This window comes from Actinoplanes sp. NPDC051470, from assembly GCF_040682035.1.
GTDB lineage: Bacteria > Actinomycetota > Actinomycetes > Mycobacteriales > Micromonosporaceae > Actinoplanes.
Genome location: NZ_JBFBAA010000032.1, coordinates 57,672 through 111,338, shown reverse-complemented (window position 1 = coordinate 111,338; position 53,667 = coordinate 57,672). Strand labels below are relative to the sequence as shown.

Here is a 53,667-nt window from a genome sequence, read left to right as displayed (position 1 = left end):
GCACGGTGCCGATCGGCTCGGTGAACAGCCGGACCAGCATCCAGGCCTGGAGCACCCGGCGGCCGTCGGCGGCCACCGGCGCCTGCTCGCTGGTGAACGGCCCGATCGAGGCGCCGCCCGCAGCTCGACGACGATGAAGCCTGAAAGCTCTGACCTGGGCGCGGATCGCGGCACGAGATTGCCCGCTCGGGGGCCAGGACGGCCGTTACCGCCGCAGGTCGGCTCGGCATTCGGTCGCATCTGTGCCCACCGATAATGATCCACACAGCCCACCCGTCTTTATCGGCCGCTATGCCGGGCGTCGCTTCATCGACGCTCCTATGAGTCGTTGAGGGCCCATACTTTGTCGGTGGGCGGACTCGGAGGGCAGTGTGGACGACTCGAAACTACTGCAACTGGGATTGCGGGCGGCACGCTCGATCGTGGACGAGAAGCCGTTCGTTACCGACTTGGCTGAAGGCCTGCGCGGCGTTGTGGGCGCCGACTGTGTTTGTATAGACGTTTGTCGCGGCTGGCCGGAGCAGACTCCGGTGGTAACTCTGGCGGGGGAGCCTGGTGATCTGACTGCGTCTGAGACCGATGATTGGATGCAGCTGTCGGCTGTCGATGATCCATACATAATGAACCTGGTGGCGACTCGTGATCCTCTTCCCTATCGCGTCAGCGACCTGACGACGCTCAGTCGCTTCCGCCGGACGTCGGTCTACCGTGAGATCTACGCCGGATTTGAGATGCGTTACTTGGTGGCGATGGCCCCGCGCATCACCGACCACGACATGGTGATTGTCGGTCTGACCCGCAGGCTGCACGACTTCTCGGATGTGGAAGCCCGGGCTTTGCACCCGCTACGTCACCTACTTTCCGCGGCGTTTGATTATCAGCAGTTGGTCAGCAAGATTCGGGCTGAACTCCGCACCGTACCGGTCGACGTTGATCCACGTCGGCTGACCCTGACCCAGCGGGAAGATCAAGTGCTCGCATTGGTGGCCGCCGGGCACACCAATGACCAGGTTGCCCGCCGGCTCGGCGTCAGTCCTCGGACCGTCCGTAAGCACCTGGAAGCGGTTTTCCCCAAGGTTGGCGTCTCCAACCGCGTCGCTGCGGTCGCGTGGTGGCTCCGTCAGAACTGACTCTGACGTCCCGCCAGCGGTTTGCACCTCTTCCGTGTGGATGGAAGCAGGCGACTTGTCAAGGTGGCTCTTCGGCCACCTGCCGGAATCGCCCTTGTCCGGCGATCCTGGGTCGGCAATGACGAATCGGTCCACACCTGGAACGCCAGGAGTCTCGCCATGACCACAGCGCTCGACAACTGACCAAGGGATCGTGTTGACCGTGCCCGAGTCATTGGCCCAGCCCGAGCCCACATTCCGCCGTTCAGCCGAAACGCGCCACGAGGCCGTCTCGTCTGCTGATCATCATTGCTCTTCCGCAGAACTCAGTGGCGGTCGCCGACTGGCCCCGACACGCGGCGTGGGTTCCGCGCGTCAGATGCTCGCGCTGCAAGCCGCCGCGGGAAACCGGGCGGTCGTATCCGCGCTTCTGGCCCCGGTTCAGCGTCAAAGACCGACGTCGTCAGCTCCTGCGGCGAGCCCTGCGGGCACAGCCGCACCCGGACCGGAGTCAGCCCCGCGCGAGGGACAGGCCCCGCTGCCGGTGCAGCGTTGCGGCGCCGAGCAGAACGCCGGCTGCCCATGCGCGGACGTTGTGCCTGAGGAGGACGTGCAGCGCACCTTGTCCGTTGCACGAGCCGACGGGTCACCGGGTCCGGGCCCGATCGGCGCAGGACCTGAGACCCATTTGTCCTCGCCGCGGTTCGCCGCCGACGATCTTCTCGAAGCCTGCTACCAGGACCGCGGACGGCTGGCGATCGGTATGACCAACGAGTCGGTCCGGAAAGTTCAGCAAGCACTGCTCGATCTGGCCTACGACCTTGGGCCGGCGGGCGCGGACGGCGTTCACGGTCCGATGACCGTCACCGCCGTGAAGAACTTCAAAAAGGATGAAAGCCTCGGCTTCGCCGAATACGGTGACGTCGGTCCCGGTACTATGCGCCGGCTCGATCAGCTGTTCTCGGGGCGACGGCAAAATCCGCCCGACCGGCGCAAGCGCGGCGGTGAGTTCCCGCGCAGCACCGCCAAGGTTGAGGTATTGGCCACGCACATCGGCGGCATTCCCGGCGGGGTCAAGCACCTCTTCATCGTCCACACCAGCGACGCAGACAACAAAACGGCCTACCGCGCTGGCCCAGGTGTCTGTCCCGACGGGCCCCGTCCCGACGGGGCGCCGTCGATCATGGAGGATCACGGCCCCTACAACGACCGCTTCATCGACTGGGACCCGAACGCTCCCTCCGTCACCGCGGTTCGAGGCCAAGCCGCGAATGACAAGGATGCCTGCCTGCTGGGTCATCTCCGTGACATCGACGCCGCGTGCATCGCCTACTCCCCGTTGGGGCCGAACAGCAACACGGTCGCCCGCACTCTTCTTGAACGTTGCGGCATTCCGCAAGCCAAACCGGATGTAGTCGCGCCGGGATGGGACGCGACGTTGCCGACGAAGAAATGACTACGACCAACGCTGCGAAGAGAGCAGCACCTCACTGTCATCGGCACGAGTCGTGCGTCGGGCCGGCTCCCGGCGTGCGTCACCCCGCGTGACGGCTCACCACCGACCGACGCGCGGTCCGCGGCAGAAGAGGATGCACTTCGACGGTGCGCCTGCCTGCGGAGCCAAAGCGGCGCCAGTAGGCTCGGCGTCATGCCGGACATCAAGGACCTCGAGCCGCTGATCGGTCGCTGGAGCCAGCTCGTCGATGCGCCGCGGCACGTCGAGGAAAAGGTTGCGGGCGAGATGACGCTGGAGTGGCTCCGGGACGAGAAGGTGATTCTCCAGCGCTCGATCGCCGAGAACCCGATGTTTCCCGAGGGCGTGGTTCTGATCATGTCCGCCGATGACGACGCCGAGGGCGACTTCACCGCGCACTACTTCGACTCCCGTGCGGTCTCGCGCGTACTCCACATGAGCTTCCAGGCCGGTGTCTGGAAGTGGTGGCGCCACGCGAGCGGCCCTGACGATTTCGATCAGCGCTTCGAAGGCACGCTCTCGGCAGACGGCAAGACGATCGACAGCTCCTGTTACCTCGTCGAGGACGGCGAGTGGATCCACGACTTCGACGTCACCTACACGCGGGCCTAAGCCCCTGGCAGGAACTGTTTCCCGTAACTCTGGGGTAGCCAGGGTGAGGTCCAGGGTGCGGCGGTGGTGAGGTTCTGGGCGTCGGTGCGGTGTTGGAAGAAGACGTGGGCTTAGTCCCAAGGCGGTAAACGCGGCGTGAGTTGGCCAAGGGGACATGCGGTGGGTCGAATGGTGGCACGGTTATGGAGCCGCGATGCGGTCGCCCGCCTCGAGTACCCGCGAAATGGTGCTGAGCAACTGATAGGAGCTGACAGGTTTGTTCAGCAGCACCGCCCCGGGGGGAAGGGCGCTTCGCGCGGCGAGGACGGACTCGGCATAGCCGGACATGAAGACCACCGGTAGGGACGGCCGGTCGAGGCGCAGGTCCCGAGCAAGGTCCGGCCCGTGGGTGCCAGGCATCACCACGTCGCTCAGGAGCAGGTTGATACCGTCCCCCGCGTCGGCCAGTTCGCGGGCTTCAGCGGCTGTGGCCGCCGATCGGACGGTGTATCCATTGCGGTGCAGGATTCGTTCGGTGAGTGCGCGCAGGCCCTCGTCGTCCTCGACGAGCAGGATCGTCTGCCCGGTGCCGGACACCGGTACGGGTTCCGTCTTCTCGGCTGTCTCGGCGTGGTCGGTGGTGATCGGCAGGAGGGTAGCGACGGTCGTGCCGTGGCCCAGCTCGGAGTAGATCTGGGCGTGGCCACCGGCCTGGGTGATGATGCCGTAGATGGTGGCCAAGCCGAGTCCGGTGCCCTGGCCGGTCGGCTTGGTGGTGAAGAACGGTTCGAAGGCGCGTTCCAGCGTGGCTTTGCTCATTCCGGTGCCCGTGTCGCTCACCTGCAGCCGCATGTAGCGGCCGGGACGCAGGCCGGGGTGCTGAGCCGTGTAGTGCTCATCCACCGTCACCGCGTCGGTGTCGATGGTCAGCGTGCCGCCGTCGGGCATGGCGTCGCGGGCGTTGACGGCCAGGTTTATCAGCACCTGCTCCAGCCGGCCGACGTCGGCTTTGACGGGGCGCGACTCGGGGGTCAGACGGGTGACCAGGATGATGTCCGCGCCGAGGGTTCGGCGCAGCAGTTTCTCCACGTCCACGACAACGCTGTTGAGGTCCAGCACCCGCATCTCGGTGACGGCGTCGGCGCGGGCGAATGCCAGCAGCTGCCGGGTCAGGCCGGCGGCCCGATCCCCGGCTGCGACGATCTCCAGAAGGTCCGCGTGCAGACGGCTCCAGGCTGGGTCACCGGCGGTCATCACCTCCACATCCGCGGCGGACATGCTGGCGTACCCGTTGATGATGCCGAGGAGGTTGTTGAAGTCATGAGCGATGCCGCCGGCGAGCTGGCCGAGGCTCTCCAGCCGCTCGGACTGCCGCAGGCGTCGTTGCAGCTGCTCCCGCTCGGTGATGTCGTCGAGAATCGCGCAGCGCACCGTGCGCCCGGCGAAGACGGTGAGGTGTGAGGTCACATCGACGTCGGTAACCGTGCCGTCATGCTTGACGTGACGCAGCCGGCGGCCGCGTTCCACCGGTGCTGCCGTGGATACTGCCTGCGCCACAAGCGCGGCGTCGTCGACTGGGCACAGGTCGGTGACCGCCATGCTGAGTAGTTCGTCCCGAGTGTGCCCGAAATAGCGGACGGCGGCATCATTCACCGCCACGATGTGCAGTGTCTCGACGTCGAACAGATAGACCGGGTACGGACTGGCGTCGAACATCTGCCGGTAGTTGCGCTCGTGCTCCCGCGCGACTTCCTCGGCCTTGCGACGCTCTCCCAGCTCGCTGTCGACCGTGGCGAGCAGGGCGGCGAACTCCGCTCCGAGGCCGCTGACCTCTTGCGGCCCGGAAACGGTGACGGCCCTGTCCAGGTCACCGGTCCTGGCCGCGACGTGTACCGCCGCGCGCAACCGCCCGATGGGCCGGGTAATACGCCGATACACCAGCAGCGTCGCCAGTAGTCCGGCGAGGAGACCGACCGCTGCGATCACCGCCTGCCGTTGCGCCAGCCGGTGCCCCGCGGTCAGTGCCGCCGACCGCTCCGCGCCGGCGAACACATGCCAGCCGGCCCCGGCGACGTCGGCCTGCTCATATACCCGGCGCAAGCCCGAAACATCCACCCCTTCACCGGCAGCGCCCGGCGCACCGAAGCGGCTGGCACGCACCGCTGTGCCGGCCCACCGCGGGCCATCGGGCCATCGAGTCAGAACGGTCCCGCCGTCGCCGGTCGTGACCAGGAACTCGAGCCCACGCGTACCGCCGAACAGGTCTGCGACCGTCGCACCGAGCCCGACCAGGTCCACGAACGCCACCACCACCCCCAGACCAGGTATCGGGGCGCTGACCAGCACAGCCGGGCGACCGGTACGGCCATCCGCCACCGGGCCCAGCACCTGTTGCGCCCGGGTCGCGGCCGGCAGCCATGGCGCCCTCCGGTACGCGGCGGCGTCGTCACCCGTCAGTTGATGCGACGAGCATGCGACCGTGCCGTCCGGGCGCAACAGATCCAGATGGCCGTCGTCGGGGCCGCCCAGGGAGAACGACAGCCGGCAGGAGGCCGGATCCGCGAACACCTGCCCGGCGCCCGGGCTCGACGCCACCGCATCGACACTCGACCGGACGACCGTGAGATTTTCCCCGATCTTTTCGGCCGCCTGTCGGGCGCCGTACCTCGCGTCCCCGCGGGCGGCCGACATCCCGTCTCGCTCGGCAAGGGCCCAACCGGAGCCAAGCGAGATCACGCCCGCCAACACGAACAGCCCCATCAAACCGGCCAGGTACGTTCGCAGCGGCCACTGCCCACGATGTGCGAGCATGCCGCCCAACATGTTTCCCCGCTGCATCGATGCCTCGATTCGGTGACCGCGACAGCGTGCCGCCACCGACCAGTACAGCATCAACCCGCGCGCAGCCAGCCGCAGATGAGCAGACCCGCCGCATGCGCCCGCGCGGCAACCGCTCACGCTCAGCCGAGCGGGGCTCCTCGAAGACCGTCACCTCCAGCCGCGGGAAACGACGGCGAAGCTCAATCAGCGCACCGGAAGCTGGCGTGTAACGAACCCCATCTGCACCGCTTCCACCAGCTGACTCACCAATGCATCGCAGCCCGACCGTCTCTCAGAAACGCACGGACGACGGTGGGCACCCGCCCGGACGAGTACGGGTGAACAAGCTGCACGCCGAGCTCCCGCTCCAAGGAGCGGATCTGCTGGGACACCGACGGCTGCGCAACTCGCAAGAGGCACGCCGCCGAGGTCGCCGAACCCCGCTCAGCGACGGCCAGACGGCTTAATTGGAGAGACGTTGCCGATCGCCGGGCCGGCGGAAGGCGCTCGCGCTGTAGTAGCGGGTGACGTTGCCGTTGGTGTCGGTCTCGCGGCTGTAGTGCTTGAGGAAGTCCCACAGCATCGGGGACTCCTCGGCCATCGTGTTGTGCGATCGATAGAGGTTCTTGGTCAGCTTCAGGATGGGACGGCCGGTGCGGGTGTCGTTCCAGGTCCACGTCTGGAAGCGGTTCCGGTGGCCGCTGCGCCGCCCGGCGACGGTGTCCACGTCGTTCAGGGTGATCCCGTCGACCCGCAGGTGGTACCGCGCCCAGCTGTCGAGCAGGTGGGCAGGACCGTCTCGTCGTACCGGATCAGGTCGAAGCCGGGCGGGAAGTCGACCGGTGTGTAGCCGTCGGTCTCGCCACCGAACTCCCGCGCGGCGTAGGAGGCGAGATAGCCGGCGTTCAGGCCGGCGGAGTCAACGTACACCTGGCCGATGACGCGGAGCGGATGCGCGACGGCCCACGCCTCCAGGGCGGGGGCGCCCCGGCCGTACCCGACGAGGTAGTGCAGCCCGAAGATCGAGAAGTAGCGGTTGTTCTGGTGGAAGGCCATCGCCGCTTCGACGTAGGCGGCCTCGTCGCCGGGGCTGCCCCACCCGTCCGGTCCGGGCTCCAGGAGGAAAAGCCCCTCCTCCCGGCGGTCGGCGACCTCCCGCCAGGACGAGGACCGCAGGAACTCGGCGGTGCCGGTGTGGTCGGGCACCGCGATCACGGTGAAGTACGAGCGGATGGGAGTCCGCGGCGAGATGTACACCTTGGCCGTCCGGGTCGTGCCGCCGATGTCGAACGTCCTGGTCCAGTACCCGGTCATCTCGCGGGGCAGCTTGTTGGCGCGGGCGTAGTCGTAGGCGGGGAACGGGCGGTCGTCCAGGGATCGAGGCGGCGATGCCGACGCGGCGGTCTGCGGCAGGAGGGCGGCGGTCGTCGCGAGCGCGGCGGTGCCTTGCAGCAGACTGCGGCGGTCGATGGCGGTCATGAGATGGCCTTTCGGTTCGCGAGGTGGGCGCGCGAAGCGGCGATGGCGAGACGTGCGTGTTCCTTGCCGCCGACCTGGGCGACCAGGCGCGCCTTCGGGATTTCCAGCGCGTACGGCAGGCCGGGCGGCAGCGCGCCGAGGATGCCGTGGATGTCGATGCCGCCCTCGCCGGGAAAGAGCCGTTCGAACCGGGCGGTGTGGATGAGACCCTCGTTGGTGTCCGGCACGGCGGGCGGGGCGTCGCAGAGGTGTACGAAGTGGAACCACTCCGCCGGCAGCTCGCGAAGGTCGGCGACGCTCGACCCGGAGCGGGCGAAGTGCAACAGGTCGACCAGGATGCCCGCGTTGGACGCGCCGGCGCCGCGGAGCACCCGGACGGCCGAGTTCAGGTCGGGGGTCTCGGTCCAGGACGGGAATTCGAGGTCGACCGTGAGCCCGAGCGGCCGGGCCATCTCGCACAGCAGCGCGAACCGATCGGTCTTGCGGGCGCGATCGGGATCGGGCAGCTGCGCGATGACGTGGCGTGCCCCCAGCTCGGCCCCCGCCTCGAGGAACCGCTGGAAGTCACGTGGGTCCTCGTCGGGGCTGATCCGGGCCAGTTCGATGTCGAGGACCTCGACGCCGGTCGCGGCGAGCCGGACCTTGGTCGTACGCATCAGGGCGGGGTCGGTCGCGAGGGGGTAGTGCGGTTCCTGCGGGGTGACTCGGGTCAGCCGCAGGCCGACGTATCGGTATCCGGCCTCGGCGGCGGCGTCGACGAGCTCGGGTGGGGAGAGGCTGAGCGCGGTCAGATGGGCGAGCGAGAAGTCGGGTTGCTGGTCCGGGGCGGTGGGTGAGGGGTGCCGGAGGCTGAGCAGGCGGCGTTCGCGGTGGGCGGCCATCCGGACCGGGGCGCTGGCCGGCCCGCCGTACCCGTCGTACCGATCGACGCGCTGCACCACCGCGAAGAAGACGCGGTGACCGAGCATCTCGGTGTAGAAGTGCAGGTAGGCGCCGGTGTCGTCACAGTCGTACAGGATCGAGTTGGCGCGCAGCTCGGCCAGCAGCTCGGGCGGCAGGGCGAGACGGGCGTCGAGGTCGCTGTAGTAGTTGTCCGGGATCTTGAGCAAGGGCGCGCCGCGCGCACGCATCGAGCGAGCGCTGGCTATGGCGTCCATGGTGCGGAAGGCGACGTGCTGGGGGTTCGGGATCACCGGCGCCCAGTCGCCTCGGCGGAGCGGCGCGGTGTTGAGCGAGATCCGCACGTGGCGGCCCGCATCGCCGACCGCCCGGGAGCGGATCATCCCGAACGGTGCTGCCACCTCGGAGCTCACACCCGCCTGCAGGCCCAGCACCGCTTCGTAGAAGAGGGCGGCCTCGTCGAAATCGTCGACCGAGCCGGTGAGGGAGATGTGGTCCGTACCCGTGATGTGGCCGGCGTCGGAAACAGGCTCGTCGCGGGGTTCGAAGTCCTGCAACCAGTTGCCGGCATCGGCGCCGGTGCGTACCAGAAAGACCGAGGTGCCGTCGGGTGCCGCGATCGAGGCCAGATCCGCCTCGGCCGGCTCGCGCAGGCGGGGGAGTACGGGCGAGAGCAGTCGTTCGGCCCGTTGGGTGGACCGCAGCGGATCCGTGCTCTCGACGGCCAGCGCGCAGACCGTGGCCGTGCCGGGGGTGACCGTACGTTCGGCGGCGAAGTTCAGCAGTACGCGGGCCTTGTCCTGTTGCCACAGTTGCACCGGCTTGGAGCGGTGCTGGCCGGCGTGCCGGAAGCCGAGTGCCGTCAGAGCGCGTTCCAGCACCGGGCCTGAGACGGTGTCGACCGCGAGTTCGGTGAAGACGATGCCGCTGACGCCGGGCGCGGGTGGCAGACCGTGCACCCGGAGCTTGTCCCGGACCGGGGGAGCGGCCGCCACGGCGACCGCCTCCCGCAGGCTGAGCAGCGACCGCATGCCGTTGATGGCGGCGTGACGTGGATCGGCCTGCCGATAGACGTCGTCCGAGACCTCGAGCACCAGGGGGCCGGCGTATCCGGTACTGAGAACATGCCCGACGAAGGCGGTCAGATCGAACGACCCCAGTCCGGGGAAGAGGCGCTGATGCCGGCTCCGTTCGGCCACGTCCATGGTGGAGGTGGCCGCGTCGGCGAGCTCGAGCTGGAAGATCTTGTCGCCGGGGATCACCCGGATGCCGGCCGGCGCCTCGCCGCGCGACAGGACGTGGAAGCTGTCCAGGCACAGGCCGAGTGCGGCGTGGCCGGCCCGGCGGACGATCCGCCAGGCGTGCGGGACGGTGTTGACGAAGCGGCCCCAGGCGAGAGCCTCGTAGGCGAGGCGCAGCCCGCAGGTCTCGGCGCGGGTGGCCAGCACGCTCAGCTGTTCGGCGGCGAGATCGTCGTCGTCCACGGCCTCGGCCGACATCGAGGAGCAGACGACGACCGTCCGCACGCCGATCTGCTCGAGGACGTCGAAGGTACGTTCGGCCCGCCGCAGGTTGGCGGCGAAGGTGTCCGGCGGCACCGCCTCGACGTCGGGCAGGGCCTGGTAGGCGTCGACGGTGAGTCCACGCCGGGCGCATTCGCCGCGGATGCGGTGCGGCGACCAGGATGTGGTGGCGAGATCGCTGCCGGCGAGGGTGATGCCGTGGAACCGTGCGGCCGCCGCGGCGGCGAGTTTGTCCTCGAGGGTGCCGGAGAGACATGTCGTGCCGACGGAGAGCTGGAATCCGGTCATGGATGTCCTCCTCGACCTAAGGACGTACTAGATAGTTCATTACCGGCCCAGCATTGAACCCTCAGCCCAGGTAGGTCGGGCGGATGGACGGCGGGATCGGTCCCTTGTTGCGGCGGCCCTGGCCAGTCTCCTCCCAGGCGTGAGCGAGGATGCCGACGCTGCGGCTGAGGACGAACAACCCGCGGGCCAGCGGTGCCGGGAATCCCAGTTCGGCATAGACGACGGCGGTGGCGCCGTCGATGTTCATCGGTACGGGCTTGCTGCGACCGCGATTCAGCACGGCCTCGACCGCCAGGGCGGCTTGCCGGTGAGCGCCGCCCACCACCCCCGCCGCGGCCGCCTTCTCGACCAGGTCCAGTAATGGATCGCGACGAGGGTCGTGGGTGTGGAAACGATGCCCGAAGCCGGGAAGGTACTTGATGCCCCGGGTCCGCCACGCGCCGATGACGTCCTCGGCTGCCTGTGGCAACGCCGTTCCGGCCGTCACACGCTCGCAGATCTCGTCGAGCAGCGTCACGCACTCCTGCCCGGCGCCGCCGTGTGAGTCGCCGAGCGTGTTGATCGCGCTGGCCATCGCGTTGTTCAGGCCGACGCCGCAGGTGGCGGCCATCCTCGCGACCGCGATGGAAGGGGCGTGCGGGCCGTGGTCCACGCCGGCGACCAGGGCCGCCTCGAGCAGGCTCGCCTGCGCGTCGCTGGGTCGTTCGCCACGCAGCATCAACCAGATCATCGAACCGAACCCGATGGTGCCGATCAGCTCCTGAACCGGGATCCCGCGCAGTTCGACATGATCGGGCTCGATGCGGGACACCGCGGTGCCCCACCAGTCGGCCGCCGCCGCATCGCTCATGGCGTGACATTAGCCGCCGGTCCGAGCTGTGGTCCATAGGGACCGCAGGGTGGATCAGAATTTCGGGAAACCTCTGGTTGTGCGGCACGAAACATCGTCTTTATATTGAGCCGGACCTTACAGCGGACCGTGTGGTCCGTCCAGTGGACCTCAAGAGGTGAAAGATGACCGAATTTCCACGGCGGGCGGTCCTGCGAGGGGCAGCGGTCACGGCAGCGGCGACCGCGGCAGCGGCGACGGCCGGGGGCCAACCGGCGGCGGCCGGCCCCGGGCACGGCGGCGGCACCGAACCGAGGACCAAACAACCGATCACCAGCCGAGTCCCGCGCGGTCTGGACGAGTACTTCGACCCCTACTACAACGTCGTGCGGGGCCAGGTTCCGGCGTCGTACCACCCGTGGGTGGCCGACCGGCAGGACCGCATCCTGCTCTACACGCGGACCGCGGGTCCGCGCCACGCCCACCTCGGCCCGGCGCTGCCGGCCGGTCTGAACCCGGCGCTGACCGCCGCCCATGTCCTGCAGAACGCCGTCATCACCTGGATGGGCGAGGTCGGTGTCCAGGTGGACTGGACCGAGGACGTCACCCAGATGCCGGGGATCGGCAGCACCTACAAGGCGGTCGTCTTCGGCAGCACCAGCCGCGACACGTTGTGGAAGCACGGCACCGCGGTGCTGCCGGCCGCCGCGGTGAACACGACGACCGGCGCCCACCTCGACGCCGCCAAAACCGCTCTGCGGCAGTACATGCGGGCCGGCGGTGGCTTTGTCGGCATTCACAACGCCATCGGTGGCACCGAGTACAACTGGCCGTACTACGAGGGCCTGTGCGGCGGAACCCAGTACTACGACCACGGCGCCAATCAGGAGGGCACCGTGGTCACCTACGCCAAGGACTCGTCCACCGAGGGACTGCCGCAGCGGTGGCAGTTCAAGGACGAGTGGTACAACTGGATGCCCTTCCCCGAGCGGGTCAAGTTCCTGCTCGGCGTCGACGAGTCGACCCTCGCCACCAGGTCGAGCACCCATCCCGGCCATGGGCGATTCCATCCCATCTCGTGGTGCCAGTACTACGACGGCGGCCGTTCCTGGGTGACCGCCCTCGGCCACGACTCCGCCGCCTGGACCGACGGCTCCGGCTTCGTCGGACAGGCCTTCTTCAAGAAGCACATCGTCAACGGGATCCTGTCCGCCATGGGCAAGCTCCCGTTCTGCGTCTGAGCCGCCGTGAGCGTTATACGTCTGAGCCGCCGTGAGCGTTCTGCGTCTGAGCCGCCGAGAGAATGAGAGACCGCAGTGGAGAGACGTAAATTCCTGGCGGGCGCGGCCGGTGCGGTCGGGGCGACAGCTCTGACGGGTACGCCCGCCGAGGCGACCCCGGCCATGCCCGCACAGCCGCAAGCCTTCGGGCGGCCGGGCCGGAACTTCCCCAAGGTCGGTGGCGACCTGGGTAACACCAACCACTCGAACCTGGGCCGGATCACCAGGCGAACCGTCCATCGCCTCGGCGGAGCGTGGCACACCAACCTCGAGGGCGGGAGCACCAGCAGCGCGCAGCAGAGCACCGCGGTGGTCCAGGACGGCATCCTCTACGTGCAGACGACCCAGCAGAACGTGTTCGCCGTCGACGGCCGCACCGGGGCCGTCAAATGGCGGACCAACCTCGGCGACAAGAGCACCAACATGCGCGGCGTGGCGTTGGGCGAGGGCAAGGTCTTCTCCAGTTCCGGTTCCAACGTCGTGTACGCCCTGGACCAGCGCACCGGCGCCGTGGTCTGGCAGAAAGCCCTGATCACCGCGGACGAGGGCGGCTCCGACAGCGGCTGCGATCCGGCCGACGGGCAGTGCGGAGGACTGGCCGGCACGCTCGCCGGCGCCGTCGTCTACTTCGACGGGCTCCTCTACGTCGGCATGCAGGGCAGCACCGGCGGCGCCCGTGGCCGGGCGTACGCGCTGAGAGCCGCGACCGGCGAGATCGCCTGGACCTTCTGGTCGGCGCCCGGCCCGGGCGAGTTCGGGCACGACACCTGGGAGGGTGAATCGTGGAGGACCGGCGGTGCGGTGCCATGGATCCATCCCGCCATCGACCCCGAGCTCGGCCTGGTCTACTGGACGTTCAGCGGTCCCTACCCGCGCACCGACGGCTCGTCGCGCGGCGGAGACAACCTGTTCGCCAACTCGATCGTCGCCCTGGACGCGAAGACCGGCCGGCGGCGCTGGCACTTCCAGTCCGTGCACCACGACATCTGGGACATGGACAACGTCATGGCCCCGGTACTGGTCGATCTGCGGATCGGCGGCAAGCCGCGCAAGGTCGTCGTCTACGGCAGCAAGGTCGGCATGTACTACATCCTCGACCGCCGCACCGGTGAGGCGGTGCACGGCATGACGGAGCGGCCGGTGCCGCAGGAGGTACGCCAGAAGACCGCGGCCACGCAGCCGTTCCCCGGCGGGGAACCGTTCGTGCCGCAGGAGCCGCGCATCGACAAGGCGACCCGGCCGGTGCCGTTCTACGAGACCGGCGGGCTCTACACACCGCACTGGGACCGGCCGGTGATCATCTTCCCCGGGGCGGGTGGCGGCGCCGACTGGTCACATCTGTCGTTCAACCCGCACACCGGCTGGATCTACGTGGGGTACGGCCTGATCAACTCCGGGTTCTCCAACGCCCGCGACGGCCGGGTCAACACGTCCCGGCCGCTGGGGGAGTACTTCGCCGGCGGCATCGCCGCGGTCGACCCGGTCACGAACACCCCGGTCTGGACCAAGGATGGCGAGTGGTCGCTCGCCCACGGCAACGGCATCCTCACCACCGCGGGCCGCGTGATGTTCCAGGGCGGCCCCGACGGAGTCCTGCACGCCATGGACGACACGAACGGCGAGGTCCTCTGGAGCTTCCAGACCGGCGCCGGCGTGCACACCAGCCCGATCTCGTACGAGATCGGAGGTGAGCAGTACATCGCCGTGTTCGCCGGAGGCAACGGCCTGCCGTACCCGGACATCCCCAAGGGCGACCACCTGTGGGCGTTCAAGCTGGGCGGCACGGTGGCGCCGGCCCCCGCGCCGGTCCCGCCCTCGAAACGCAACGACGTACGCAGCGCGCCGGTCACCGGTACGGCGGCGAACAACACCGTGACGATCGGCCGGGTCTGGGACGCGGCCAAGGGCGCTCCCGGCGCGACCGAGAACACGGTCGCCCAGAACGCGATGTCGCCACAACACCTGACGATCCCGGCCGGGACGACGGTCACGTTCGTCAACCCGGCCGGCAACGCCTCCGCGCACGCGGCGGTGTCGTTCTTCGACGACGAGTTCGACACCGGCGTGCTGATGCCGGGCCGGAGCTGGTCGCACACCTTCGGCAAGCCCGGAACCTACTTCTACAACGACGCCATCCACCCGCAGAACACCGGCAAGATCGTCGTCACCTGACCGGGATCAGTAAACCTCGACCTTCCCGGTCGGACGGGGGCTGTAGCAGTCGTTGTAGAAGTACTCACCGCGCCGGTGGAAGGTGTAGGAGAAGGACTCGCCCGGCTGCAGTCGTACGTCGAAGAGCCCTTCGAAGAACTGTGTGGCGCCATGCTCGTGCACGTTGTCCGGCGGATTGACGAACGTGACGGTGGTGCCGGCCGGGATCCGCAGCCAGGTCGGCGCCATCGCGTTGACGGCGGTCGACTCGGTGCCGCCGACGGTGCCGGTGGCCCGGTCGTAGGTGCGCGCGAGCACCACGGTGTTGTTGACGGCGCTGCCCTCGACGGCGGTGCCGGACACCGGCCGGCGCACGGTGGGCGGCGTCGGGGCGGGCGCCGGGGCGACCGTGCCGCCGAGTTTGAACGCCCAGAGGAAGTCGCCCCGGGGCGCGGAGTCGCCGTAGGGGATGCCGGTGCCACCGGCGTAGACGGCCAGATACTGCTCGCCGTCGACCTCGTACATGATGGGGCTGCTGCTGATCGCGGCGCCGCACTGCCAGCGCCAGAGCTCACGTCCGCTGGCGGCGTCGAGGGCGAGCAGGTTCCCGTCCGGCTGCCCGATGTAGATGACGTTCCCGGCGGTGCTCAGGACACCGTTGCCGTGCGCCATCGAGTACGGCAGCCGGCGCTTCCAGCGGACCAGGTTCGTGCTGGGGTCGACCGCCACGACGCCGCCGGTCTGGTACTCGCCCGGCGGCCGGAGCCCGTTGCTGGACTCGGTGAGCGAGTGCGCGGCGGCCACGTACCCGAAGCCGGTGTAGACCAGCCCGGTGCGGTGGCTGAACGAGTGCGCGTTCCAGCATGCCCCTCCGCCATGGCCCGGGATCGACAGCACCGGCACATCCCAGTGCGGGGTGTAGATGCCCGCCTGGACATAGTTGGGTACGGCCCGGTTGGGGTCGCCCGGTACGGAGGTGCCGAGCGGCTGGTCCACCACCCGGTTCTCGGTCCAGCCACCTTGACGGGGGAACGGCTGCGTGGGCCAGGTCTTCTGGCGAGGGTCCTGGGGCACCGGCACCTCGTCGATGCCCAGCGGCGCCGAGCCGTCGACGCGGTCGAGGATGAAGTACATGCCGGACTTGCTGCCGTACACGACGACCTTGCGCAGCCGGCCGCGGATGCGGACGTCGGCCAGGACCGGCGCCATGACGTTGTCCATGTCCCAGATGCCGTGGTGGATCGACTGGAAGTGCCAGCGATACCTCCCCGTCCTGATCTCCATGGCCACGATGGAGCTGGAGAACAGGTTCTGCCCGCCGCGTCCGGAGCCGTCCTGCGACGAGTTGCTGCCGCGGGCGTTGCCGAAGGTCCAGTAGACGAGTCCGAGCTCCGGGTCCAGGGCCGGGTGCATCCACGGCGTCGCCCCGCCGGTCTGCCACGAGTCGCCTTCCCAGGTGTCGTGTCCGAGTTCGCCCGGGCCGGGGGCGCCCCAGAAGTGCCACACGACCGAGCCGTCGGCCGCGCTCAGCGCCAGTGCGGCGGCGCGGTCGCCGTCGTGCGTGCCGACGTGCAGCAGGTTGTCGTGATACGTGACGGCGACCTTCTCCATGTTGCCGTAGCCGTTGATCTGCCGTTCCCACAGCACAGCACCGGTGCCCTGGTCCAGGGCGATGATCCAGTTCCCTTTGCCGTGGGTGAAGACCTTGCCGGCGCCGACCGCGACCCCGCGGCGGGTGAGCGGGCCGCGCGTCTGGGTGTAGGTCCATGTGGTGACGCCGGTGCGGCCGTCGACCGCGTGGACGTTGCCCAGCGCCGACTCGACGAAGAGCACCCCGTCGACGGCGACCGCGGTGCTCTGATTCGTGCCGGTGGTGAGGCCGCCCTCGATCCGGTTGACCCACGCGCCGCCCAGCCGTCGGACGTTCGCCTGGTCGATCCGGGAGAGCGCCGAGTAGTTCTGATTGCCGTAGTTGCCGCCAACCTGGGGAAAGTCGCGACCACCGGGCGTGGCGCAGGACGCCGGCGCGAGCTTCGGGGGCGCGGGAATCCGGCTGAGCGGGGCCGCGGCGGTCGCCGCGAGCGCGCCCTTCAGAACGTTCCGGCGGGGAACCTCCATGGAAGACCTCCTCGATACGGCGGCCCCTTGCGCCACCCGAAATCCGGTCTTTATATTGGGCCGGACCTCACAGTGGTGCAAGTGGTCCGCCTGGCGGACCGTGATCGGAGGGTTGATGAAGAAGAAGACCTGGACCAAGCCGCAGATCGAGTGCCTCGAGTCGCGCGCCGAGATCTCCGCCTACGCCGGGGTCGGCGAGCCGTGGCGCAAGCGGCGCTGACCCGCGACGAGTTCGCCGCGGCCCTGCGCGGGCTGTCGGTCCGCTACTGGGACCGGCACCCGTTCCACCTGCGGCTGCACGCCGGACGGTGTACGCCGGCCGAGGTGCGGTCGTGGGTGGCCAACCGCTGGTACTACCAGAAGATCCTGGCGCGGAAGAACGCCGCGGTGATCGCCGGCTGCCCGTTGCCCGAAGTGCGCCGGCGGTGGTTGCGGCGGATCGTCTTCCACGACGGCCTCGTCGATGGCGATGGCGGTCTGACCGACTGGCTGGTGCTGGCCGACGCTGTCGGGCTCGACCGCGGCGAGCTGACCGGCGAGCGGCACGTCGCCCGGGGAACCCGGTTCGCGGTCGACGGCTATCTGCACTTCTGCCAGACCCGGCCCTGGACCGAAGCGGCGGCCGCCGCCCTGACCGAGTTGTTCTCGCCCGACCTCATGACCGAGCGGGTGCTCGCTTGGCGCACCCACTACGACTGGATCAAACCCGACGGCTACGCCTACTTCGAGAAGCGGATCCCGGTCGTACGCGACGACGCGAGCTACACCCTCGACCTGGTGCTGACCCACTGTGCGACCGCCGACCAGCAGGAAGCCGCCGTTCGCGCGCTCGCCTTCAAGTGCGATGTGCTCGGCGCGATGCTCGATGCCATCGACTATCAGGGCGGGGTGGCGTGAGACCGGGCCTCGTGAACGGTGTCCGGCTGGTCCACGATCCCGTCCGCGACGCCGACGCGCTGCTCTACCCGGAGGGCAGCCTGGTGCTGGACGGACCGGCGGCCGACGTGGTGCGCGCCTGCGACGGCGACCGCGATCTGCCGGCGGTGGCCGAGATGCTGGCCCGTGACTACGACGACGTGGTCCTGTCGGACGTGGCGGAGCTGGTCGGCGACCTGGTCGGACGCCGGTTGCTGACCGACGGAGGAACGCCGGCCCGATGCTCCGACGCGGCTGGGCGTCCCGATCCGGACGGCGGTCTCGCCGACGGCATGGTCGCCGAGCTGACCTACCGCTGCCCCCTGCGCTGCACCTACTGCTCGAACCCGGTGCAGATCGCACCGCACGACCAGGAGCTGACCAACACCGAGTGGTGCGACGCGCTGGAGCAGGCCCGCGATCTGGGCGTCCTGCAGGTGCACTTCTCCGGGGGCGAGCCGCTGCTGCGCCGCGACCTGAGCGAGCTGGCCGTGCAGGCGCAGCGGCTGGGCATGTACACCAATCTGATCACCAGCGGCTCGGGGCTGACCACGGCGCGCCTGACCGGCGTCGACCACGTCCAGCTCTCCATCCAGGACTCGGTCGCGGCCCAGGCGGACGCGGTCGCCGGAGTCCGCGCACATGAGAGGAAGATCCGCGCCGCCGCCGTCGTCCGTGGCGCGGGCCTGCCGCTGACGGTGAACGTCGTGCTGCACGCTGGGAACGTCGACCGTCTCGGCCCGATCGCCGACTTCGCGGTCGGCCTGGGAGCGGACCGGCTCGAACTGGCGCACACCCAGTTCTACGGCTGGGGTCTGGTCAACCGGGCCGCGTTGATGCCGACATCCGAGCAGATCGAGCGGGCCGGCGAGGCCGCCGCGGAGGTGCACGCCCGCTACGGCGAACAGACCGAGATCGTGTACGTGGAGCCGGACTACCACACCGGCCGGGCGAAACCGTGCATGAACGGGTGGGGCGCCCGGCAGTTCTCCATCACGCCGACCGGCGCGATGCTGCCGTGCCTGGCCGCCCAGCAACTGCCCGGTCCGGCGGCGCCGCAGCTGCGCGAGCAGCCGATGGCCGACATCTGGCGACGGTCGGAGCTGTTCAACCGGTTCCGCGGCACCCACTGGATGGCCGCGCCCTGCCGCGACTGCGCGCTGCGTGAACTCGACCACGGCGGATGCCGCTGCCAGGCATTCGCCCTGACCGGCGATCCGGCCGCCACCGACCCGGCGTGCTCGCTGTCCCCACGGCACCGCGACCTCGCCGCGGTGATCCGGACCGCCGGCTCCGACCCGCGGCCACCGGCCGTACCGCGGTGGTATCGGTGAAGGTACGGATTCTCGGCAGCGCGGCCGGTGGCGGCTGCCCGCAGTGGAACTGCGCCTGCCCGGTCTGCACGACCGCGCGCCGATCCGGCCGGCCGCGGAGCCAGGACTCGGTGGCGGTCAGCGGCGACGGAGCAGCCTGGTACCTGCTGAACGCGTCGCCGGACATCCGTACCCAGATCCTCGCCGCACCCGAGCTGACCCCCGGACCCGGCCCGCGCCAGACCCCGCTGCGCGGTGTGCTGCTGACCACGGCCGAGCTGGACCACACCCTCGGCCTGATGAGCCTGCGGGAGACGGCCGAGCTCACCGTGTACGCGACCGAGCCGGTACGCGCCGCGCTGGAACCGATGCGGTGCATGCTGGCCGCCTACACCAGGACCGATTTTCGGCCGATCGAGCCGACCCTGGACGGCGGATTGACCGTGCGGCGTCTCACGGTCGGTTCCAAACGCCCGCGCTACGCCGACGGCCGGCCCGGGGTGGACTGGATGTCGGCTCTCCGCCTGACCGACACGCGGACCGGCTCGTCGTTCGTCTACGCCACGTGCCTGCCGGCCTGGACCGGGGAGTTCGACGAGTTCCTGGCCGGCGCCGACGAGGCGCTCCTGGACGGCACCTTCGGTCATGACGACGAACTGACCCGCACGACCGGTCGGCTCGGCAGCGCGGCCTCGATGGGTCACCTGCCCATCGAGGTGACGCGGAAGCACCATGCCCGGCACCCGGGCACCCGGTTCCGCTACGGCCATCTCAACAACACGAACCCGGCGATCGGTGAGGACATCGCCGAGGACGGGCTGACGCTTCCGGTCCGCTGACCGATGACGGTCTTGACATCGGCATGTGTCGAGGTCAATAACTAACGTACCAGTCCGTACAAAGCCGCCGGGAGGTCGAGAGCGTGACCAGCGGTCGCCGATGTCGTCTACCGACCACCGTCCGGACGGTGACCGGATGCACCGTGACTTCGCAGAGCTGACCGGAGCCGGCGATGAATGATCCGTCAGCGGCCCGCGTCCTCGGCCAGCAAGCGGGCGCCCCGGGCCCGCCACCGGCGCAGCACATCGGGCAGCTCGCTGTTGTGCTCGCCGAGCACCGGAGGCGCGGAGTCCGGCGCGAGCGGAACCTCGTCGAACAGGACCCCGCTGCCGCTGACCCGCAAGGCCCTGGTGGCGTCACCGGGCGCGCCGGACGGGAACGGCAGATCGGTGACGAAACCACGGCCGCCGAGCTGCTCCAAGGCGACCGCCTGGGCCACGGTGAGGATGCGGGCGGCGGGCACACCAGCGGCGGAGAGCCTCCGCTCCCACTCCAGCGCCGGACGGGCCCGCAGGGCTTCGTTGAGCAGGTCGTTGAGCTCGTGGCGGTGCGCCTTGCGGGCCTCCCGTTCGGCGAACCGGGCGTCGGTGATCAACTCCGGCCGGCCGACCAGGCGGCACAACGACTCGAACTGTTCCTGCCGGTTCGCCGCGATGTTCAGCGGGCCGTCGGCGGTCTCGAACGTCCCGGACGGCGCCGCGGTGGCGTTCTGGTCGCCCATCGGGGCCGGCTCGACCCCGCCGACGAGGTAGTTGGAGACCGCCCAGCCCATCGCCGACATGGCGGCCTCGAGCATCGAGACGTCGAGGAAACGGCCCCGGCCGTCACGCTGCCGCCCGGCGAGCGCGGCGGCGATGGACAGCGCCGCGGTCAGCCCGCCGACCGTGTCGGCCACCGGAAAGCCGACCCGCAGCGGCGCTGTCTCCGGCGTACCCGTCACGCTCATCATCCCGGACAGTCCCTGAATGATCTGGTCGTACGCCGGCGATTGACTCATCGGGCCGATCTGCCCGAACCCGCTGATGGCGCAGTAGATCAACGCCGGGTTGAGCTCGCGCAGCCGCTCCCACGGATATCCGATGCGGGCCAGCACTCCGGCCCGGTAGTTGTCGACCAGGACGTCGGCGCAGTCGAGCAGCTCCTCGAACGTGGCGCGACCCGCGGGCGACTTGAGGTCCAGCTCGACCGACTTCTTGCCGGCGTTCTGGGCCAGGAACGACGCCCCGAGCCCGGCCTCGTTCAGCTCCGGTACGGGGCCGAGCTGGCGGGCCAGGTCGCCGCGGCCGGGCATCTCGACCTTGACGACCTCGGCGCCGAGCAGCATCAGGTGGTAGGTGCAGTACGGCCCGGCGAGGACATTGGTCAGGTCGAGGACGCGGACACCGTCGAGTGGACGATCTTGCATGCGCGACGCTCCTTCATGTGTTCAGTAGGACGAGCCCAGGGGATGCTCGAAGCCACGCTCGTTCATCTGCGCGGCCGCGGCCTGGAGTTCCTTGACGAACGTGGCGACCCGGTCCTCGGTGAACCGGACCGTCGGCCCGCTCAGCGAGAGCGCGGCGACCACGGTGCCGGAGCGACCCAGGATCGGTACGGCCACCGCGGACAGGCCCTCCTCGCGCTCGCCGTGACTGACCGCGTAGCCCTGCTCGGTGGCGGCGTCGATCCACTCCCGCAGCTGCCGGACGTGCCCCTCGCCAGCGGGCGAGGAACGGGCGATGCGTTCCAGCAGCGGGTCGGAGGCGTTGCGCAGCAGCACCTTCGCCGAGGCGCCACCCCACAACGGCAGCTCGTCACCGACATGCACCACGTGGCGCAGCGGTTGCGGGCTCTCCTGCTGGGCGATGCAGATCCGGACGATGTCGCGGACGACGTAGACGTTGACCGTCTCCCGCTCACGAGCGGCGAGTTCCCGCATCATCCGCTGGGTCTCCGGTGGGAGCTCCCAGCTCCGGCGGGCGAGGTGGGCCCAGCGCCAGAGGCCGGGACCGGCCATGTACCCGGAACTGGTCGCCCAGAGCAGACCGCTCTGCTCCAGCGTCTGCACCATGCGGATCACGGTGGTCTTGGCCAGGCCCGTCGCGGCCACGATGTCCCGGATGGCGATCAGCGGGCGGTCCTCGGTCAGCAAGGCCAGGATGTCGAGAGCCCGCTGGACGCTGCGCACGCCGCCGGCTTCCGCGGGCGGCTCCTCCGGAGCGGTGGTCGGGGTCGGGCGCTGGGAAGCGGGTGTCACGGCGGCTCACTCTCTTTCGGTCACACCGGGAGCCCCGGTGTCGCGGACTCCCCGATTCTGCCGCCCGAAGGGCGGGTTCATCGCTCCGTAACTTTCCCGACCCGGCCTATTGCCAGGACCTTGCGGCCACCCGTACGTTACACCGTAGTCCGCACAGCGGTCCATAACCGCCCATTGCGATCCATCTGGCGGACCTTAGGGAGGAACATATGCTCGACTCGATCGGCGTGGCGCCGGCGTCGGCGCTGCTCGGCGGCAAGTGGATCGACGACGGACCGGTCGCCGAGCGGGTGGGCCCGTTCGTCCGTACGGTGGTCAGCCGGGCGCGAACCGCTGACCGCGCCGACGCTGTCGCAGCAGCCGAGTACGCCCGGTCCGCGGCCCGTTCGGTCGCGAAGCTGGCCCCGGCCACCCGGGCCGCGACTCTTGACCGGGCCGCCGCCCTGGCGACCGAGCGCCGGGAGGACATCGCCCGGCTCATCGCCTTGGAACTGGGCAAGCCGATCAAGGACGGTCTCGGCGAGCTGGACCGGGTCGCCGACACGTTCGCGGTCTGTGCCGCCGAGGCCCGCCGGATCGGCGGCGACGTGCTGCCGGTGGCCGGCTGGGAGCGGGGGATCGGCAACACCGCCCTGACCTATCGCGCTCCAGCCGGCGTGGCCCTGGCGATCACACCGTTCAACGCACCGGCCAATCTGCTGGCCCACAAGCTGGGAGCGTCGTTCGCCGCCGGCAACAGCACCATCGTCAAGGCGCCACCGCAGGCCCCGGCGGTCTCGGCCGCCGTCGTGGCGCTGCTGCTGGAGGCCGGAGCGCCGGTCGAGGCGATCCAGTTGCTGCACGGCGGCGGTGACATCGGCGCCGCGCTCTGTGCGGCGCCGGAGGTCGCGGTCATCAGCTTCACCGGCAGCGCGGAGACCGGAGCCGCGGTGGCCCGGGCCGCCGGCGCCAAGCGACTCGTGCTCGAGCTGGGCGGCAACGCCGCCACCATCGTCTGCGCCGACGCCTTCCTACCCGCCGCGGCCCGCAACTGCGCCCGCACCGGTTACACCAACTCGGGGCAGAGCTGCATCTCCGTACAACGGATCTACGTGCAACGGTCGCGCTTCGCCGAATTCGTCGACCTGCTCACCGCCGAGGTACAGGCCCTGAAGGTCGGCGACCCGCTCGACCCGTCGACCGACGTCGGATCCATGGTCGACGACGAAGCCGCCGAACGTGTCCTGTCCTGGGCGACCGAGGCGGTCGACGGCGGCGCCCGGATCACCGTCGGAGGCACCCGCGACGGCGCCACGCTGACCCCGACCGTCGTGGCCGACCCGGCCGCCGACGCCTCGATCGTCGTCCGAGAGGTCTTCGGCGCGCTGGTCACGGTCCTGCCGTTCGACGACTTCGACACCGTCCTGCAGACCTGCAACACCAGCCGGTTCGGGCTTCAGGCCGGGCTCTTCACCAACGACATCGGCCGCATCCTCACCGCGTGGCGTGAACTCGAGGTCGGGGGCCTGGTGGTCAACGGCTCGTCCAACTTCCGGCTCGACCACGTGCCCTTCGGCGGCGTGAAGGACTCCGGTTTCGGTCGCGAGTCCCCCCATCACATGGTCGAGGACTACACGGTGGTCAAGACGCTCCTGCTGCGAGACCTGTCGATCTGGGGAGAGAACTGATGACCGCCGCGGACGCTCTGGTCGCTCAACTGGCCGACTACGGGGTCGAGTACATCTTCGGCACCTGTGGCCACACCAACATCGCCCTGCTCGACGCCATCGGGCGCAGCCCGATCGAGTTCGTCATCGCCCGGCACGAGCAGACCGCCGCGCATGCCGCCGACGGGTACGCCCGCGCCAGCGGCAAACCCGGCGTGGTCCTCATGCACGTCGGCCCCGGCATGATGAACGGGGTCACCGGCGTGGCCACGGCCGCGCTCGACTCGGTGCCGCTGATCGCCATCTCCGGTGACATTCCCTCCTACCTGTACGGCCGCCATCCGCACCAAGAGGTGAATCTGCACGCCGATGCCGACCAGACGGCCATCTACCGGCCGTTCGTCAAGCGGGCGTGGCACGTGCACCGGGTCGAGGACCTGCCCCGCTTCACCGAGCGGGCGTTCTGGACAGCCACCTCCGGCCGTCCCGGCGCCGTCCTGCTCAACGTACCGATGGACATGTTCTCCCGGGAACTGCCCGGCACCGTGCCGGCCTATCCCCTGCCGCACCCGGCCCGCCCGGACCTCGCCGCGGACGACGCCGACCGCATCGCGGCAGCCCTGGCCACCGCCGAGCGGCCGCTGATCTACCTCGGAGGTGGGCTCGGCGGACCCGACGGCCGTACCGCGCTGCGTGACCTCGCCGAGCACCTCGACATCCCGGTCGCGCATTCGTTGATGGCCAAGGGCGCCCTGCCCGACAACCACCCGCTTCTGCTGGGCATGACCGGTTTCTGGGGACTGGCCGAGACCAACGCGTACGCCCGGGACGCCGACGTCGTGCTCGCCGTCGCGACCCGGTTCGCCGAGACCGACGCCAGCTCATGGGATCCGGACCACACCTGGCGCTTCCCGCCGAGCCGGCTCATCCAGATCGACATCGACCCCGCCGAGATCGGCCGCAACTACCCGGTCGAGATCGGCGCCGTCGCCGACGCCGGCCGCGCGGTGCGGCAGATTCTCGCCGCGGTGCGTAGTCACCTACCGGCCGGCACAGACCGCCCGCGGATGAGGGAGGACATCCGAGCCGCACGGTCGGAGTTGTTCGCCGCAAGCGCCGACCGTGGCCGCAGCGATCAGTTCCCGCTGCGGCCCGAACGCATCCTCGCCGACGTCCGAGCCGCCCTGCCGGACGACGCCGTGCTGGTCACCGATGTCGGCTGGAACAAGAACGGGGTGGCCCAGTGCTACCCGTTGCCGGAGGGCGGCCGATTCATCACGCCCGGCGGCGCCTCCACCATGGGGTTCGGACCGGCCGCCGCGCTGGGCGTCCAGGTCGCCGAGCCGGGCCGGGTGGTGGTCGCCCTGATCGGCGACGGCGGCATGAGCGCCCAGTTGCCCGCCCTGCCCCTCGCCGTCGAGCAGGGGCTGCCGGTCATCTTCCTGGTGATGAACAACCGTGCCCACGGCACCATCTCCGACCTGCAGGCAGGCGCCTTCGGCCAGAGCTACGGCTGCGACTTCACCGACCCGGACGGCAACCCCTACAGCCCTGACTTCGCCGCGCTCGGCCGCGCCTGTGGCGCCGACGGCTACGCCATCGCCGAGCCCGGCGAACTGATGACCGCCCTCAAGACGGCAGTGGAACGCCGACGCCCCGCGGTGATCGACGTCCCCATGGTCAACGAGCCGGTCCCCACCCCCGGCCACTGGAACATCAAAGACATCTACCAGGGCAAATTCGACTGATACCTCCTGACAGAAGGTGACCCGCCCATGCTCCGACGCCGCGCCACCGCCATATTCGCCATCGCCGTCCTCGCCGTTACCCTCGCCACCGGATGCAGCGCCCCCGGCTCGGACTCCGAGTCGTCCGGCGACAAGTCCGGACCCATCAAGATCGCACTGGTGGACGCCCAGAGCGGACAGCTCAGCTCGCTCGGCGGGTGGGAGCTCAAGGGCGCCCGCCTCGCCATCGACGAGTGGAACGCCCAGGGCGGGATCGACGGCCGCCAGATCGAACTCGGCGTCTTCGACGACCAGGGCGACCCGACCGTCGGCACCAACCTCGCCCGCAAGATCGACAGCGAGGGCTACATCGCGATGATCGGCACCGCTGAGAGCGCGGTCACCATCGCCATGGCGCCCATCCTCAAACAGGCCGAGATCCCCAACATCACCTCCGGGCAGTCACCGGGACTGGTCGCGGCCGGCAGCGATTTCCTCTTCCTCAACGGCCCGACCAGCACCACGTACGACGAGACCCTGGCCAAGCACATCGTGGATCAGCAGGGCATCAAGAGCATCGCCATGATCAGCAACAACGGCGGGTACGGCAAGGGCGAGCACGACGCGTTCCTCAAGGCCTTGACGAGCCGCGGCGTCACACCGGTGGTCGACCAGGTGGTCACCACCGACCAGAAAGACTTCAGCGCCGTTCTCACCGGGATCCGGCAGAAGAACCCCAAGGTGATCTTCTTGGGCGCCGAGGAGGTCGAATCCGGCCTGATCGTCAAACAGGCCCGCGACCTCGGCATCACCGCCACCTTCGCCGGGGCCGCGCCGCAGGGCACACCGGTCTTCCTCGACACCGCCGGCGCGAAGAACGCCGAGGGCACGATCGTCAGCTCCCCCTACCTGAGCAACGACATCAACGACGCCGCCAAGAAGTTCGCCACCGACTACAAGGCGAAGTTCAACGAGGACGCCGAGCTGCACGGCGCAAAAGCCTACGACGGCGCCCAGATCCTGCTCACCGCACTCAAGAGCAGCAACGTGGCCACCGGCAAGGAACTCGCCGAGGCGATCCGCGGGACCAGGTACCAGGGCCTGCTGGGCGACTTCGCGTACGACAAGACCGGCGTCGGCATCTTCGTCACGTCGATCGGCACCATCCAGAACGGCAAGCTCGTCGCCGCCGCGAGCTGACGGGCACAAGGAGAACCATGCAGGTCTTTCTGCAGACGATCGTGGGCGGCGTCAGTCTCGGCGCCGTCTACGCCTTGGTCGCGCTGGGCTTCTCATTGGTCTACCGCACCATGGGCCTGGTCAACTTCGCCCACGGCAACGTCGTGACCGTCGGCGCCTACCTCGCCTCCACCTTCTACCTGTCCACCAAACTGCCGTTCGCCTTGGCCATGGTGGTCGCGATCGGGCTGACCGGCGTCATCGGCCTGGTCATCGAGCGTGTCCTGCGGCCGTTGGAGAACCGGGACTTCGACCTCATGCTGATCGGGACGATCGGCTTCGGCATCGTCCTCGACGCGCTGATCATCATGATCTGGGGCGCCACCGGCCGGGCCGTCCCCTCGCCCGTGCCGTCCGCGCCGCTCGACTTCCTCGGCCTGCGCATCCGCACCTACGACCTGGTCGTGCTCGCCATCGCGGCCGCCGCCACGGTGCTGCTGGTGCTCTTCCTCTCCCGTACCAAACGCGGGGCGGCGATGCAGGCGGTCGCCATGGACCACGAGGCGGCCACCGCGGTCGGCATCCACGTCGGGCGTAGCAACGCCATCGCGTTCATGATCGGCGCCGGCCTCGCCGCACTGGCCGGCGGGCTGGTCGGGCCGCTCCTCTACGTCAGCCCGGCGCTCGGCGGGACGCTCGGCATCAAAGGGTTCGCGGCCGCCATCCTGGGCGGCTTCGGCAGCATCCCCGGCGCGATCGTCGGCGGGCTCGCGATCGGCATCCTCGACTCCTTCATGGCCGGCCACTTCCAGGGCTACGGCGAGCTGTTCACCTTCCTGATCTTCACGGTGATCATCATGGTGCGGCCGACCGGCATCTTCGGCGAGCGGACGGTGAACCGGGCATGAGAAAGAAACTCGCGACGGTCGCGCTGGTCGGTGCCGGCGCTTGGTTGTTGCCGTACGGTCTCGACTCGTACGCCATCCACGTCGCCAACGTCATCCTCATCTTCGCCGTCCTCGCCATCGGCCTCGGGCTCTGCATGGGCGTGGCGGGACAGGTCAACCTGGCCCAGGTCGCCTTCTTCGGCGTCGGGGCATACGCCACCGCCATCCTCACCACCAAGGCCGGCCTCGGCTTCTGGGTCGCCGCACTGCTCGCCGTCGCCGCTACCGTTGCGGTCGGCCTGGTCGTCGGCACTCCCGCGCTACGCGTCCAATCGCACTACCTCGGCATCGTCACCCTCGGCCTCGCGCTGGCCTTCACCAACTGGGTCACCAACGCGCAGGTCTCCGGCGGCGCGGAGGGAATCTCGTCGATACCGGGGCCCACCCTGCCCGGCGTCGATCTGGACAGCGAATACCTGTACTACTACCTGGAACTGATCGTCTTCGCCCTTGCCCTCGCATTCGGGCTGTTCCTGGTCCGGACCCGGCTGGGCCGGCGCATGCGGGCCATGCGCGACGACTCACTCGCCGCCGGCGCCCTGGGCGCCGAGGTGCCTCAGCTCCGCATGACGGCGTTCCTCCTGGCCAGCGTCTACGGCGGCGTAGGCGGCGTGCTCTACGCCGGGCTCATCCGCTACGTCGCCCCGGAGTCCTTCGGCATCGCCAACATGTTCCTGCTGCTCGGCATGGTGATCATCGGCGGCCGGCAGAGCCTGATCGGCTGTGTCGTCGGGGCCGTGAGCCTCGCCCTCGTGCGCGAGGGACTGACCGACCACCCGACGGTCGCCCAGGTCGCATACGGCGCGGTGGTGGTGCTCGTGGTGGTCTTCGCGCCCACCGGCCTCGCCGGCCTGCCCGCCCGCGTACGCGCCGCACTGGCCCGCCGCCGCCGGCAGCAGAGCGCCGCCGCCCGGCTCGGCCCGTTCCAGCCCTACCCGGCCGCGGGCATCGCGCCTTCCGGTCGTCCGGTCCTGGAGGTAACCGGGTTGACGATGCAGTTCCGGGGGATCAGGGCCCTGGACGAGGTGGCGCTGACCGCGTCCGAAGGCGAGATCCGCGGCATCGTCGGACCGAACGGCTCCGGCAAGACCACGCTCTTCAACGTCGTCAGCGGGCTGTACCGGCCAACGGCGGGACAAGTGCGGTTCCGCGGCCAGGACATGACCGGCAGCCGCCCGTACCGGCTGGCCCGCGCCGGGATGTCGCGCACCTTCCAGAACCTGCGCCTGTTCGGCGACCTCACCGTCGAGGAGAACATCCTTGTCGCGCTCGACCGCAGTCCCACCCTCGCCAGCTGGCGTTACCTGCTCGGGCCGATCAGCATCCTGCGGCAGGACCGGACCCTGCGGCGACAGGCCGGTGAGGTGCTCGACCGGTACGGGCTCACCGAGTTCGCGCAGTCCCGGCCCCGATCGCTGCCGTACGGCATCCAACGGCGGGTGGAGATCGCCCGCGCGGTGGCTGCCGCCCCGTCGCTGCTGCTGCTGGACGAGCCGGCCGCCGGCCTCAACGGCGAGGAGGTACGCCAGCTCAGCGAGATCGTCCGATCCATCCGCGACAGCGGCATCACCGTCATCATCATCGAACACAACATGGGCCTGGTCATGTCCCTGTGCGAACGGGTCACCGTCCTGGCCGGCGGCCGCATCATCGCCGAGGGCGAGCCCGCCGACGTCGCCGCGACCCCCGCCGTCATCGAGGCCTACCTCGGCGACTCGATGAGCACCGAGGACCTGCCGTCCGTCCCGGAGGTGACCGCATGACCGCACTGTCCGAGCCGGCGACCAGCACCAGCCAGGCCCTCACCGTCGAAGGGCTCACCGTCCACTACGGCGGCGTCTGCGCCGTACGCGAGCTCAGCTTCTCGGTCCCGGCGGGTGAGGCCATCGGTGTCATCGGCGCCAACGGCGCCGGAAAGACATCAACCCTCAAGGCCGTCATGGGCCTCATCCCACGCCGGGTCGCCACGTTGCGCTTCGGCGACATCGACCTGAGCCGGGTGAACGCCCGTTCGATGGTCCGCCACGGCATCGGGTACGTGCCGGAAGGCCGCCACGTCTTCGCCGGTCTGCCCGTCGAGAAGAACCTTCTGCTCGGCGCCTACGCCCGCAAGTGGAACGCCGAGACCCACGCCACCCTCGGGCAGGTGTACGAGCTGTTCCCCGTGCTCGGCGAGATGCGGCACCGGCTGGCCGGGGCTCTGTCCGGTGGCCAGCAGCAGATGCTCGCCATCGGGCGTGCGCTGATGTCCCGTCCCCGGCTGCTGCTGCTCGACGAGCCGTCCATGGGACTCTCGCCGAAGCTGGTCGAGGACATCCTCGCCGTGCTGCAGCGGCTGCGCGCCGAGGGGCTCAGCCTGCTGCTGGTCGAGCAGAACGCCAAGCTGACCTTCGAGGCCACCAGCAGCTGCCTGGTCGTGGAGAACGGCGAGGTGGCGATGAGCGGGACCTCCGCCGACCTGCGCCACGACCCGCAGGTGCGCCGCATCTACCTGGGCCTGTGAAACTCGGCCAACCGCTTCAACTCGGCGGGCACCGGCTCCGCAACCGGGTGGTCAGCCCGCCGATGGAGCGCAACTACGGCACACCCGACGGCCGGGTGGCCGATCCCGCCGTTTCCGGCTTCCAGCCGGTGGCCCCCTCGCCGGTGCCCTTCCGGGGGCGTACGCCGCGCGAACTGACCATCGCCGACGTCGAGGAGCTCACCGTGGCCTTCGGGGCCGCGGCCCGGCGCTGTGCCGAGGCCGCGGTCGACGTCATCGAGGTGCACGCCGCCCACGGCTACCTCATCCACCAGTTCCTGTCGCCGCGAACGAACCGGCGCACCGACCGCTACGCCGACCCGGTCCGGTTTCTCGCCGACGTCCTCCAGCAGATCCGGGCCGCAGCGCCGCACGCCGCGGTGGTTCTGCGCCTGTCCGCGTTCGAGGGGGTTCCCGATGGTCTCGACGCGAACGCGACGCTTGCGCTGACCGGGAGGCTGCCGCTGCACCTGGTCGATGCCCCTCGACATCTCGGCCGGTTGCTACGAGGCGGGGGAGTGGATCGTGCAGCCGGACGAGGTCGATCGGGGCGTCCTCGCCCCGTACGCCACCATGTTCCGGGTGTTCGGCAAGCCGGTCGGCGTGGCTGGGCGGATCGTCACCGGGGACACCGCCGAGGAGATTCTGGCGTCCGGCGCCGCCGACTTCGTGGCCGTGGGCCGGGCCCTGCACGCCGACCCCGGATGGACGGCCGCCACTCTCGCGGGCGTGCTGCCCCGCCCGTGCATCGGCTGCAACCAGGGATGCATCGACGTGCTGCACACCCAGCAGCCGATCTGGTGCCTGGTCAATCCCGGCGCCGGCCGCGAGGCGTTACGCGGCGCCGGTCGTGAGGCGTTGCGCGGCGCCGGTCGTGACGCGTCACCCGGGCGCCGCCGCGTTCTCGTCGCCGGGGCGGGCGTCGCCGGTCGCGCGTCGTCGACCTGCGTGACTGGCTACGGCACCCGGATCCACCACGACCGGACAGCGTCGTCACGATCTGGGGAGCCGACCGCGCCGGAGTCGCCACGGCCGACGCCGCCACGGCCGCCGGTCACCGGGTGCTGCTTCTCGCGGCCGGCGAGGAGCTCGCGCCCGAGGCCGGACCACGGGAGAAGAGCATGATGCTCCGCCGGCTGGCCGACCATCCGGACGTGGAGATCAAGCACGGCACCACGGTCGAAGCCGTCGAACCGCGCCGGCTCCTGCTCGGCCACGCCGGTGACCGCGGGTGGCTCGACGTCGCCGGCCCGATCGTGGTGTCCCAGGGCACAGTGCCACGACCCGTCCCCGTCACACCGGGGCGCAGGCGCACGCTCGTGGTGGGCGAGGCCGGATTCGCGGGATCGGCGGCCGAGGCCATCCGGCAGGCCAGTGCGATCACGGTGTGACGCCGCCACCGTGAAGTCGGCACCTGCTGGCTTAGATTGGACCCGTGACGGATGCTGAGCTCATCGCCATCGCGCGGGCGCAAGCGGCCGAGCTACGTCGCCTGTCCTTGCGCGACGCCGCGGTGGAAGTCCACGGGCCGGAGGCGGAGGTTCTGCTGAGCGACCCACGGTACGCCCGCGGTGGCGGGCTCCTGGTGGTCATCGATACCGCCACCGGCGCCGTCCTGCGGGTGATACCGCAGCTGTGACGGGCACCGCCCGATCCGCTGCCGGACGAAGACCTCCCCATGCGACACCGCCGTTCTTGGCGTTCTCCTCGAGTCTGGCGTGACCTATCGTCGTGGGGTGTCGCTCGCCGAAGACCTGAACGACCCGGATGACATGACCCGGTTGCTGGCCGTCGGGAGAGCCGCGCGGGACGGTGGGCCCGAGGTCATCGGCAAGCTGCTCGACATGGCGCTGCACGACGGTGCCGAGGTGCAGACGGCGGGTGGCGTGGCCGAGCGCTGGGATAACGTGAGCGACGCCGCGGCCGGAGCCCTGGCAGCCGTCCTCCGCCGGCATGCGACGGTCGACCGATGGATCGGCCGGGCCGTCGTCGACCTGGCCGAGAACGACGACCGCGTCGCCCGGCTGCTGCACTTCCTCGGCCCCGACGCCGAGCCGGTGCGCCGCGAGCTGGAGACGAGCAGCGAGGAACGGCTTCGTATGCGGGCGCTGCGGGCGGTCCGTCCCGTCGACCGTCCCGTGGAGCTCAACCGCCGCTTTCTCGCCGACCCCTCGCCGATCGTCCGGCTCGAGGCGCTGCGCGGAAGTTCCCGGTTCGGCCCGGAGGACGCGCATCGGGCGCTGACCGATGTGAGCGTGGAGGTGCGGCTGGCCGCAGTGCGGAAGTTGCAGTGGCGGGACACGTCGGCGTTTGCCGCCGCAGCGCGCGTCGAGACGGTACGCGAGGTCCGGGAGCAGTATGTCCAGGCGCTGGTCGACCGCCCGCTGACCGACGATGTGTTCCGGGCGCTCCTGGGATACCTTGCCGACGACGGCTGGGTCGGGCGCATGGCGGCCCGGCGCCTGCGCCTGATCGACAGCCCCGGGGTCGTTGCGGCGGTCGCTTCCCGGATCCTGGTCGTCGACGACGAGGCGCACCTGTCGACCTTGGCCGAGTTCCCCCACCTGCTCGAATACGCGCCCGAACTGTTGGAGCCACTTGAGTGTCTGCGCCGCAGCGCGACGGACGCCGAGCTGTTCGGCATTCTGGATCGGCTGCCGCGTTGGGAGCGGTCCGCGTACCCCCTGGAAGATCCGGCGGACGGCCTGGACCCGGTGCAGCAAGCGCGGCTTCTCCGCGCCGTCCTGGGTTGGGCCCACAGCGTCGTGGAATCGGATGGCCTGGCGGCGTGGCTGGCGGCGCCGGACGACCACACCGCTGCGGAGTGGATCACCGAGCACGACTGGTTCGGCACCGGGCCGGCCGCCGACCTGCTGCACGCAGCCGTCGACGGCGACCTGCGGCGCGCGCTGGGCGTCGACCTCGGCTCGGATCTGCTGCGCCTGGCCCACCTGTTCACGGCCCGGCAGATCCGCGCCGGTCTCGACCCGCTGCCGCCGAGACCGCTGAGTCGCCTGTTGACCGAAGGCCCCGACCTGCTGCGCGTGCGCTTTCAAAGGGGCCGCACCGTCGTCCTCCGGCTGCACGGATCGGCTGCCGTCGGCCCGCGCCTCGAACCGGCGAACGCGTTGCTGCACGTGCCGTGCACGGATTGCGGCACATCCACGCGGGTGCAGGGTCCACCCGCGTGGACGTATCGCGACGAGGACCGGGTGCGCGCGTTCGAGGACGGTTACGCGGCCACACTGATCGGCGCCTGCCCGGCCTGCGGGGCGTCGGTGCGGACGGAGGTGCTGATGTCGGTGACGGAGGGACGATTCGATGGCCCGCGCGAGGTCAGCTGGGACGCCCGGTCATGAGGGTGGTCACGGGCATTCTGCTGCTCGCGGTGGGAGCCACGCTCACGGCCGGCGGGTTCGCGTGGCCGGAGGGCCGGATCACGGCGATCGCCGTGGCCGTGCTCACGCTCGCCGCCGGCTTCGCCGTCCTGGCCGCGCGGATCACGCTGTTCGCGGCCGCGGTCTGGGGTGTCGGGTGGGTCGCGCTGGTCGGCGGCATCGCGGCCGGTGAGTGGGTGGCGATGTCGGGCGGCGCGGTCGCGGTGGTGGCGGGCGGGGTCGCGTACGCGACCAGCAACTACGTAACCTGGTTCGGGGTGGCCGCGCTGGGCGACGCGCTGGCGCTGGGCGCGATCGCCTGGTGGGCCTGGGGTACGGGCGAAACCGTCGCCACAGCGGGAGCGGTCGCCGGTGCCGTAGCGTCGGCAACCTACGGCGCGGTGAGCTTGCGCTCGTGACCCCTCTGGACTGCGCCGCCGGGACCCGGGGAGGGCGCCTGGCGGACGGGGAGCTCCGGCGGCGAGGGCGGTCACATCCAGCCGCCGTCGACGATCCAGTTCTGGGCGGTGCACGAGCGTGAGTCGTCCGCGGCCAGCCACAGCATCATCCGGGCCACATCCTGCGGGAAAAGTTTGCCAGGCAGGCACTGGTTGCGCGCGATGGATGCCTCGGCCTCGGGCGTCACCCATTCGGTGAGTTGCTTCTCCGTCATGATCCAGCCGGGGATGAGGCAGTTGACCCGGATCTGGAACGGACCGAGTTCCCGTGCCAGTGTCCGGGTGAGCCCTTCGATGCCGGCCTTGGCGGTGATGTACGCGGGCAGGTCGAGCAGGTCGATGTGCGCGCTGATGGAGCCGAGGTTGATGATCGACCCGCCGCCGGCGGCCCGCATCATCGGGGTGACCGCCTGGGCGGCGAAGAAGTGGTGCCGGACGTTCACGGCCATCCGGTCGTCCCACAGCGCGACGTCGAACTCCTCGACCCGGTACCGCCGGTCGTCGGCCGCGTTGTTGACGAGTGTTCGGACCGGCCCGAACCGGTCCGCGGTGCGGGCGATGGCGTCACGCAGCGCGGGGATGTCCCGGACGTCGCAGGGAAGGAAGAGCGTGTCGTCGCCGAGTTCGCGTTGCAGGGCCGCGCCGCGCTCGATGTCCACGTCGGCGAAGGCCACTCGGGAACCTTGGGCCGCGAGGTGGCGGACGAACTCGGCGCCGAGTCCCGACGAGCCGCCGCTGACGAACGCGACCCGTCCGTCGAGCGACGGGTAGCTCGCGTAGCCGGTCATGAAGCGAGTTCCTCTCAGCGCGAAGGCGGATCGAGCCACAGGTCCGGGCCGGGGACCAACGCCTCCAGGTCCGCCCAGAGCTCGTCGGGGATCGGTGTGCCGGTCAGGTCGAGCGTCTGCTGCACCCGCTCCGGCGAGGACACTCCGACGACCGTTGAGTCGATGAACGGCGCGCGCAGCGAGAACTGCAACGCGGCCGCGGCGAGCGGTACCCCGAACCGGTCCGCGGCCGCCGCCATCGCGATTGCCGCCGCGGCGATCGCGTCGTTGCGTTCCCGGTAGGCGTACTTCCCTTGGGTGGCAGGTCCTCTGGCGAGCATGCCGCCGCCGTACGGTGCCGCGTTCAGGACCCCGATGCCGCGTTCGTGCGCGACCCGGAACAGCTCCTCGGCCGACCGGTCGAGCAACGTGTACCGGTTGTGCGTGAGCACCACCTCGAACACGCCGGTGTCGAGGTACTGCTGCATCAGGGCGACCGGGCCGCCGGCCACGCCGAGATGCGCCACCAGTCCCTGTCGTTTCAGGTCTGCGAGCGCCTCCACCGGGCCGCCCGGTGCGGTTGCCTCGTCGAAACTGATCCGTTCGGGGTCGTGCAGGTGCAGCAGCTGGATGTGGTCGACGCCGAGGCGCTGCAGGCTCTCCTCGAGTGATGTCCGTGCCCGCCGGCCGGAGAATTCGCCGGTACGCGGATCCGGGTCGACCTTGGTGGCCAGAACCGTGCCGGTGGGCAGGCCGCCCCGGTCGCGCAGGGCGATTCCGATGCGGCGTTCGGCCGTGCCGTCCACGCCGTATCCGTTGGAGGTGTCGATGAAGTTGACGGCCGGGCTGTCCAGTGCCGCGCCGACTGTGGCGACCGCCCGTTCCTCGCTCACCTCGTACCCGTACAGGCGCGGCATGTTCGCCAGCGGGCTGGTGCCGACGCAGAGCGCGGTCACGGCCAGGCCGGTGCCGCCGAGCGGGCGGGCGGTCATGCGGCGCCCCGTGCGGCGAAGACGTCCCGGGCGGCGTGGTAGGCGCCGACGATCCGGGTGAGGACCGCCTCGGTGTCCGCATCGGGCTTGGTGGTGTCGGGGTGGTCCCGTCGCCACCCGACCATCCGGGATGCCGCGCGATGGAAGGTCAGCCGGGGGGAGAAGCCCGGCACGAAGGTACGGATCTTCGTGGTGTCGAACACCGCGCTGTGCCCGATGTCGCCGAGCATCTCGCCTGACCAGAACCACCCGGGCGCCACCAGCGGGTACATCTCCGAGGCGACGTGGACCAGCCGCGCCGTCACTCCCAGCGCCTCCCCGACGATCGTGTAGATCTGGTCCCAGGTGTAGACGTCGGAGCCGGTGATGTTGAACGTCTCGCCGATCGCGCGGGGGTTGCCGAGCAGACCGACCAGGCCCTGCGCGAAGTCCTCGGCGTGCGTGAGTGTCCACAGCGACGTGCCGTCGCCGTGCACCGGAATCTCAGCGCCCCGCGCGATTCGGTCGACCACCGTCCAACCGCCGGGCAGCGGCGGGTTGGCGTCGTCGTAGGTGTGCGACGGCCGGACCACGGTGAGCGGAAAGCCCTGCGTCACATGTGCGTCCTGGAGCACCTGCTCGGCGCGCCGTTTGGCGGTGGCGTACGCGAGGTGCGGGTTCGGCGCGGTCGGCGTCGACTCGGAAATCGGTATCTGCCGCACCGGCTTGGCGTAGATCGAGGCAGAGCTGATGTGTACGTACTGACGGGCCCGCGGGCCGAACAACGTCACCATTCGGCGTGCGTCGTCGATGTCGTACGACAGAAAGTTGACGACGGCGTCGAACGTGCGGTCGCCGATCGCGGCGGCCAGCCCGGCACTGTCGCCGACGTCGGCGATCAGCGTCTCGACGCCGTCGGGCAGGCTCCGATCCTGGTCGTTGCGGCCGCGGTTGACCACCGTGACGCGCATGCCGGTCTCGACCGACAAGCGCACGCAGGACGCGCTGATCGTTCCGGTTCCGCCGAGGTAAAGCACGCTCAGATGCGCGGCGTCGTGGTGCAACATGTGTTTCTCCTCGGTGCTCAGATCTTGCCGGCGTACCAGTCTTCGAACCCGTTCTCGGTCAGGCTGATGAGAACGTCCTGCGGGCGGATGCCGAGCGGCTCGAGCTTGTCCACCACTGCCTTGAAGAAGGCCTGCTTGGTCGCCGCGGGGTACATGTGCACCGCGGTGACCCGGATGACGAGCAGGTTGCGCCGTTCGACGCCGTTGTACCCGGCGTCGAACTTGAGCTCGCCGGCGTCGTGCGCCTGGAAGATCTGGAACCGGTCGTCGGCGGGGATCCCCAGGGCCTCGATCTGCGCGTCGTGGATCGCGTTCCCGATGTCCTCGTGGGACTTGTCGAACACCTGCCGATCGAGGTGTACGTGGATAAGCGGCACGATGGTCACCCTTCAGGTAAAGATCATTTGATGGCGCCGGCCGACAGGCCGCGCTCGAACAGCCGCTGGAGACTGAGGTAGGCGATGACCTCGGGGATCGCGGTGATGACCGCCGAGGCGAGGATCTTCGTCTGGTCGTTGCTGAACTGTCCGACGAAGAACTGCGGCACCAGCGTGATCGTCTGCATATCCGGTGATTGCAGGAAGACCAGCGGGAAGAGGTAGTTGTTCCAGGCCGCCACGAGGGTGAAGATGATGACCGCCGCGGCGATCGGCCGGGTCAGCGGCAGGACCAGATGGATGAAGCCACGGTACGAGTTCGCGCCGTCCACCCGCGCCGCCTCGAACAGCTCGTCCGGCAGGCCGTTGATGAAGTTGCGGGTGAGCAGCACGGCGAACGGCACCTGCAGCGCGGCCAGTGGGAGGACCACCGCCCAGTATGTGTCGTACAGCCCCAGCCGGGTGGCCGTGGCGAACAGCGGCGCGAGCAGCACGACCTCGGGCAGCGTCAAGCAGGCGAGCAGCAGCCAGAAGTAGACCTCGCGGAACCGGAGGTGCAGTTTCGCGAAGCCGAACGCGGCCATCATCGTCACCGCGTACACCAGCGCGATGACGACCCCGGCGATGATGAGGCTGTTCAGGAAGAACCGCCCGAAGCCGGGCACCTGCAGTACCGCGGTGAAGTTCTTCGGCCCTTCGCCCGCGAACGCGCCCTTGACCATCACCACGAGGGGGAACAGGAACGGAATGATGAGGATTGTGGCGACGAGCTGCAGCAGGATGCGGCCCCGCCGGGTGCGGATCTCGAACATCGTCTACCTCGCCTCCCGTCCGCGCCCCACGAGCTGCAGGATCACCGCCACGATCAGCGCGACCACGAGCAGGATGACGGACAGCGCGCCGCCGTATCCGACGTGGCCGAGCGGGATCGTCTGGCGGTAGATGTAGGTGCCGAGGAACTCGGTCGCATAGTTGGGTCCGCCGATGGTGACCAGATACGGCACGTCGAACGTCTTCAGCGCCCCGATGGCGCCCAGAATCCCCAACGCGATCGTGGTTCCGCGCATCTCCGGCCAGATGATGCTCAGCAGCGTCCGGAGGTTGCTCGCGCCGTCCATCCGCGCTGCCTCCAGGACCGACGGATCGATCTGGGTCATCGCGGCGAAGTAGAGGACGAACGTGACACCGGTCCACTCCCAGATCGTGATGAACATGATGACCGGCAACGCGGTGCTGGTCTGTCCGATCCAGGGCTGCGCGAGCGCTCCGAGGCCCACGTGCTGCAGGACGGAGTTGAGCTCGCCGTCCGGGGCGAACATGTGCCGGAACACCGGCGCCATGATGGCCGGCGCGAGCACCACCGGAATGAAGATGATCACCTTGTACAGCGCCGCCAGCCGCAGCCGCGCGTGCATCAGGACCGCGAAGATCAGACCCAGCAGCGTCTGAACCACGAACGTGACCACGAAGAAGACGGCTGTGTGGCGCACCGTGGCCCAGAAGACCGGGTCGCGGATGATGCGCGTGTAGTTCTGTCCACCGACGTGAAGCGGGTCCGGGCTGATCCCGTCCCAGTTCAGCGTCGAGATGTACGCCGTGTACCCGATGGCGTAGTAGATCAGTCCCACGCTGAGGACCAGGGCGGGCAGGATCCAGGGCAGGCCCGGAGGGCGTCGCGGGCGGCCGCGTCCACCGCTGCCCGCAGCCCCGGACCTCTCCTTGCCGATCTCCCGCTTGCGCGTCGATGTCTCGGTCATCACGACTCCGTGGGTCCGGCCGCATTCATCGGACTGCCGGTCACTTGAAGGTCACTCCGGCCGCCTCGGCCGCCTGCTGCAGGGTCTTGGCCGCGTCCTGCGGAGACGCCTTTCCGGTGGCCACGGAGGTCGCCGCCGCGAGGATGCCGTTCTGCACATCCGCGCTCAGCAGTGCCTGACGCGGCTCGGTCACGGCGCTGGCCTTCGTGATGAGCTGCTGTACCGGGCCCTTCTGGATCGCCGGGTCGACGAGTTCGACGTTGTCGAACTTCGGTGTCACGGAGGTGAGCGACGGCAGGTCGTTGAGCTGGTCGGCGATCACCTGCTGGCCCTCGGCCGAGGTCGCCATCCACTTGACGAACGTCTCCGCGGCGGCCCGGGCCTTCGACTTCGTCGAGATGGCCAGGCCGAAGTCGGCGTCGCCGTACATCTCACTGATGTTGCCGGCGCCGGCAACATCGGGGAAGGCGACCGGCAGGATCGGGAACGGCTTGGCGCCGCTGACCCCGGCCGCCGAGAGCGCCGCGGTCATCGCCTTGGTCGTGGTGTACTGCGTGTACCAGGTGCCCATCATGACCATGCCGTACTTCCCGGTGAGGAAGTCGTTGTTGGCATCCGGGTACTGCTGATAGCCGACCGCGCCGGGCTGCATGATCCCGCTGTCGAACAGGTCCTTCCAGATGGCCAGCGTCCGCACGATGCCGGGGTCGGTCCACCTGGCCTCGCCGTTGGACACCTTGGTCCACAGGCCGGGCTGGACGGAGTTCGCGATGGACTGCAGGGTGTCCTGGTCGAAGCCCTCCTGAGCGGCGCCCTGGACGAAGCAGCCCACCTTGTTCCGTTTGAGCACCTGGCAGACCTGCTTCCACTCGGACAGCGTCGTGGGTGGCCGCAGGTTGAACTTCTTGAAGATGTCCGCGTTGATCCACAGCGTCCCGGCGTAGACCTGGCCGACCGACAGCGCGGTGAGCTTGCCGTCGGCGCTCAGGCCGCTGATGCCGATCGGGGCGACCTTCGTCTTCCAGTCACTGCCCAGCGCCTGCCCGGCGAGTGCGGTCTGGTCGACGGCGAACGATTTGAACTGCGTGACGTAGGCGCCGGGCTGCATGTCGAAGACGTCCGGGCCCTTGCCGGAGGCGAGGGCCGGGCGCAGCGCGGCCACCCAGTCGGAGATGTTGACCAGCTTGTAATTGATCTTGATGTTCGGATACTGCTTGTTGAAGGCTGCGATGTAGGTGTTGGCGGTCGCGGTGTCGGTCGGCGTCCAGCCCCACCAGTTGACCGTGCCGGAGGTCGCGCTCCCGGCGTTCGACGAATCTCCGGAGTCCCCGCCGCAGGCAGCCAGCGTGGTGACGGCGAGCGTCGCGGCGGCAAGGATGGACAGCGGCCGCAGTCGTGCCTTCTGCGTCAGCAAGAGTCGCATGTATCCCTCTCCACTCTCCATGGAGCTAAGAAATGTTTCGCGCCCCGACGGGCGCCGTGTACCCAGGCGTCTCGATGCCAGCGCTCGCTGTGAAGGGGTGATGATCGCCTGAAGCCGCTGCGAACGAAGGTCGATTCGGCGTCGTTACGGGTGGATCACAGGCTAAGCCGATCGCAACTTTCCCGTCAACGTTTCCTTACGAGTTGGAAACTTTCGTACGGGAGGTGCGCCGCACTGGTGCGCCGGTGCTGGCCCGCACCACGAGCGACGTGTCGATGTCGATCCGGGTGAACGTCAAGTCGGGCTCGTCGGCCAGGCGGGTGACGAGTTCCACCGCCTGCTCGGCCATCGCGAGCAGAGGGACGTGGATCGTGGTCAGCGGCGGGCCGGCCCACTGCGCGATCCGCAGATCGTCGTAACCCACCACGGAGAGGTCGCCCGGGATGGTGTGACCGAGCGACCGGGCCGCCTCGTAGACGCCCAGGGCGTACAGATCGGAGGAGGCGAAGATGGCCGTCGGCCGATCCGGCAGCGACAACAGCGCCCGGCCCTCGGCCAGTCCGTCGGCGTGGTGGAACTCGCCCGGCCGGATCAGTTCTGGATCGCCGGCGATCCCGGCGGAATCCAGGGCCGCGCGGTACCCGGAGAGCCGGGCCGTGGAGGCGAGCATGTCCTGCGGTCCGGTGATGATGCCGATCCGGCGGTGGCCCAGCTCGATCAGATGGCGGGTGGCCAGGTAGCCGCCGTTCCAGTCGGCGGAGCCGATCGACGGCACGTCCGGCCCGGGGTTGCCGGCCGGGTCGAGCATCACGAGCGGGATGTTGCGGGAACGCAGCCGCTGCTTGTCCTTGGCCGGGAGCACACAGGCGACCAGGATGATCCCGACCGGCCGGCGCCGCAGCACGTCGTCGACCCAGGACGGCTCGGGCAGGTGCCGCTCGGTGGCCCCGGTCAGCACCATGCCGATCCGCCGCCGGCGCGCGACCTGGTCGATGTTCGCCAGCAGATCGCTGGCGAACGGGCTGTCGATCTCATAGCAGAGCACCTCGAGCAACGGCGCGGGCTGCTGCTTGCCGCCGCGGCGGTTGTACCGGTGGTCCTGGAGCAGTTCCTCGATGCGCTGCCGGGTCTCGCTGGACACCCCGGAGCGACCGTTGAGCACCTTGGAAACCGTGGAGACCGAAACGTTGGCCCGCGCCGCCACCTCGGACAAGGTGGCGCGGGAACCGATGTCGTCCGCGGCGGGCTCGCTGGGCATGCGCATCAGCCAATCTAGGTGTCGCCGGGCTTCTTGACCGCCCGGCCCGGCCGATCCTATGCTGCCGTTCATCCCGACAATTTCGCAACGTCTAGCGAAACTTTCTAAGAGGGTGACCGGGTGACGACCTCGAATCCGAGGAATGCCGCCGTGCCTGACGAGAGCCTGCGACACCGGATCGGCGAGGTCACCCTCACCGTGCTCGGGCCGGACCGGCGGCCGCTGACCGACCGGGTCGTCACCGTGGCCCAGCAACGGCACACGTTCGCCTTCGGCAACATCGGCTTCGACTTCGTCAGCCTCGTCGGTGGCCCGCCGCCCGAGGCGGCCGCTCCGGCGTTCGGCGGCGCCACCGGCCTGGACCTGGACCGGCTGGGCGACCTGTGGCTCAACCTGTTCAACACCGCGACCCTCCCGTTCTACTGGGGGCCCTACGAGCCGCGACAGGGCGCCACCGACGTCGAACGCCTGACCAGGACCGCGCACTGGCTCGCCGCCCGCGGCGTCACCGTCAAGGGTCACCCGCTCGTCTGGCACACGGTGCAGCCGGCATGGCTGCTCGATCTCGACAACGACGAGGTCGAACGGTTGCAGCGCAACCGGATCCGCGAACTGACCGGCGGATTCGCCGGCGTGATCGACCTCTGGGACGCCATCAACGAGGCCGTGATCATGCCGGTCTTCGCGAACGGGGACAACGCCATCACCCGGCTCGCCCGGGCCCGGGGCCGCATCGCCATGGTGCGGATGGCGTTCGAGGAGGCACGAGCGGCCAATCCCGCGGTGACCCTGGTGCTCAACGACTTCGACCTCAGTTCGGCGTACGAATGCCTGATCGAAGGGGTTCTCGAAGCCGGCATCCGGGTCGACGCGATCGGGCTGCAGACCCACATGCACCAGGGGTTTCGCGGCGAGGAGTACCTGCGGGACGTGCTGGACCGGTTCGCCCGTTACGGCCTGCCGCTGCATCTGACCGAGAGCACCCTGGTGTCCGGGCACCTCATGCCGCCCGACATCACGGATCTCAACGACTATCAGATCCCGGACTGGCCGACGACTCCGGAGGGCGAGGCCCGCCAGGCCGACGAGATCGTGCGGCACTACCGGACGCTGATGGCGCACCCCGCCGTCGAATCGATCAACTACTGGGGGCTCACCGACGACGGCGCCTGGCTGGGCGCCCCGGTCGGGCTGGTCCGCGCGGACGGCAGCCGCAAGCCGTCGTACGACGCGCTGGAAAGCCTGATCAAGGGGGAGTGGTGGCTGCCACCGACCGAGATGCGAACCGGACCCGACGGCACGGTCGTCGTGCGGGGGTTCCACGGCGACTACACGGTCGCCGGAACCCCGTTCACCATTCGCCCCGGGCAGGCCAGCGCGTCGGCGTACGTCGATGAGTAGGGTCATGCGAGCGGCCGTCTGCGGCACGGTCGGCGGCGGCATGGTCGTCGAGCACGTCACCCTCGCCGAGCCCGGCCCGACCGAGGTGGTGGTCCGCATCGACGCCGCCGGGGTCTGCCACAGCGACCGCCACTACCTGACCGGCGACCTGGTCTGCCCGCTGCCGGTGGTGCTCGGCCACGAGGGGGCGGGCGTCGTGGTCGAGACCGGCGAGCGGGTCAGTGTGGTCCGGCCCGGCGACCCGGTGTGCCTGATGTGGCGTCCGCGCTGCGGCCACTGCCGGTTCTGCCTCGGTGGCCGGCCGGGCCTCTGCCGGTCCGGCGCGATCCACGCCACGTCCGGCGGGCTCCAGGACGGCACGACCCGGCTTCGCCGCCCGGACGGGGAGCCGGTGCACCACCTGATGGGGGTGTCGTGCTTCGCGGAGTACGCGATCGTCTCCGAGCGGTCCGTGGTGCCGATCCCCGGCGGCGTGCCACCGGAGGTCGCCGCGATCACCGGTTGTGCGGTGATCACCGGCGTGGGCGCGGTGCTCAATGCCATCGGCGCCTGCGCCGGTGAGAGCCTGGCGGTGTTCGGCGCCGGCGGCGTGGGGCTCTCGGTGGTGATGGGCGGCGTGCTGGCCGGTGCGTATCCGATCGTCGCCGTCGATGTCGTCGCCGAGCGACTCGCGGCCGCCACCCGGCTCGGCGCGACCCACACGATCGACGCGAGCTCTGACGACGTGGGCGCTGCCCTCGCGGCCATCCGGCCCGACGGCTTCGACTGGGCGGTCGAGGCGATCGGCCGGCCCGAGACGCTGCGCCAGGCGTTCGACACACTGACCTCGGGCGGCACGCTGGTCACCATCGGGCTGGCCCGTGCCGGCCAGGAGCTGTCGTTGCCGATCAACCCGCTGGTCCAGCAGGAACGGCGGGTCATCGGCAGCCTCTACGGCTCCGCGAACCCGTTGCTCGACGTACCGAGGTTGCTCGACCTCTATCGGGCCGGCCGTCTGCCCATCGACCAGCTGATCGGCAACCGGTATCCGCTGACCGGCATCAACGACGCCTTCGCCGACCTCGCCGGCGCCGCAGTCGGCCGTGGCATCGTCTTTCCCGGAGGTCTTTCCTAGGCCGGCTCAATCACCGCCGTGCACGTGGCCGAGTGGAACAGCGAGCCGGTCGTGGTGTCCCACGCGCCGACCGGCCCACCGCGTATGTGGCGACTGTGGGCGGCGGCCGCCGGCACCGGACACACCGATGCCGTCCGCACCGTCGCCGCCGGCCGGTGGGCGGCCAGGCCGGTGTTCGCCTCCGGTGGCGCCGACCGGACCGTGCGGCTGTGGGACGCGGCCACCGGGCGGCCACTCGGCCAGGCGTTCACCGAACACGCCGCCGAGGTCACGCATGTCGCCTTCACCGGCCCGCATCGGGACATCCTCCTCACCGGTGACGGCAGCGGTGTCGTGCTGCGCCGGCAGTTCCGCGCCGGTACTCCGCGCAGCGAACCGCTGACTCGGCTGGAAAGCAGGATCGCCGGGATCGGTACGGCCGATCTGGACGATCGGACGCTGGTGGGGGTCGCGACCGAGGACGGAACCTTCCGGATCTGGGATGCCGTGACGAGCGAGCCCCACGCCGAACTGCACATCGGCGCCGACATGGCGGTTCGCCGCGCTGACCTTGGCGTGCTGGACGGACGCCCGGTCGCGCTGACGATCGCGGACGATCGCTCCGGCGACTGCGAGAGCCCGACGCTGACCCTGTGGGACGTGTCGGCCGGCGAACCGTTGTACGAACCCATGACGGTGCCCGAGGAGTGCGAGGTGGGCACCCTCACCATGCTGGACGGACGGCTCGCGGTCATCCACGGCATCGACGCCGGCGAAAACCACCACCCGGAGCAGGCCACCGACGTCCAGGTGATCGACGTCGCCACCCGCAGGGTGCTCGGCCGGCATCGGCACAAACGCGGATGGAGTTACCACGCAACCATCGCCCGCTCCGCCGGCGGCACCGTTGTGCTCGTCGCGGCGGAGAACTGGGTCGCCGTCATGAACCCGTACGACATGGGCGGACCCGACATCGAGGAATTCGAGTACGCCGGGCACAACGCTTTCGTGGACTGCGTGGCCACCGCCGATGTCGCCGGACGCACCATCGTCGCTTCCTGCGACAGGGGCAACGACGTGCAGTTCTGGGACCTGGACACCCAGGAACGCCTCCGCCCGCTCTGACCGCCGTCGCCGGTGTGCTGCACGACGTTCTGCACCAACTGGGTGATCACCAGCAGGGTGTCCGCGACCGCTTCGGGGGGTTCGTCACTAGTGCAGGATCGTGGCCAGGCTGATGCGAGCAGCCAGCGAATCCTCCTCAGGTCTCGCCGCCATCGAGGTGGCGGTTCACCCACGCGGGCTGCCAATCGGCGTACCCCGCGACGATTACAGCGGATCAGGCCGGCGACGTCCTCAGGCAGGCCGCGTGAAGTCATGACATGGCCCATCCGGGGCACGATCGGCAATACCGCGCCCGGAATGGCGGCAGCCAGGGCTTCCCGTGAGCAAGCCGAAACACCGAATCTGATCGCCGTGCACGTCGAGGTCGGGTGCCGTGATGACGACGCCGAGGCGGGCAGGTCAGGGTCGTCCATATACGCGGCCCGGTCAGGTGCTAGGCGTGGTGTCGGGGCGGTCGGCGGCTGGTTCCGGGATTGTTGCGGCTGTCGATCGGTTGTGGATGAAGGCCGCGGCGTCGGTTGCGGTCATGGGTTTGGCGAACAGGTAGCCCTGGCCGGTGTCGCAGCCGAGCATGGCCAGTTCGGCGGCCTGTTCGGGGGTTTCGACGCCTTCGGCGACGGTGCTCAGGTGCAGGACTTGGCTGAGTCGGATGACGGCCTCGGTGATGGCTGAGCCGTGGCTGGTGCCGTCGAGCTCGGCGACGAAACTGCGGTCGATCTTCAGGATGTCGACGGGCAGGCGGGTGAGGTAGTGCAGGGAGGAATAGCCGGTACCGAAGTCGTCGACGGCGATGCGCACGCCGTGGGAACGCAGGTTTTCCAGGGTGGGGATGGCGACGCGTTCGTCGATGATGGCGGATTCGGTGATTTCCAGGACGAGGTCGTGCGGGTCGAGGCCGGTGTGGTTGAGCACGTCGAGGACGTCGGCGACCAGGGTGCTGTCCTGCAGCTGGCGGGGTGAGAGATTGACTGAGGCGTACAGCCGGTGTGGGGTTGCGGGTTGGGGTTGCTGCCAGGCGTGTACTTCGCGGCAGGCTTGTTCGAGCACGTAGCGGCCGATGCCGGTGATGGCGCCGGTGCGTTCCGCGACGGGGATGAAGTCGAGCGGGCTGACCAGGCCGCGGGTGGGGTGGTGCCAGCGGACGAGGGCTTCGGCGCCGACCGGGCGACCGGTGACCAGGTCGATCATCGGCTGGAACAGCACGCGCAGCTGACCGCTGGCCACGGCGTCCTCAAGGTCGTTGCTCAAGGTGGTGTCGTCTCGGCGGCGGTCGATCATGTCGGGGTGGTAGACGGCGACGCCGTGGGTGCCGGCCCGTTTGGCGTGGTACATCGCCATGTCGGCGTGGCGCACCACGGTGTCGCCGGTGTCGCCGGGTGCGTCGGTGGCCACGCCGATGCTGCATCGGTGCGCGATGGTGTCGGTGCCGAGCCGCACCGGCCGGGCATGGGCGGCACTTTGCAGGCGATCGGCGATCTGGGCGGCGTCCTCGGGCTGGGTCAGGTGGCGCAGCAGCACGAGGAACTCGTCGCCGCCGACTCGCGCGGCGGTATCACCCGCGCGGACGCAGGCGCGCAGCAGGTGAGCGAATTCCATGAGGACGACGTCGCCGGCGGAGTGCCCGTAGGTGTCGTTGACGCTTTTGAAGCCGTCCAGGTCGACGGCCATCACCGCGACGTGCTCGCCGCGCCGTAGTGCCCGGTCGAGCGCGTGTTGCAGGCCGGCCCGGTTGGACAGACCGGTGAGGTTGTCGGTGAGCTGATACTGGCGGCTGTCACGCAGCGACACGAGCTGCCGGATCGCGACGCCGGCGGCCATGACGACCAGGCCCAGGACGAGGCCGCCCGAGGTGCGCAACTCGCCGCCGGTGATGGTGGTGGTGATCATCAACACCAATCCCGCACCCACGGCGGCGTACGGGAAGTAGGCCAGCCAGGGTGACAGTGGTACGCCGGTCGGTGTTGCGGCCTGGCTCGGCCGGTCGGTCCGCGACGTTTCCAGCACAGCGGCGATGGTCATGGCAGACAGCGCGGCGACGAAGGTCATGGTGGCCGGCAACGGGCCGGTGGCGTAGTTGCCGTCATCACCGATGGCGTTGAACCCGGCGTCGGCGAGCAGGTAACCGCCCATTCCGGCGATCAGCAACCAGGTCGGCGGCGAGGATTCCCGTACGCCGCCGCGCAGCAGGTAGACGCTGATGCCAGTGAGCAGCAGCAGGTCACCGATCGGGAACCCGATCCAGGTCAGCGCGGTCGACCAGCTCGCGCCGGCGGCGATGTGTGGTTGCACCGCGAAGTCCCATACGAACATGAACCCGCAGCCCAGCACCGCGACCGTTTCTCCGGCCAAGGCCCACTGCTGCCGGCTCGTCAGATGTACCGCGGGAAAGGTGACCGTGGCCAGCGCCAGAAGCACGAAGGTGAGCACGGCGGCAGCCGCTGTGATCCACCACCAGAATGTCCGCGGCCCGGCGGCGGCCAGCCCGATGTCGGCCACGGCCGAAAGCCCTCTGCCCACGGCGGTGAACTGCCAGGCCCGGCGGTGCAAACCGGTGCGCGACGCCCGCCAGCTGAAGGCCGCGCCGAGCAGGTCGAGACCGACCATGGTCGTGACGGTGACATCGTTCTGCAGGCCTCGGTGTACCAAGACCACGATCTGACCGGCCACCACCGGGACCAGGATCGCCATCACCACGGCGACGCGACGAGAACTCACCCCAGTCAAAGCCATGCGCCCACACCTCAGCAATCACGGCCCTAGCACCACTCCTGATTCCCCCATCGGCGCGGAATCGCCCGGATCAAGCCGCAACGACCGCAATTTGCGACCCGTCCACCACCGTCCTGTTACCGGCCGGTCCGGGCGCAGCGTGGATCAGGCACTCGCGGCGGCGCGATCCGGCCGGAGTCGATGGGGCGAGGCGAGCCAGGTCGTGAACTGCGCCGCCGGCAACGGCCTGGCGATGTAGTAGCCCTGGATGGTGTCGCAGCCGCGCTCCCGCAGGTACTCGAACTCCGCTTGGGTCTCGACGCCCTCGGCGACGATCGTGAGGTCGAGGGTGCGGCCCAGGTGCAGGATTGCGTCGGTGACCGCCTGCCGGTCTCGCTTGGTGGTGAGGTCGCGTACGAAACTCTTGTCGATCTTGACTTCCTGGATCGGCAGCTCGGCGATCCGGCCCAGCGACGAGTGCCCGGTGCCGAAGTCGTCGATCGAGAGCTTGACTCCCAGCGTGTGGAGGGCCTCCAGGGTGAGGAGGCTGTGGGTGGGGTCGGCGATGATGCCGGTCTCGGTGATCTCCAGGGTGAGGGCGTTCGCCGGCAGCCGATACCGGTTCAAGGCGGTCCGGACATCCTCGACCAGGGTCTGGTCGGTGACCATCTGCGGGGACAGGTTCACTGCCACGGTGATGTCGTGCCCGGCGTGCCGCCACGATGCGCACGCCTCGAGCGCGGTGTCGAGCACCAGGCGGGTCAGCGAGCGGATGAGGCCGGAGCGCTCGGCGAGCGGGATGAACTCTTCGGGTGGCACGCTTCCGTCGGGGCGGTGCCAGCGGCTGAGGGCCTCGGCCCCGACGACCTCGCCGGATCGCGGATCGACCTTCGGCTGGTAGACGACTTCGATCCCGCGTTGCTCGATGGTGCTGCGGAGGTCCGAGAGCAGGGTGAGGCGCCGCGGCGTGTTCTGGTCGTCGTCCGGCCGGTAGACGTGTACGCCGGTTCGTGCGTCCTTGGCGGCGTACATGGCGACGTCGGCGCGTTGCAGCAACTGGTCCGCGTCGGTGCCGTGCTCGGGTGAATAGCAGACGCCGATGCTGGCTGGCGTACTCAACGTGAGGCCATCGACCTCGATGAGTTCCGCGGCGGACCGGCGTACGTCCTGGGCGATGGCGAGGATCTCGCCGGTCGAGTCGGCCTGGGGGATGACCAGGGCGAACTCGTCTCCTCCGAGTCTGGCGACGGTGGCACGGTCGCCGAACCGGTGGCGCAGGCGGGCGCCGATCTCGCGGAGCACCCGGTCACCGACGGCGTGGCCGAGCGCGTCGTTGATCTCCTTGAAGCGGTCCAGATCGAGGAGCAGGACGCCGACGACGCCGGGCAGCTGGATGCCCCGGCTCAGATCGTCGAGCAGGCGCGACCGGTTGGGCAGGTCGGTGAGGGCGTCGTGGGATCCGGTGTGCCGCAGGCGATCCACCAGCCGGGCGTTGGTGAGCGCCACCCCGGCGTGGGCGGCCAGCGCCTGCAGCAGGCGCAGGTGTTCGGCGGTGAAGGCCGCGGTGTCGGCGAGGTTCCCGCTGACGGCCAGCACACCGGTGGCGCCTTCCAGCGCGACCGGCACCGCCATCGCGTCGCGGTGCTCGCCGGCCGGCAGCAATACCGGCGTACCGTCGAGGGCCGGTCGCCACCAGTCGTCCGACCCTGGCTCGAAGGCCGTGGACTGGAAGTCGTCCTGCCCGCTCATCCGCAACCGGGCGGCACCATCGACCAGCAACTCGGCGGATTCCGCCCGGACCAGGTCACGGACCTGCCTCAGCACGGTGCGGGCCACGTCGTCGGCATCCTGGGAGCCGCTCAGCGTGCGGGTGAACTGGTACAACGCCTCGACCTGGGCGTGGCCTTGGGTCTGCTGGGCGTAGCGCTGGAACACCCGGTGGATCGCCAGGGCGAGCACAGCGAGCAGCACGGCCGCCGGCAGCTGGTCGCGGACGACGATCGCGGTGACCAGGCCCAAGGCCGTGGTCACGGCCACCAACGGCAGCTGGAACAGCCCCCGGATGTCGGCGCTGAGCAGCCGCCGCAACTCCTGGCTGTCGTCGTGGATCGCGATCACCGCGCTGATCGCGACGACGGACAGCAGGTCGGCGGCGAACGCCGCAGCGAACGCGGCCGTCCAGCCGACCGGGCCGAGCGGGTCCGACGAGCCGTTCACCAGGTGGAAGACACCAGCCGCCAGGGTCACCTGGGCGGCGTACAGGGCGAGGTTGAAGACGAGTTTGCTGCCTCGCTGGCGGCGGAAGACGGTCAGCCCGACCAGGCCGCCGACGAGCCGCACGAGGACCAGCAGAGCCGGCGAGAGCATCACCAGACCCAGCACGAGCGGTACTTCGCTGAGGCTGAGCGTGTGCGCGCCCCGGCGAACCGGGAAGACGACGACGAACCGGTCGGCGAGCGCGAAGAGCACCGCCACGGCGATCAGCTTGACAAGTTCCCCACCGGCCACCGGAGGGACGTCGGTGAACCACAGGGCCTGCGCGGCGACGACGGTGCCCACCAGGCCGGCGCTCAGGGCGTTCACCCTGGCGTCCGGGTTACGGCACCAGCCGCGCACGCGGTGTACAGCCGAGACGGGGGCAGGCGCGTCTTGCATGAGCCCACCCCCTTCGCGGTATCCGACTCCATCCCAGTCGGCTGTCCGTCGGCGCACTTGAGCCTTGTCCAGTGGCGCCGCCGGGTCAGGTCCAGCTGCGGCCGGTCCAGGAGCGGCCGGTCCAGGTGCCGCTGGTCCAGGAGCGGCCGGTCCAGGTGCCGCCGGTCCACGACCGGCCCGTCCAGGTGGGCGAGGTCCAGATGACCGGACTCCAGGTGAGTGAGGCCCACGACGTACCGGTGAAGGCCGTGCCGGTCCAGACCCGGCCGTTCCAGGTTCCGCCGGTCCATGCTCTGCCGTTCTTCGCTGCCGCGGTCCACGTCGCCGGAGCCCACGGGGCGCCGAAAATGTCCTTCTCCCCGGCCAGGGTGACCCCGGTTGCGGCGTCGACGACATGCGAGCTGCCGCGGGCGCGTTCGAGGGTGCCCAGGCCGGTCGCCGCGGTGAAGGTCTGTGTGGCGTTCATCGGGATGGAGACCGTGGCGGCCTCGGCGATGTCGAGCTGGCCGGCGCCGGCCGCGATCGGGTCGGCCCCGCTGAGCGGGTCGGCCGTCTGCACGAGAAGCTTCTTGACCTGGTCGGGGTTCAGGCCGGGGCGCTGCTGGAGCAGCAGCGCCACCGATCCGGAGATCACCGCGGTGGCTTGTGAGGTGCCGCTGCCGCGGAAGAACCGGACGGTTCCGGCGGCGTCGGCGACCCGGGCGCCGGGATAGGTCGTGTCGATGTACGAGCCGGGCACCCGCAGTGACACCACGGACCGGCCGGCCGCCAGCAGGTCGGCGTGCCGGGTGGCGCTGCCGCGGGTGCTGAAAGTGGCCACCTTGTCGTCGGTACGCACATCGGTGCCGTTGGGGTCGGCGGCGCCCACGGCGATGACGTACGGGTTGGCGGCGGGCATGTTGACCCGCGTCGCGGTCGGACCGTCGTTGCCGACAGCGACGACCACCACAATGCCGTTCTTCCAAGCCGCCTCGACCGCGTACGAGAGGGGATCGAGCTTCTCGTCCTGGATCGAGTCGGTGCCGAACGACAGATTGAGCACGCGGATGTTGAGTCCCGGGTCGTTGCGGTGCTGCACCGCCCAGTCGATGGCCGCCACCACCTGCGAGACGTCAGCGGCGCCGTCCGCGGCCGCCACCTTGAGACTGATCAGCTTCGCGCCCGGGGCGATGCCCTCGAAGCCGGTGGAACCGCTCGCACCGGCCGGATCGCTTCCGGCGATGATGCCCGCCATGTGCGTCCCGTGCCCATAGGTATCGATGTTGGCCAGGCCGGGGGTCTGCGACTCGAACGACAGGTCAGGACCGTTGACCACCTTGCCAGGTTGATTGAGCCCGGTCACCGGGGCGACACCGGAGTCGATCAGGGCCACACCGATGCCGGCGCCGGTCAGCGAGGCCGTATCGACGGTGCTGTCCTTCTTCTTGCCGCCGGCGGCCTTCTTGACCGCCGGCACGGTGATATTGGTCCCGCCGTCGTCGATCCACTTGTCCGCCTTCATCCGGACGGACCCGTCCGCGGTCACCTCGGCCACCCCGCGCGTGGCGCGCAGCCCCGCGAGCGCTTCCGAAGGGACCGTCGCGGAAAATGCCGAGATCAACGGAAGGGACCCATCCACCGTGCCGCCCACCTGCCGGATGGCCGCTTCCACCCGACCGGAATCCCGAGCCGAGTCGGCCCGCACGATCACGTCGACCAGCGGGCCGGACCGGCCATCCGCTGATGCCGGCGCCCCGATCGTTGTCACGCCGACCAGCAACCCGGTCAGCCCGGCCACCACTCGCCCGGCCGGCCGCCGCAGATTTGATGTCGCCATCTCGCTCCTCTTCCACCCGCCCGGGAGCCCACAGAGATCCCAGTGACGCAAGTGCGAGCATCGTCCAGCCGCGTTGAGACTTGAGGATTCCGGCAGCCGTTTCCGGGCCTGCGCCACGCTGGTGACCGTGTGCGCCGAAACGTCGGCCGCCCGATCGAGGCGGCCCGCGCCGGCGAACAGGGCAAGGGCTTCGCCGTGGTCGCCGGTGAGGTGAAGGAACTGGCCTCGGAGACGGCCCGCGCCACCGCCGACATCGACACGCGCATCGCCGCCATCCAGACCGACACCGCCGACGCGGTCAACGCGATCGCTCAGATCACCGACGTCATCGACCGCATCAACGCGCTGCAGATCACCATCGCCTCGGCCATCGAGGAGCAGACCGCCACCACCGAGGAGATGACCCGCAGCATCGGCGACGTGGCCACCGGCTCGGCCGGCATCAGCTCCGACGTGACGGCCGTGGCCACGACCGCGGGCGCGACCACGGCCGGCGTGTCGGCGATCCGCGGGGCCGCCGGTGAGCTGAACCAGGTGTCCGGCGATCTGCGTACGCTGGTCGGCCGATTCCGCTTCTGACCGGCGGCAACCAAGAGTTCAGCGAGTAGGTTTGGGATCCGCGCGAACAGTGAGATCTCGCCGGTGGCGCGTTTCAGAAGTGGTAAGCGCCGAGCAGGTCAGCGAATTGGCTCGACGACAGCTGGGCGCCTCGGGATCCCTCACCGGAGTGGCTTGTCAGCTTTGTCGACCACGCCATAGCCTCGAGGAAACTGTGCAGTGCCTTCTCCGGACTGATCAACGCCGCGAGCCGTTCGCCTGCCCCCTGCTCGAAGCTGCGTACAGCAACCAGGACCTCCCCGAGTTCACCCGAACCATCGACAAGCGCCCGCCTGACGTCATCTGTCAAGGGCAGACGGCTGGCCAGGTCGGACGGTCGGTGACCGATGAGGTCGGCGACGCCGGACAGCAGGCCCGTCGTGAACGCGGCATCCGCCGGCAAGCTGCGGTGGTGAGCAACGGTCTCGCACATCCTCGCCCTAGCCATGGTGTTGGTGAGCTGTTCCTCGGTAGCCTCCGCGACGTCGCTCAACACCATGAGTGTCACCCACTGCCGGATCTTGTCGAGACCGAGAAGGGCGGCGGCCTGCTTGATGGTGGACACCCGTGCGGTCAAGCCCGACGCCGCGGCGTTGCATGCCTGTAGCAACCGGTAGGCGATGGCGGCATCGCGCGCAATCAGCCCAACGACCTCGTCGAAGTCGGCCTCCGCTGCGTTGAGCGCGCCGAGAAGCTGCAAACGGTGCAACCGGCCCGGGGCGATGCTGGTCGTCGAGGCGACGTGCGTACGGCCAAGGATGTGGCCCTGGAAGAACTCGAAACCGCGGTCATATGCCCGCCGGAGGTCATCTTCGGTCTCCAGCTGTTCGGCGACGAGCTGAAGTTGAGGATGTTCCCGGCAGACTTCGACAACGCGATCGAGCGTCGTCTCGTCCAGCTCGCGTACGACGACTTTCACGTAGGTCGCCA

Annotated in this window: 44 protein-coding genes and 2 pseudogenes (1 of these 46 cut by a window edge); 24 read left to right on the top strand and 22 right to left on the bottom strand. The window is 69.6% G+C overall.

The features are described 5' to 3' along the window. Positions 1–371: 371 nt before the first annotated feature. From AB0M54_RS38750 to AB0M54_RS38740, 3 genes are all read left to right on the top strand, one after another. A complete protein-coding gene (locus AB0M54_RS38750) occupies positions 372–1,130 on the top strand; it encodes a helix-turn-helix transcriptional regulator (protein WP_364476932.1) in 759 nt (252 codons plus the stop codon). A gap of 589 nt (positions 1,131–1,719) precedes the next feature. Continuing rightward, positions 1,720–2,565: a peptidoglycan-binding domain-containing protein gene (locus AB0M54_RS38745; RefSeq protein ID WP_364326576.1), complete on the top strand. Its 846-nt coding sequence runs from the start codon at positions 1,720–1,722 to the stop codon at positions 2,563–2,565. Between the two features lie 192 nt (positions 2,566–2,757). After that, on the top strand, positions 2,758–3,195 hold the full coding sequence (locus AB0M54_RS38740; RefSeq protein ID WP_364476930.1) for a hypothetical protein: 438 nt from the start codon (positions 2,758–2,760) through the stop codon (positions 3,193–3,195). On the opposite strand, the pseudogene AB0M54_RS38735 reads toward AB0M54_RS38740, so the two are convergent. The 7 genes and pseudogenes from AB0M54_RS38735 to AB0M54_RS38705 all read right to left on the bottom strand — a co-directional run. Next, positions 3,192–3,305 (bottom strand): annotated as a pseudogene (locus AB0M54_RS38735) (IS630 family transposase); the annotation flags it as partial. The gene AB0M54_RS38740 and the pseudogene AB0M54_RS38735 sit on opposite strands and share 4 nt — an antisense overlap. A 70-nt stretch (positions 3,306–3,375) precedes the next feature. Further along, on the bottom strand, positions 3,376–5,985 hold the full coding sequence (locus AB0M54_RS38730) for an ATP-binding protein (protein WP_364476928.1): 2,610 nt from the start codon (positions 5,983–5,985) through the stop codon (positions 3,376–3,378). Positions 5,986–6,257: 272 nt separating this feature from the next. Next, positions 6,258–6,572 carry a LysR family transcriptional regulator gene (locus tag AB0M54_RS38725; protein WP_364476926.1) on the bottom strand — a complete coding sequence of 105 codons (315 nt, stop codon included), beginning with the start codon at positions 6,570–6,572 and terminating at the stop codon, positions 6,258–6,260. Beyond that, positions 6,458–6,721: a hypothetical protein gene (locus AB0M54_RS38720; RefSeq protein ID WP_364326565.1), complete on the bottom strand. Its 264-nt coding sequence runs from the start codon at positions 6,719–6,721 to the stop codon at positions 6,458–6,460. Before AB0M54_RS38720 ends, AB0M54_RS38725 begins: the two co-directional genes overlap by 115 nt. 5 nt (positions 6,722–6,726) lie before the next feature. Next, complete coding sequence (locus AB0M54_RS38715; protein ID WP_364326562.1) at positions 6,727–7,473, bottom strand: hypothetical protein; 747 nt, start codon at positions 7,471–7,473, stop codon at positions 6,727–6,729. Then, a complete protein-coding gene (locus AB0M54_RS38710) occupies positions 7,470–10,184 on the bottom strand; it encodes a TIM barrel protein (RefSeq protein ID WP_364476924.1) in 2,715 nt (904 codons plus the stop codon). Before AB0M54_RS38710 ends, AB0M54_RS38715 begins: the two co-directional genes overlap by 4 nt. A 61-nt stretch (positions 10,185–10,245) precedes the next feature. Then, positions 10,246–11,034, bottom strand: a complete 789-nt coding sequence (locus AB0M54_RS38705) for a citryl-CoA lyase (RefSeq protein ID WP_364476923.1) — start codon at positions 11,032–11,034, stop codon at positions 10,246–10,248. Between the two features lie 164 nt (positions 11,035–11,198). Between AB0M54_RS38705 and AB0M54_RS38700 the strand changes: the two genes are divergently transcribed. Both AB0M54_RS38700 and AB0M54_RS38695 read left to right on the top strand, forming a co-directional pair. Then, positions 11,199–12,254 carry a ThuA domain-containing protein gene (locus AB0M54_RS38700; protein ID WP_364326554.1) on the top strand — a complete coding sequence of 352 codons (1,056 nt, stop codon included), beginning with the start codon at positions 11,199–11,201 and terminating at the stop codon, positions 12,252–12,254. 75 nt (positions 12,255–12,329) lie between these two features. Next, the gene (locus AB0M54_RS38695; protein WP_364476921.1) at positions 12,330–14,465 is read left to right on the top strand and encodes a PQQ-binding-like beta-propeller repeat protein; all 2,136 of its coding nucleotides are present in this window, start codon (positions 12,330–12,332) and stop codon (positions 14,463–14,465) included. A 6-nt stretch (positions 14,466–14,471) separates the two neighbouring features. Here the strand turns inward: AB0M54_RS38695 and AB0M54_RS38690 are convergent, their stop codons facing one another. Further along, positions 14,472–16,562 carry a PQQ-binding-like beta-propeller repeat protein gene (locus tag AB0M54_RS38690; protein WP_364476919.1) on the bottom strand — a complete coding sequence of 697 codons (2,091 nt, stop codon included), beginning with the start codon at positions 16,560–16,562 and terminating at the stop codon, positions 14,472–14,474. Between the two features lie 201 nt (positions 16,563–16,763). Between AB0M54_RS38690 and pqqC the strand changes: the two genes are divergently transcribed. From pqqC to AB0M54_RS38675, 3 genes are read left to right on the top strand one after another with little or no spacing between them, the layout of a single operon-like run. Then, a complete protein-coding gene (pqqC, locus tag AB0M54_RS38685) occupies positions 16,764–17,459 on the top strand; it encodes a pyrroloquinoline-quinone synthase PqqC (protein ID WP_364326545.1) in 696 nt (231 codons plus the stop codon). Further along, positions 17,456–18,811, top strand: a complete 1,356-nt coding sequence (pqqE, locus tag AB0M54_RS38680; RefSeq protein ID WP_364476917.1) for a pyrroloquinoline quinone biosynthesis protein PqqE — start codon at positions 17,456–17,458, stop codon at positions 18,809–18,811. The genes pqqC and pqqE overlap by 4 nt, the downstream gene beginning before the upstream one ends. Continuing rightward, the gene (locus tag AB0M54_RS38675) at positions 18,808–19,629 is read left to right on the top strand and encodes an MBL fold metallo-hydrolase (protein ID WP_364326539.1); all 822 of its coding nucleotides are present in this window, start codon (positions 18,808–18,810) and stop codon (positions 19,627–19,629) included. Before pqqE ends, AB0M54_RS38675 begins: the two co-directional genes overlap by 4 nt. Positions 19,630–19,814: 185 nt before the next feature. On the opposite strand, the gene AB0M54_RS38670 is transcribed toward AB0M54_RS38675, so the two are convergent. Both AB0M54_RS38670 and AB0M54_RS38665 read right to left on the bottom strand, forming a co-directional pair. Next, positions 19,815–21,035: a CoA transferase gene (locus AB0M54_RS38670; RefSeq protein ID WP_364326536.1), complete on the bottom strand. Its 1,221-nt coding sequence runs from the start codon at positions 21,033–21,035 to the stop codon at positions 19,815–19,817. Between the two features lie 21 nt (positions 21,036–21,056). After that, positions 21,057–21,866, bottom strand: coding sequence for an IclR family transcriptional regulator (locus AB0M54_RS38665; RefSeq protein ID WP_364476915.1), 810 nt, complete (start codon positions 21,864–21,866; stop codon positions 21,057–21,059). A gap of 209 nt (positions 21,867–22,075) precedes the next feature. On the opposite strand from AB0M54_RS38665, the gene AB0M54_RS38660 reads away from it, so the two are divergent. The 12 genes and pseudogenes from AB0M54_RS38660 to AB0M54_RS38605 all read left to right on the top strand — a co-directional run bounded on the left by AB0M54_RS38660 (position 22,076) and on the right by AB0M54_RS38605 (position 33,682). Then, positions 22,076–23,533, top strand: coding sequence for an aldehyde dehydrogenase family protein (locus tag AB0M54_RS38660; protein ID WP_364476914.1), 1,458 nt, complete (start codon positions 22,076–22,078; stop codon positions 23,531–23,533). Beyond that, complete coding sequence (locus tag AB0M54_RS38655; protein WP_364326527.1) at positions 23,533–25,260, top strand: thiamine pyrophosphate-binding protein; 1,728 nt, start codon at positions 23,533–23,535, stop codon at positions 25,258–25,260. Before AB0M54_RS38660 ends, AB0M54_RS38655 begins: the two co-directional genes overlap by 1 nt. Positions 25,261–25,287: 27 nt before the next feature. After that, a complete protein-coding gene (locus AB0M54_RS38650; RefSeq protein ID WP_364476912.1) occupies positions 25,288–26,439 on the top strand; it encodes an ABC transporter substrate-binding protein in 1,152 nt (383 codons plus the stop codon). 17 nt (positions 26,440–26,456) lie between these two features. Beyond that, positions 26,457–27,326: a branched-chain amino acid ABC transporter permease gene (locus tag AB0M54_RS38645; RefSeq protein ID WP_364326521.1), complete on the top strand. Its 870-nt coding sequence runs from the start codon at positions 26,457–26,459 to the stop codon at positions 27,324–27,326. Continuing rightward, on the top strand, positions 27,323–29,128 hold the full coding sequence (locus AB0M54_RS38640) for a branched-chain amino acid ABC transporter ATP-binding protein/permease (RefSeq protein ID WP_364326518.1): 1,806 nt from the start codon (positions 27,323–27,325) through the stop codon (positions 29,126–29,128). Before AB0M54_RS38645 ends, AB0M54_RS38640 begins: the two co-directional genes overlap by 4 nt. Continuing rightward, positions 29,125–29,868, top strand: a complete 744-nt coding sequence (locus AB0M54_RS38635) for an ABC transporter ATP-binding protein (RefSeq protein ID WP_364326515.1) — start codon at positions 29,125–29,127, stop codon at positions 29,866–29,868. Before AB0M54_RS38640 ends, AB0M54_RS38635 begins: the two co-directional genes overlap by 4 nt. A gap of 62 nt (positions 29,869–29,930) precedes the next feature. Then, a pseudogene (locus tag AB0M54_RS38630) lies at positions 29,931–30,260 on the top strand (hypothetical protein); the annotation flags it as partial. Positions 30,261–30,363: 103 nt separating this feature from the next. Beyond that, positions 30,364–31,011: a hypothetical protein gene (locus AB0M54_RS38625; protein WP_364476936.1), complete on the top strand. Its 648-nt coding sequence runs from the start codon at positions 30,364–30,366 to the stop codon at positions 31,009–31,011. Then, entirely contained in the window at positions 30,948–31,277 is a 330-nt protein-coding gene (locus AB0M54_RS38620; protein WP_364476910.1) for a hypothetical protein, read from the top strand. Before AB0M54_RS38625 ends, AB0M54_RS38620 begins: the two co-directional genes overlap by 64 nt. Positions 31,278–31,321: 44 nt before the next feature. Next, positions 31,322–31,525 carry a hypothetical protein gene (locus tag AB0M54_RS38615; RefSeq protein ID WP_364326503.1) on the top strand — a complete coding sequence of 68 codons (204 nt, stop codon included), beginning with the start codon at positions 31,322–31,324 and terminating at the stop codon, positions 31,523–31,525. A gap of 97 nt (positions 31,526–31,622) precedes the next feature. Further along, positions 31,623–33,245, top strand: a complete 1,623-nt coding sequence (locus tag AB0M54_RS38610) for a hypothetical protein (protein ID WP_364476908.1) — start codon at positions 31,623–31,625, stop codon at positions 33,243–33,245. Then, positions 33,242–33,682 (top strand): hypothetical protein, encoded by a 441-nt coding sequence (locus tag AB0M54_RS38605; RefSeq protein ID WP_364476906.1) that lies wholly within the window; start codon positions 33,242–33,244, stop codon positions 33,680–33,682. The genes AB0M54_RS38610 and AB0M54_RS38605 overlap by 4 nt, the downstream gene beginning before the upstream one ends. 71 nt (positions 33,683–33,753) lie before the next feature. On the opposite strand, the gene AB0M54_RS38600 is transcribed toward AB0M54_RS38605, so the two are convergent. From AB0M54_RS38600 to AB0M54_RS38565, 8 genes are all read right to left on the bottom strand, one after another. Continuing rightward, entirely contained in the window at positions 33,754–34,509 is a 756-nt protein-coding gene (locus tag AB0M54_RS38600; protein ID WP_364476904.1) for an SDR family oxidoreductase, read from the bottom strand. A 14-nt stretch (positions 34,510–34,523) separates the two neighbouring features. Further along, positions 34,524–35,480, bottom strand: coding sequence for an aldo/keto reductase (locus AB0M54_RS38595; RefSeq protein WP_364476902.1), 957 nt, complete (start codon positions 35,478–35,480; stop codon positions 34,524–34,526). After that, positions 35,477–36,526, bottom strand: coding sequence for an NAD-dependent epimerase/dehydratase family protein (locus AB0M54_RS38590; protein WP_364476900.1), 1,050 nt, complete (start codon positions 36,524–36,526; stop codon positions 35,477–35,479). Before AB0M54_RS38590 ends, AB0M54_RS38595 begins: the two co-directional genes overlap by 4 nt. Before the next feature lie 17 nt (positions 36,527–36,543). Beyond that, a complete protein-coding gene (locus tag AB0M54_RS38585; RefSeq protein WP_364326485.1) occupies positions 36,544–36,903 on the bottom strand; it encodes a tautomerase family protein in 360 nt (119 codons plus the stop codon). Positions 36,904–36,926: 23 nt separating this feature from the next. Continuing rightward, the gene (locus AB0M54_RS38580; protein ID WP_364476898.1) at positions 36,927–37,715 is read right to left on the bottom strand and encodes a carbohydrate ABC transporter permease; all 789 of its coding nucleotides are present in this window, start codon (positions 37,713–37,715) and stop codon (positions 36,927–36,929) included. A gap of 3 nt (positions 37,716–37,718) precedes the next feature. Beyond that, positions 37,719–38,660 carry a sugar ABC transporter permease gene (locus tag AB0M54_RS38575; protein ID WP_364476896.1) on the bottom strand — a complete coding sequence of 314 codons (942 nt, stop codon included), beginning with the start codon at positions 38,658–38,660 and terminating at the stop codon, positions 37,719–37,721. Between the two features lie 40 nt (positions 38,661–38,700). Then, complete coding sequence (locus AB0M54_RS38570) at positions 38,701–40,083, bottom strand: ABC transporter substrate-binding protein (RefSeq protein WP_364476894.1); 1,383 nt, start codon at positions 40,081–40,083, stop codon at positions 38,701–38,703. 196 nt (positions 40,084–40,279) lie between these two features. Further along, on the bottom strand, positions 40,280–41,341 hold the full coding sequence (locus AB0M54_RS38565) for a LacI family DNA-binding transcriptional regulator (RefSeq protein WP_364476892.1): 1,062 nt from the start codon (positions 41,339–41,341) through the stop codon (positions 40,280–40,282). Between the two features lie 150 nt (positions 41,342–41,491). Here AB0M54_RS38565 and AB0M54_RS38560 point away from each other — a divergent pair, with 150 nt between their 5' ends. From AB0M54_RS38560 to AB0M54_RS38550, 3 genes are read left to right on the top strand one after another with little or no spacing between them, the layout of a single operon-like run. After that, entirely contained in the window at positions 41,492–42,742 is a 1,251-nt protein-coding gene (locus tag AB0M54_RS38560; protein ID WP_364476890.1) for an endo-1,4-beta-xylanase, read from the top strand. 4 nt (positions 42,743–42,746) lie between these two features. Further along, positions 42,747–43,856: a Zn-dependent alcohol dehydrogenase gene (locus AB0M54_RS38555; protein ID WP_364476888.1), complete on the top strand. Its 1,110-nt coding sequence runs from the start codon at positions 42,747–42,749 to the stop codon at positions 43,854–43,856. A gap of 18 nt (positions 43,857–43,874) precedes the next feature. Beyond that, entirely contained in the window at positions 43,875–44,960 is a 1,086-nt protein-coding gene (locus AB0M54_RS38550) for a hypothetical protein (protein ID WP_364476886.1), read from the top strand. A gap of 426 nt (positions 44,961–45,386) precedes the next feature. Here the strand turns inward: AB0M54_RS38550 and AB0M54_RS38545 are convergent, their stop codons facing one another. From AB0M54_RS38545 to AB0M54_RS38535, 3 genes are all read right to left on the bottom strand, one after another. Then, complete coding sequence (locus AB0M54_RS38545) at positions 45,387–47,690, bottom strand: EAL domain-containing protein (protein ID WP_364476884.1); 2,304 nt, start codon at positions 47,688–47,690, stop codon at positions 45,387–45,389. 144 nt (positions 47,691–47,834) lie between these two features. Further along, positions 47,835–50,252: an EAL domain-containing protein gene (locus AB0M54_RS38540; RefSeq protein ID WP_364476882.1), complete on the bottom strand. Its 2,418-nt coding sequence runs from the start codon at positions 50,250–50,252 to the stop codon at positions 47,835–47,837. Positions 50,253–50,409: 157 nt separating this feature from the next. Continuing rightward, the gene (locus AB0M54_RS38535) at positions 50,410–52,140 is read right to left on the bottom strand and encodes a S8 family serine peptidase (protein ID WP_364476880.1); all 1,731 of its coding nucleotides are present in this window, start codon (positions 52,138–52,140) and stop codon (positions 50,410–50,412) included. A gap of 129 nt (positions 52,141–52,269) precedes the next feature. On the opposite strand from AB0M54_RS38535, the gene AB0M54_RS38530 reads away from it, so the two are divergent. Next, positions 52,270–52,719, top strand: coding sequence for a methyl-accepting chemotaxis protein (locus AB0M54_RS38530; protein WP_364476878.1), 450 nt, complete (start codon positions 52,270–52,272; stop codon positions 52,717–52,719). 73 nt (positions 52,720–52,792) lie between these two features. Here the strand turns inward: AB0M54_RS38530 and AB0M54_RS38525 are convergent, their stop codons facing one another. Beyond that, positions 52,793–53,667 carry the 3' portion of an HDOD domain-containing protein gene (locus tag AB0M54_RS38525; protein ID WP_364326452.1) on the bottom strand. Its footprint extends 421 nt past the window's final position, so the window shows 875 of its 1,296 coding nt (coding positions 422–1,296); its start codon lies off the right edge, out of view; its stop codon occupies positions 52,793–52,795.

Excerpts from the sequence above, each read along its gene's own strand:
- AB0M54_RS38655 (WP_364326527.1), top strand. The coding sequence starts at position 23,533 with ATGACCGCCGCGGACGCTCTGGTCGCTCAACTGGCCGACTACGGGGTC.
- AB0M54_RS38600 (WP_364476904.1), bottom strand. The coding sequence starts at position 34,509 with ATGACCGGCTACGCGAGCTACCCGTCGCTCGACGGACGGGTCGCGTTC.
- AB0M54_RS38660 (WP_364476914.1), top strand. The coding sequence starts at position 22,076 with ATGCTCGACTCGATCGGCGTGGCGCCGGCGTCGGCGCTGCTCGGCGGC.
- AB0M54_RS38640 (WP_364326518.1), top strand. The coding sequence starts at position 27,323 with ATGAGAAAGAAACTCGCGACGGTCGCGCTGGTCGGTGCCGGCGCTTGG.
- AB0M54_RS38545 (WP_364476884.1), bottom strand. The coding sequence starts at position 47,690 with ATGGCTTTGACTGGGGTGAGTTCTCGTCGCGTCGCCGTGGTGATGGCG.
- AB0M54_RS38570 (WP_364476894.1), bottom strand. The coding sequence starts at position 40,083 with ATGCGACTCTTGCTGACGCAGAAGGCACGACTGCGGCCGCTGTCCATC.
- AB0M54_RS38650 (WP_364476912.1), top strand. The coding sequence starts at position 25,288 with ATGCTCCGACGCCGCGCCACCGCCATATTCGCCATCGCCGTCCTCGCC.
- AB0M54_RS38710 (WP_364476924.1), bottom strand. The coding sequence starts at position 10,184 with ATGACCGGATTCCAGCTCTCCGTCGGCACGACATGTCTCTCCGGCACC.
- AB0M54_RS38565 (WP_364476892.1), bottom strand. The coding sequence starts at position 41,341 with ATGCCCAGCGAGCCCGCCGCGGACGACATCGGTTCCCGCGCCACCTTG.
- AB0M54_RS38700 (WP_364326554.1), top strand. The coding sequence starts at position 11,199 with ATGACCGAATTTCCACGGCGGGCGGTCCTGCGAGGGGCAGCGGTCACG.
- AB0M54_RS38595 (WP_364476902.1), bottom strand. The coding sequence starts at position 35,480 with ATGACCGCCCGCCCGCTCGGCGGCACCGGCCTGGCCGTGACCGCGCTC.
- AB0M54_RS38590 (WP_364476900.1), bottom strand. The coding sequence starts at position 36,526 with ATGTTGCACCACGACGCCGCGCATCTGAGCGTGCTTTACCTCGGCGGA.
- AB0M54_RS38690 (WP_364476919.1), bottom strand. The coding sequence starts at position 16,562 with ATGGAGGTTCCCCGCCGGAACGTTCTGAAGGGCGCGCTCGCGGCGACC.
- AB0M54_RS38740 (WP_364476930.1), top strand. The coding sequence starts at position 2,758 with ATGCCGGACATCAAGGACCTCGAGCCGCTGATCGGTCGCTGGAGCCAG.
- AB0M54_RS38670 (WP_364326536.1), bottom strand. The coding sequence starts at position 21,035 with ATGCAAGATCGTCCACTCGACGGTGTCCGCGTCCTCGACCTGACCAAT.
- AB0M54_RS38535 (WP_364476880.1), bottom strand. The coding sequence starts at position 52,140 with ATGGCGACATCAAATCTGCGGCGGCCGGCCGGGCGAGTGGTGGCCGGG.
- AB0M54_RS38635 (WP_364326515.1), top strand. The coding sequence starts at position 29,125 with ATGACCGCACTGTCCGAGCCGGCGACCAGCACCAGCCAGGCCCTCACC.
- AB0M54_RS38555 (WP_364476888.1), top strand. The coding sequence starts at position 42,747 with ATGCGAGCGGCCGTCTGCGGCACGGTCGGCGGCGGCATGGTCGTCGAG.
- AB0M54_RS38715 (WP_364326562.1), bottom strand. The coding sequence starts at position 7,473 with ATGACCGCCATCGACCGCCGCAGTCTGCTGCAAGGCACCGCCGCGCTC.
- AB0M54_RS38730 (WP_364476928.1), bottom strand. The coding sequence starts at position 5,985 with ATGCTCGCACATCGTGGGCAGTGGCCGCTGCGAACGTACCTGGCCGGT.
- AB0M54_RS38625 (WP_364476936.1), top strand. The coding sequence starts at position 30,364 with ATGCCCCTCGACATCTCGGCCGGTTGCTACGAGGCGGGGGAGTGGATC.
- AB0M54_RS38580 (WP_364476898.1), bottom strand. The coding sequence starts at position 37,715 with ATGTTCGAGATCCGCACCCGGCGGGGCCGCATCCTGCTGCAGCTCGTC.
- AB0M54_RS38575 (WP_364476896.1), bottom strand. The coding sequence starts at position 38,660 with ATGACCGAGACATCGACGCGCAAGCGGGAGATCGGCAAGGAGAGGTCC.
- AB0M54_RS38605 (WP_364476906.1), top strand. The coding sequence starts at position 33,242 with ATGAGGGTGGTCACGGGCATTCTGCTGCTCGCGGTGGGAGCCACGCTC.
- AB0M54_RS38705 (WP_364476923.1), bottom strand. The coding sequence starts at position 11,034 with ATGAGCGATGCGGCGGCGGCCGACTGGTGGGGCACCGCGGTGTCCCGC.
- AB0M54_RS38645 (WP_364326521.1), top strand. The coding sequence starts at position 26,457 with ATGCAGGTCTTTCTGCAGACGATCGTGGGCGGCGTCAGTCTCGGCGCC.